Source organism: Marinomonas spartinae (genome assembly GCF_016461715.1).
GTDB classification, from domain to species: Bacteria; Pseudomonadota; Gammaproteobacteria; order Pseudomonadales; family Marinomonadaceae; genus Marinomonas; species Marinomonas spartinae_A.
In genome coordinates this window covers 1-57,671 of the sequence record NZ_JAEMUI010000014.1, presented here as the reverse complement: position 1 = coordinate 57,671, position 57,671 = coordinate 1, and the positions used below count along the sequence as shown (strand labels likewise).

The 57,671-nt window shown below is 44.7% G+C and carries 50 protein-coding genes (1 of these 50 running past the window's edge); 28 read left to right on the top strand and 22 right to left on the bottom strand.

The features are described from left to right. On the top strand, positions 1-78 hold the final stretch of the coding sequence (locus JHD45_RS13615) for a hypothetical protein (protein ID WP_199477065.1). 420 nt of this gene lie to the left of the window's left edge; 78 of the gene's 498 nt are visible here — the last part of the coding sequence; its start codon lies beyond the left edge, outside the window; it ends in the stop codon at positions 76-78. Continuing rightward, the gene (locus JHD45_RS13610) at positions 78-4,925 is read left to right on the top strand and encodes a phage tail tip fiber protein (protein ID WP_199477064.1); all 4,848 of its coding nucleotides are present in this window, start codon (positions 78-80) and stop codon (positions 4,923-4,925) included. Before JHD45_RS13615 ends, JHD45_RS13610 begins: the two co-directional genes overlap by 1 nt. Here the strand turns inward: JHD45_RS13610 and JHD45_RS13605 are convergent. Then, positions 4,922-5,116: a hypothetical protein gene (locus JHD45_RS13605; RefSeq protein WP_199477063.1), complete on the bottom strand. Its 195-nt coding sequence runs from the start codon at positions 5,114-5,116 to the stop codon at positions 4,922-4,924. The genes JHD45_RS13610 and JHD45_RS13605 overlap by 4 nt on opposite strands. A 25-nt stretch (positions 5,117-5,141) precedes the next feature. Between JHD45_RS13605 and JHD45_RS13600 the strand changes: the two genes are divergently transcribed. Both JHD45_RS13600 and JHD45_RS13595 read left to right on the top strand, forming a co-directional pair. Beyond that, positions 5,142-6,419: an SUMF1/EgtB/PvdO family nonheme iron enzyme gene (locus tag JHD45_RS13600; RefSeq protein WP_199477062.1), complete on the top strand. Its 1,278-nt coding sequence runs from the start codon at positions 5,142-5,144 to the stop codon at positions 6,417-6,419. A 55-nt stretch (positions 6,420-6,474) separates the two neighbouring features. Further along, a complete protein-coding gene (locus JHD45_RS13595) occupies positions 6,475-6,777 on the top strand; it encodes a hypothetical protein (protein WP_199477061.1) in 303 nt (100 codons plus the stop codon). A 503-nt stretch (positions 6,778-7,280) separates the two neighbouring features. On the opposite strand, the gene JHD45_RS13590 is transcribed toward JHD45_RS13595, so the two are convergent. Both JHD45_RS13590 and JHD45_RS13585 read right to left on the bottom strand, forming a co-directional pair. Continuing rightward, the gene (locus JHD45_RS13590; RefSeq protein ID WP_199477060.1) at positions 7,281-7,424 is read right to left on the bottom strand and encodes a hypothetical protein; all 144 of its coding nucleotides are present in this window, start codon (positions 7,422-7,424) and stop codon (positions 7,281-7,283) included. Positions 7,425-7,506: 82 nt separating this feature from the next. Beyond that, positions 7,507-8,124, bottom strand: coding sequence for a hypothetical protein (locus JHD45_RS13585; protein WP_199477059.1), 618 nt, complete (start codon positions 8,122-8,124; stop codon positions 7,507-7,509). 412 nt (positions 8,125-8,536) lie between these two features. Here JHD45_RS13585 and JHD45_RS13580 point away from each other — a divergent pair, with 412 nt between their 5' ends. From JHD45_RS13580 to JHD45_RS13570, 3 genes are all read left to right on the top strand, one after another. Next, positions 8,537-9,004 (top strand): helix-turn-helix domain-containing protein, encoded by a 468-nt coding sequence (locus JHD45_RS13580; RefSeq protein WP_199477058.1) that lies wholly within the window; start codon positions 8,537-8,539, stop codon positions 9,002-9,004. Positions 9,005-9,013: 9 nt separating this feature from the next. Then, entirely contained in the window at positions 9,014-9,568 is a 555-nt protein-coding gene (locus tag JHD45_RS13575; RefSeq protein WP_199477057.1) for a PIN domain-containing protein, read from the top strand. 650 nt (positions 9,569-10,218) lie between these two features. Further along, positions 10,219-10,986, top strand: a complete 768-nt coding sequence (locus JHD45_RS13570; RefSeq protein ID WP_199477056.1) for a hypothetical protein — start codon at positions 10,219-10,221, stop codon at positions 10,984-10,986. 306 nt (positions 10,987-11,292) lie between these two features. On the opposite strand, the gene JHD45_RS13565 is transcribed toward JHD45_RS13570, so the two are convergent. The 5 genes from JHD45_RS13565 to JHD45_RS13545 form a co-directional block, all read right to left on the bottom strand. Next, positions 11,293-12,201 (bottom strand): LysR substrate-binding domain-containing protein, encoded by a 909-nt coding sequence (locus tag JHD45_RS13565; protein ID WP_199477055.1) that lies wholly within the window; start codon positions 12,199-12,201, stop codon positions 11,293-11,295. Between the two features lie 140 nt (positions 12,202-12,341). Next, positions 12,342-13,838: a CoA-acylating methylmalonate-semialdehyde dehydrogenase gene (locus JHD45_RS13560; protein WP_199477054.1), complete on the bottom strand. Its 1,497-nt coding sequence runs from the start codon at positions 13,836-13,838 to the stop codon at positions 12,342-12,344. A gap of 38 nt (positions 13,839-13,876) precedes the next feature. Then, complete coding sequence (locus JHD45_RS13555; protein ID WP_199477053.1) at positions 13,877-15,037, bottom strand: iron-containing alcohol dehydrogenase; 1,161 nt, start codon at positions 15,035-15,037, stop codon at positions 13,877-13,879. 143 nt (positions 15,038-15,180) lie between these two features. Further along, complete coding sequence (locus JHD45_RS13550; RefSeq protein ID WP_199477052.1) at positions 15,181-16,806, bottom strand: BCCT family transporter; 1,626 nt, start codon at positions 16,804-16,806, stop codon at positions 15,181-15,183. Next, on the bottom strand, positions 16,803-17,261 hold the full coding sequence (locus tag JHD45_RS13545; protein ID WP_199477051.1) for a universal stress protein: 459 nt from the start codon (positions 17,259-17,261) through the stop codon (positions 16,803-16,805). The genes JHD45_RS13550 and JHD45_RS13545 overlap by 4 nt, the downstream gene beginning before the upstream one ends. A gap of 431 nt (positions 17,262-17,692) precedes the next feature. Between JHD45_RS13545 and JHD45_RS13540 the strand changes: the two genes are divergently transcribed. Then, complete coding sequence (locus JHD45_RS13540; RefSeq protein WP_199477050.1) at positions 17,693-20,206, top strand: CoA transferase; 2,514 nt, start codon at positions 17,693-17,695, stop codon at positions 20,204-20,206. A 122-nt stretch (positions 20,207-20,328) separates the two neighbouring features. On the opposite strand, the gene JHD45_RS13535 is transcribed toward JHD45_RS13540, so the two are convergent. Then, a complete protein-coding gene (locus tag JHD45_RS13535) occupies positions 20,329-20,718 on the bottom strand; it encodes a tautomerase family protein (RefSeq protein ID WP_067341305.1) in 390 nt (129 codons plus the stop codon). Between the two features lie 492 nt (positions 20,719-21,210). Between JHD45_RS13535 and JHD45_RS13530 the strand changes: the two genes are divergently transcribed. From JHD45_RS13530 to JHD45_RS13520, 3 genes are all read left to right on the top strand, one after another. Next, positions 21,211-21,468, top strand: a complete 258-nt coding sequence (locus JHD45_RS13530; protein WP_199477049.1) for a hypothetical protein — start codon at positions 21,211-21,213, stop codon at positions 21,466-21,468. Positions 21,469-22,070: 602 nt separating this feature from the next. Beyond that, complete coding sequence (locus JHD45_RS13525) at positions 22,071-23,189, top strand: efflux RND transporter periplasmic adaptor subunit (RefSeq protein WP_199477048.1); 1,119 nt, start codon at positions 22,071-22,073, stop codon at positions 23,187-23,189. Next, complete coding sequence (locus JHD45_RS13520) at positions 23,189-26,257, top strand: efflux RND transporter permease subunit (protein ID WP_199477047.1); 3,069 nt, start codon at positions 23,189-23,191, stop codon at positions 26,255-26,257. The genes JHD45_RS13525 and JHD45_RS13520 overlap by 1 nt, the downstream gene beginning before the upstream one ends. Before the next feature lie 79 nt (positions 26,258-26,336). Here the strand turns inward: JHD45_RS13520 and JHD45_RS13515 are convergent, their stop codons facing one another. Further along, on the bottom strand, positions 26,337-26,990 hold the full coding sequence (locus JHD45_RS13515; RefSeq protein WP_199477046.1) for a helix-turn-helix domain-containing protein: 654 nt from the start codon (positions 26,988-26,990) through the stop codon (positions 26,337-26,339). A 319-nt stretch (positions 26,991-27,309) separates the two neighbouring features. Here JHD45_RS13515 and glnT point away from each other — a divergent pair, with 319 nt between their 5' ends. The 5 genes from glnT (at position 27,310) to JHD45_RS13490 (ending at position 33,159) form a co-directional block, all read left to right on the top strand. Continuing rightward, complete coding sequence (gene glnT / locus JHD45_RS13510) at positions 27,310-28,644, top strand: type III glutamate--ammonia ligase (RefSeq protein ID WP_199477045.1); 1,335 nt, start codon at positions 27,310-27,312, stop codon at positions 28,642-28,644. Positions 28,645-28,686: 42 nt separating this feature from the next. After that, positions 28,687-29,586, top strand: coding sequence for a class II glutamine amidotransferase (locus JHD45_RS13505; protein ID WP_199477044.1), 900 nt, complete (start codon positions 28,687-28,689; stop codon positions 29,584-29,586). Positions 29,587-29,604: 18 nt separating this feature from the next. Next, positions 29,605-30,288 (top strand): GXGXG domain-containing protein, encoded by a 684-nt coding sequence (locus JHD45_RS13500; RefSeq protein ID WP_199477043.1) that lies wholly within the window; start codon positions 29,605-29,607, stop codon positions 30,286-30,288. Between the two features lie 19 nt (positions 30,289-30,307). After that, positions 30,308-31,636, top strand: coding sequence for an FMN-binding glutamate synthase family protein (locus JHD45_RS13495; RefSeq protein WP_199477042.1), 1,329 nt, complete (start codon positions 30,308-30,310; stop codon positions 31,634-31,636). A gap of 263 nt (positions 31,637-31,899) precedes the next feature. Beyond that, a complete protein-coding gene (locus JHD45_RS13490) occupies positions 31,900-33,159 on the top strand; it encodes an ammonium transporter (protein ID WP_199477041.1) in 1,260 nt (419 codons plus the stop codon). Positions 33,160-33,363: 204 nt separating this feature from the next. On the opposite strand, the gene JHD45_RS13485 is transcribed toward JHD45_RS13490, so the two are convergent. The 7 genes from JHD45_RS13485 to JHD45_RS13455 form a co-directional block, all read right to left on the bottom strand. Next, entirely contained in the window at positions 33,364-34,506 is a 1,143-nt protein-coding gene (locus JHD45_RS13485) for an ABC transporter ATP-binding protein (RefSeq protein ID WP_199477040.1), read from the bottom strand. A 10-nt stretch (positions 34,507-34,516) separates the two neighbouring features. Next, positions 34,517-35,323 carry an ABC transporter permease gene (locus JHD45_RS13480; protein ID WP_199477039.1) on the bottom strand — a complete coding sequence of 269 codons (807 nt, stop codon included), beginning with the start codon at positions 35,321-35,323 and terminating at the stop codon, positions 34,517-34,519. A gap of 2 nt (positions 35,324-35,325) precedes the next feature. Next, entirely contained in the window at positions 35,326-36,171 is an 846-nt protein-coding gene (locus JHD45_RS13475) for an ABC transporter permease (protein ID WP_233407836.1), read from the bottom strand. 85 nt (positions 36,172-36,256) lie between these two features. Then, positions 36,257-37,276 carry an ABC transporter substrate-binding protein gene (locus JHD45_RS13470; RefSeq protein WP_199477037.1) on the bottom strand — a complete coding sequence of 340 codons (1,020 nt, stop codon included), beginning with the start codon at positions 37,274-37,276 and terminating at the stop codon, positions 36,257-36,259. Positions 37,277-37,659: 383 nt separating this feature from the next. After that, the gene (locus JHD45_RS13465; RefSeq protein WP_199477036.1) at positions 37,660-37,953 is read right to left on the bottom strand and encodes a DUF1330 domain-containing protein; all 294 of its coding nucleotides are present in this window, start codon (positions 37,951-37,953) and stop codon (positions 37,660-37,662) included. Between the two features lie 23 nt (positions 37,954-37,976). Then, on the bottom strand, positions 37,977-38,363 hold the full coding sequence (locus JHD45_RS13460) for a carboxymuconolactone decarboxylase family protein (RefSeq protein WP_199477035.1): 387 nt from the start codon (positions 38,361-38,363) through the stop codon (positions 37,977-37,979). A gap of 11 nt (positions 38,364-38,374) precedes the next feature. Next, positions 38,375-39,022: a GntR family transcriptional regulator gene (locus JHD45_RS13455; protein WP_199477034.1), complete on the bottom strand. Its 648-nt coding sequence runs from the start codon at positions 39,020-39,022 to the stop codon at positions 38,375-38,377. Positions 39,023-39,162: 140 nt separating this feature from the next. Between JHD45_RS13455 and JHD45_RS13450 the strand changes: the two genes are divergently transcribed. From JHD45_RS13450 to JHD45_RS13430, 5 genes are read left to right on the top strand one after another with little or no spacing between them, the layout of a single operon-like run. Beyond that, positions 39,163-39,762 (top strand): amino acid synthesis family protein, encoded by a 600-nt coding sequence (locus tag JHD45_RS13450; protein ID WP_199477033.1) that lies wholly within the window; start codon positions 39,163-39,165, stop codon positions 39,760-39,762. Further along, positions 39,734-40,567, top strand: a complete 834-nt coding sequence (locus JHD45_RS13445) for an alpha/beta fold hydrolase (RefSeq protein ID WP_199477032.1) — start codon at positions 39,734-39,736, stop codon at positions 40,565-40,567. The genes JHD45_RS13450 and JHD45_RS13445 overlap by 29 nt, the downstream gene beginning before the upstream one ends. Then, complete coding sequence (locus JHD45_RS13440) at positions 40,560-41,468, top strand: flavin reductase family protein (RefSeq protein ID WP_199477031.1); 909 nt, start codon at positions 40,560-40,562, stop codon at positions 41,466-41,468. Before JHD45_RS13445 ends, JHD45_RS13440 begins: the two co-directional genes overlap by 8 nt. Further along, a complete protein-coding gene (locus JHD45_RS13435) occupies positions 41,465-42,499 on the top strand; it encodes an LLM class flavin-dependent oxidoreductase (protein ID WP_199477030.1) in 1,035 nt (344 codons plus the stop codon). Before JHD45_RS13440 ends, JHD45_RS13435 begins: the two co-directional genes overlap by 4 nt. A gap of 11 nt (positions 42,500-42,510) precedes the next feature. Next, a complete protein-coding gene (locus JHD45_RS13430) occupies positions 42,511-44,004 on the top strand; it encodes an aldehyde dehydrogenase (RefSeq protein WP_233407835.1) in 1,494 nt (497 codons plus the stop codon). A gap of 133 nt (positions 44,005-44,137) precedes the next feature. On the opposite strand, the gene JHD45_RS13425 is transcribed toward JHD45_RS13430, so the two are convergent. Further along, on the bottom strand, positions 44,138-44,893 hold the full coding sequence (locus JHD45_RS13425) for an IclR family transcriptional regulator (RefSeq protein WP_199477029.1): 756 nt from the start codon (positions 44,891-44,893) through the stop codon (positions 44,138-44,140). Positions 44,894-45,082: 189 nt separating this feature from the next. Between JHD45_RS13425 and purU the strand changes: the two genes are divergently transcribed. The 6 genes from purU to JHD45_RS13395 are packed head-to-tail and all read left to right on the top strand — an operon-like array spanning position 45,083 to position 51,951. Further along, a complete protein-coding gene (gene purU, locus JHD45_RS13420; RefSeq protein ID WP_199477028.1) occupies positions 45,083-45,937 on the top strand; it encodes a formyltetrahydrofolate deformylase in 855 nt (284 codons plus the stop codon). A gap of 16 nt (positions 45,938-45,953) precedes the next feature. After that, a complete protein-coding gene (gene folD, locus JHD45_RS13415; RefSeq protein WP_199477027.1) occupies positions 45,954-46,814 on the top strand; it encodes a bifunctional methylenetetrahydrofolate dehydrogenase/methenyltetrahydrofolate cyclohydrolase FolD in 861 nt (286 codons plus the stop codon). 44 nt (positions 46,815-46,858) lie between these two features. Next, on the top strand, positions 46,859-48,106 hold the full coding sequence (locus JHD45_RS13410) for an FAD-dependent oxidoreductase (RefSeq protein ID WP_199477026.1): 1,248 nt from the start codon (positions 46,859-46,861) through the stop codon (positions 48,104-48,106). Between the two features lie 25 nt (positions 48,107-48,131). Continuing rightward, a complete protein-coding gene (locus JHD45_RS13405) occupies positions 48,132-48,443 on the top strand; it encodes a sarcosine oxidase subunit delta (protein ID WP_199477025.1) in 312 nt (103 codons plus the stop codon). Next, positions 48,440-51,358 carry a 2Fe-2S iron-sulfur cluster-binding protein gene (locus JHD45_RS13400; RefSeq protein ID WP_199477024.1) on the top strand — a complete coding sequence of 973 codons (2,919 nt, stop codon included), beginning with the start codon at positions 48,440-48,442 and terminating at the stop codon, positions 51,356-51,358. The genes JHD45_RS13405 and JHD45_RS13400 overlap by 4 nt, the downstream gene beginning before the upstream one ends. Then, positions 51,358-51,951, top strand: a complete 594-nt coding sequence (locus JHD45_RS13395; protein WP_199477023.1) for a sarcosine oxidase subunit gamma — start codon at positions 51,358-51,360, stop codon at positions 51,949-51,951. The genes JHD45_RS13400 and JHD45_RS13395 overlap by 1 nt, the downstream gene beginning before the upstream one ends. A 114-nt stretch (positions 51,952-52,065) precedes the next feature. Here JHD45_RS13395 and prpD read toward each other — a convergent pair whose 3' ends face one another. From prpD to JHD45_RS13375, 4 genes are read right to left on the bottom strand one after another with little or no spacing between them, the layout of a single operon-like run. Then, on the bottom strand, positions 52,066-53,553 hold the full coding sequence (gene prpD, locus JHD45_RS13390; protein WP_199477022.1) for a 2-methylcitrate dehydratase: 1,488 nt from the start codon (positions 53,551-53,553) through the stop codon (positions 52,066-52,068). A 40-nt stretch (positions 53,554-53,593) separates the two neighbouring features. Beyond that, the gene (prpC, locus tag JHD45_RS13385) at positions 53,594-54,721 is read right to left on the bottom strand and encodes a bifunctional 2-methylcitrate synthase/citrate synthase (RefSeq protein WP_199477021.1); all 1,128 of its coding nucleotides are present in this window, start codon (positions 54,719-54,721) and stop codon (positions 53,594-53,596) included. Positions 54,722-54,762: 41 nt separating this feature from the next. After that, a complete protein-coding gene (gene prpB, locus JHD45_RS13380; protein ID WP_067341295.1) occupies positions 54,763-55,641 on the bottom strand; it encodes a methylisocitrate lyase in 879 nt (292 codons plus the stop codon). A 31-nt stretch (positions 55,642-55,672) separates the two neighbouring features. After that, positions 55,673-56,356, bottom strand: coding sequence for a GntR family transcriptional regulator (locus JHD45_RS13375; protein ID WP_067341291.1), 684 nt, complete (start codon positions 56,354-56,356; stop codon positions 55,673-55,675). 893 nt (positions 56,357-57,249) lie between these two features. Here JHD45_RS13375 and JHD45_RS13370 point away from each other — a divergent pair. Continuing rightward, positions 57,250-57,669 carry a hypothetical protein gene (locus JHD45_RS13370; RefSeq protein WP_199477020.1) on the top strand — a complete coding sequence of 140 codons (420 nt, stop codon included), beginning with the start codon at positions 57,250-57,252 and terminating at the stop codon, positions 57,667-57,669. Positions 57,670-57,671 lie beyond the last annotated feature (2 nt).

Genomic DNA, 57,671 nt, shown 5'->3' with positions numbered 1-57,671 from the left:
CAACAGGTTTATGCACCCGGTGATAAAGGGTTTGAGCATGCCGGAAAAGAGAAGCAAAATGTGAAGTGGGGCCGCTAATGGGTTTTTTTAGCAAGATATTTCGTGAAGTAAAGCGCGCTGTTCATAATGTTGTTGATGTCGTTGAAGATACCGCTAAAAATCTCGGTGTTGTTCTCGGTGTAAAAGAGCAAGACATTCCAAAAACCGATTTAGCGACGACTTCAAGTGAAGGGGTTTTGCTTAACAAGACCGCCGCAACATCCAGTATTAATGTCATTATTGGTACGCGCCGAAGTGGCGGTACTCGTGTTTTATTGCACACGCAAGGCAATAAAAATGCGGATTTATACAGCGTTTTGGTCTTTGCAGAGGGGCCAATTTCAGGCATTCGTGATATCGAAATAAACGACGAAAAGCCCAGTGCCTTTGGTGGTTCTGATAGTTACAATGTCTCTGATAATTCACGCTTTTCATTAACGCCGGATGTGAGCTTCTGTGCGCATTTTGGTGCATGGACTCAATCAGCAGACGCACTGTTTTCTGCAAATCTTGGCAATATCTGGACGTCTGCCCATAAATTAACTGGGCTGGCTTACTCTGCTACAAAATACACCTATAACGCTGAAAAAATATCCAGCCTACCGACTCAGACTGCCGTTATTGATGGCGCGCTATTGTATGACCCAAGAGATGGGCAACAGAAATTCAGTTCCAATGCAGCGTTGGCCATCTTATTTTATATGCGCTCCGATGTATTTGGTGAGCGTGTACCTGATGATGAAATTGATTTCGAATCCTTCAAGGTGGCCGCTGACGTAGCCGATCGCACGGCGGAAACCTTTGCAGGGGCTGGTCAGCACTATAAGCCTATTGATATCAATGCGGTAATTGATACGAGCAAAGGCCGTTTAGACAATATGAAAGCGTTGCTTGCTCATGCGCACGCAAGCCTGCCGTATTCTGAGGGTAAATACCGTCTTGTCATTCGCTCAGCGACCGAATCCTCGTTTGAATTTACTGACGATAATATTGTTGGCGATATTAGCGTTGGCTCGTCTGGGGCGAGTGATAAATACAATCGCGCTACGGTAACGTTTATCGACCCTGATTTGAATTGGCAAGAAAATACCGTGGTTTATCCTACTGATGACGCCGAACATCAGCAGTTATTAGCGGAAGACAACGGTATTGAAAAGAACGGCGAAGTCACCGCCGACATGATCACCAACAAATACCAGGCGCTGGATTATGCGCGTCGTTATGTTTACGAGTCTCGTAAATCGCTCAATATTTCGTTTAGTGCCACGGTAGAGGCGCGAAAGGTATTACCAGGTCAAGTGGTGACTGTCACGACATCTCAACTGGGATCATTTTTATTCTCTATTGAAAAACGAGTTGTCACAGCGGATGGCGAATATAAATTCACGCTAAAAGAATACGACCCCAGCCTGTATAGCTGGATCAATCTCACTGAAATTTCAGCGGGTTATACGCCGACACTGCCCAATGTTTACAACTTGCCAGCGCCACAAAATTTGGTGTTTTCGGCCGTTGAATATAATGCAAATTATCAGGGCGTTTTAAGCTGGAACGAGTCAAATTCCGCTTTTGTTACTCGTTATAAGATTGATATTTATAATACTGTAACGGGCCTTTTGGCTTGGTCTAATACGGTAACTGATAATAATGTGCAGGTTCCAAACCTGCCAGCGGGTAATTATCGGGCTGATATAAAGGGGCTTTCTGAGGTTTCAGCTACGCCGATTTCGTCAGTCAGCTGGACATACTCTGTGCCAGTGTTGCCGATTGTTTCTGGCTTGGTTCAAGTCGGTGAGTTTGATGCGGATTTATCTTTGTCTTGGTCACATGTCAGCAACCATGCTGCATTACGCTCGTATCGTGTTGAGTTGCTTATAGATGATCTTGTCATTTTTTCTACGATGTCTTCGACAGAAAATATCACGATCACTAACGCACAATTTCAATCAATCGGTTACCCGCGCGATTTTGATGTGCACGTCAGTGCGGTTAACGTCGCGTTGAGCAATGGGCCAGCGGCAAGCTTATCGATTAAGAAACCCGCGCCAGCGCCGCCGCTTTCTGTATCGTTCACGCCATCATCTGATGCATTGATTGTTCGCACTGTAAAAGCCGCTAATGCAAAGGGCATGACAGCATGGCTATCGACGGTTTCTCCCGTTGAACAAGTGACCGAAAATCAGGTTTACAGCGGGATTTCAACCCGCTTTGATATTGGTGACCTGTCACCATTAACACAATATTACGTCAAATTGGCCTCTTACGACGCCTTTGGCCTTGGTGAGTCAAGCGCTCACACTGTTACGACGTTAAATGATGCTGTGGCTGATGCTATTAACCAGTTAACAGAACGTGATTTATCACTGTCTGATGACATTGAACAAGTCGCGAAAGCGGCGGCTGAACGAGTGCAAAAGCAGCAGGTTGAGACAGATGATGTTGCTGAGCAGTTGTTTAAATCGGCTGCTCGTGCAGCTGAAATGCAACGCTATCAACTCAGTCAGAACGATGAGTACTATCGCATCCTGAATGCCGTTGTTGAAATCGATCCGTCAAACGGAACCATCACAAATCGTGCTTACGAATACACTAATAACAAGTTCAGTGAAGCGTCATTGCTGATCGATGGGGTTAATTCTGCCATCGCGTTGCAAGCTTCTCGCATTGATACCACAAACGACCGCTTGACCGACGCTGAATCTGAGCTATCAGTACAAGCGGGGCTGATCAATCAGCGGGCAACGTTCACGCAGCTAACAGAAACCGTGGCGGGGGCTATTGCCGCCATTCAACCGGCTTACGTCACCACGTTTAACACTGGTTTAGATGGCTGGGTCGCGCAAAGTGGCACGGCAGTTTACAACGCTGGTGCATGGGTTGATTTAACGCTGGGCGATATCGCTGCGACAATGGATTACAGCGGCGCAGATAACCATGTTATTCAGTTATCAATTGCGCGAGAAAGTGGGGCAGTGTGGGCAGGTAAAGTCCAATATAAAACCGCTTCGCACGACTACTCGTCCGATTATGAAATGGACATTCCTGAAATATTGGACGATGGCCAGCTGTACACAGTGACTGTTGATTTTGGTGATGTAGAGGATTACACAGCAAGCAATATCACTGGATTGCGCATTATCTTGGGTGAAACCACGGATGATATGTATCAGCTCCACAGTTTGCAGGCAGGGAAGCGCACTGCCGCACAAGCAGCAATTGAAGGGCTCCAAGGTCGTGTTAGCTCAGCAGAGCAAAATATTGATGCAGTCAGCGGCCAATTGTCTAACTATGTGACCACCACGTTTTATGAGCAAAATACTCTAACTCAAAACGATGTTCAGCAGACTTTAGATAGTTGGAACGCTCAGTACAGCGTCATTGCGAAGCTTACGGAGCTTGACGAAAACGGCACGGTCACCAAGGCCAATTCAGCAGAGCAATGGATTGACGGTGCTGAAGCATTGATTTCGCAAATCGCACAATCGACAACACAGCAAGAGTATGGAGCTCGAGTAAGTGCAGTTGAGCAAACGCTCGATGCACAGGCGGGGTCTATCTCTCAGCAAATTGTTAGCACCCATCAATCTCAAGTCGATAATGATGATCTTTCTGAAAATGCATTTTTAGAAGCCGCCAATGCTGCATCATCTGCTCGTGAGCAGCTTAAGCAAAACGATACTATTGCTTTGGCTCGCAGTGAGACAAAAGCGGTGGCCAGCGAAACCACAGCACTGGCTCAAACAGTTGATGAGTTAGAAGTGGTGGTTGATGAGAATAAAGCCGAGTTTAGCGATTACCGCCGCGCTGCCATCGGCTATTGTGTTGATGCCAATGGCAACCCAACAAGCCATGAAACAGCCGCATCTTGTGAGCTCGCTGGTAATACATGGAGAGGTAATTCGTCTATTGCCGAAGCGTTGCGAAACGTCAAAGTGACAGGCACTAACTCAGCTGGAGAAACCGTCGAAATATCAGCCGGGAATATGTATCAAACGATACTAGAAGCAGACGGTCGTGGCGCCGCAACAGCCGCTTTGCTTGCGGTTTATGGGGATCAGCTGGCAGGGGTGTTTGCCAATGCCGGTGAAGATGGAAGCTCGCTTGAATTCATTGCAAATCAGATGAAGTTCAAGACGCAGAACGGCACAAAAACGCCGTTTCGTGTTGAGGGTGACCAAGTCTATGCGAATGAATTGATTGTCGATGGTGCCAGTATCAAAGATGCCACGATCACATCAGAAAAGGTTGTCAACTCTGCTATCACTAATGCGCAGATCGCCAATGCATCTATCACGTCGGCAAAAATTGCGAACGGGCAAATCACAAATGCTCACATAGCTAATGCAGCTATCACGTCAGCAAATATTGCGAATGGACAAATCACAAATGCTCATATCGCTAATGCTGCTATTACGTCAGCAAAAATAGGTGATGGACAAATCACGAATGCAAAAATAGGCGATGTGATTCAGTCTGCTAACTATTCGCCTGGTGTATCGGGCTGGCGGATTTTGAAGAATGGATCAGCTGAGTTTAACGGCGTTGTTGTATCGCGTGAAATGACCGTGGCAAGCGGAACATTTTCGTTGGGGAGAGTTCAAGGCGGTGATGGTACGATAAAATATGATGCCATTCTTGATACAGGGTATCCGGCAAACGCATGGAGCGGCAGCAAATTTTATACGGGTGTTGCCGTAGGTTTTGTCAATACTGGTGTTCAATCAAATACTCCCTCGACTTCGGCATGGGGAGTGTCCGCAGAAGTTATCCCATTAACTCGTTTCTACAGTCAAGCGACCATTAATCTAAGAATTAGAGTATATGGTGCGTACAACGTGACGTTGGATCCATGCAATATCAGCTGGCGCCTTCTTAGAGTTACTTAATCAAATTTGGAGTTTAAAATGGCTAATTGGTTATATTTGCCGTCTATTTCTGTCGCTTTCGGGGACGTTACCGTCTCCGTCGGCGGCAGCGTAGACCTGTCTGGTGTTAAATCAGGGTGGGCGTTAATAGTAAATGGAGCCCCCACTGAAATCGCCAGCGGCACATCTATTGATGGCAGTGGTAATAGCACACTTTCGCTTGCGAAACCATGGAGTATGGCGACAGTAACTAATCAGCCTGCCGCTGTGCAGCCTACTGGCGCGCCATTTTTAGAAGGGATTGCAGCGCTTCGTGAGACAAATGAATTTGCAGCAAAAACGCATCAAGTTCTTGAAGAAATGGTCACACAAGATAAGGACGTTTCGATCACTGATGCATCCGGCACGATGCATACGTTTGCGTCGCTCGTAAAACTTGATCGTGAAATAGCAGCACAGCGATCAAGTCTTGCAAATGACTATGCAGATAAAACCGCATCACTAACTATTTCAGCAACCATGGGCTACAGAAATGCAGTCGAAAAAGCGTCCGGTGGTCGTAATACTCTCATAACCGACGCACAAGGGAACGATAATATCATGGTTGTGATTCCTAGATTTAATTACGAGGATTTAGAGTTGCCAGAGCTTAATTTAGGCACTGGCACAATGACTGCGTTTTTAACAAATGGTGCCCCACGATCCGAAGTAATGATTTCAAAGTACATCAACTCGACACTATCAACTGGCGGATTTGCAAGCATTGGCGGGGCAATCCCTCGAAACTATATTAATTTCGACACCGCAAAATCGTTATGCACAAACAAAGGTTCGGGCTGGCATATGATGTCGCAGCACGAGTGGGAAGCCCTGCGTCTAATATCTCTCAAGTTCAACGCAGAAATGCGCGGCAATACGTACTGGGGCCGAACGCATGACTCTCGATTTGAAAATGCCACACGAACTGACGCGCGCGCAGCGGGTGATACAACGGGCGATGGTCGAACAAAAACGGGACAAGGGCCGTTGTCATGGACGCACGATGGCTCGCCTTACGGAGTCTGCGATTTAGTTGGCAATGTGTGGGAATGGGTGGATCAGCTTAAAATCGTTGACGGCCAAATCATTTGCACATTAGACAATAATCCATCCGCTGCGGAAGCAGATTGGATCGCGCAAGCCGCTTTTTATGATAATGCGACCGGCACTCCAAAGCTAAACAGCCAAGTCGTCTCACAGTCTGACGGCAGTCAATACAGCTACAGCGCACTAAACAGTAACGTAACAAAGGACGCCAGCTATGTGTTAAATGAGCTAATGCGGCGACTTGGTGTTGAGCATGCCGCACCCAGTTCAAAGGGCGCCATCTACGCACGAAACGCGGGTGAACGACTCCCGCTCCGCGGCGGCCACTGGTACAACACGTCCGATGCTGGCCCGGCGGCGTTGGCATTGAATAATGCTCGTTCCTATTCGAGCAACTTCCTCGGGTCTCGCTCCGCTTTCTTTGCGTAACTGCCCCCTTTTCCTTTGATTTCCGCGCGAACAAGCAATATCGAGGTCATTAATAATGAACGAATTTACATACATCTACGATGGACAAAACTACACAGACACAACTCAAGAATTTATGCTAAGTCTTGGGATGGATGAAAAAACACAGGAAGACTTATTAAGGCAGAAAGAATTTGAAGAAGAGCAAGCGAAAGCGCAGCGACTCAAACGCCGAGAAGATGCTTACCGTCGTATTAGTGATCCTCACTTTCTAGAAGCGCAGAGGAAAAGTGCTGCAGGTGATGAAGAAGGCGCAGAAGTAGCAAGAACGCTGGGTCTTCAAGCTGTTGATCGAATAAAAACGCAATACCCGATTTAACTATCAAAATAGCCTATATCGAAAAATTAATTTATGGGTTGCACTTGATTTATTGCTTATCCAAGTATTTTTTAAGTAATTGATTCTATTGTTAATAAATAGCATTAAAATAAAGCGTAAAATAAGTGTATTTTTCTTTTATAATCATTGTCTTACGGTAAAAGTAAGTAAACTTTGACATGGTAGAGGTCAGCAGTTCGAATCTGCTTAGTCCTACCACCGAATTTAGTAATAAAATTAAGGGCTTACATTTATTTGCAAGCCCTTTTTTGTTTTTGTGTTCCATTCTTGTTCCAAACGAGCCAAATTATAAGGGCTGGGTTAGTCCGTTTTTCGTCTTTTTTTAAAGGCATTTTGCTTGCGTTAAATCGATGACAAAATCGATCATGAGTATGAGACAAAAAAAGAGGGCGGTTTAGCCCTCTTCAACCCGAACCAGTGCAACAATCCTTACCCGCCCCGATCTAAGACGACGAAAACTCAAACTCATTTACGACATCGTTTTATCGTTGGGCATCAAAGAAAACGTCGTGGTTGTGCCATACATCGACATCATGGGCATGATCCAAACCATCCGCTGCTACCAAATCTCCGTCGCCCAACTCCAAAACAACCCCGCATACCATCGAACGTGTCAAAAACGCCACAGGCCGACACCTTGGGGATGATTGTTAGAGTAGGGAAGAGCAAGGGGCGAAAGCCCCCTTGGTTTAAGGGATTTTTGGGGGTTTATAGATGTTTTTTAATAGAGTTGTATTTATTATGAAATTCTTTTTGGAAACCTGTTATAAGTTTCTTTGACTCTGTAAATGAAATAGTAAAAGTCTCTTTTTTGTGTAGTTCTTCGATTTTATTAAAAAGGTTTACGACGTCGATAGGTAATATACCTGTGAATTCACCAACCTCCCAAGACAAGTCGAGTTTTGCAACTGCGTGTGTATATTCGGCACAAGCTTGAGAATTTTTTTCTCTTGTTTGGTCTTGAATCATAGTTGAGTGATGGTTACCTTGACGCTTTGCATATTCAATATCCTCTAGCTTTCTAAGGAAAAGCATCATGGTCCAAAAGGCTTTTGTACCAGCCACATAGAACTGTTCCAAGCTGTCTCTTTTTGCTGATTCAATAATTTGCTCTTTCCAGCTTCTAGCAGTAAAACAAGCTAATACTAAAAGTCCAACTGTCCCAGCCCCTGACAGCATCCCACCTATATCAGCAAAGGTTACATCGCCTTTCTTCAAAAACTTAATGTAGGCCAAGGTAAAAATCGATCCTGCGAAGGCACCTGTGAGTAGCACCAAGAATAATTCAGTTAGGTCTTTGTTGATGCTTCTGAGCATTTTGAGCATGATGCCTTCCGTGAGTGGGTGATAGCGCCATTTTACCCTAGTGCTCGCTATTCCTGAAATCCCGCCTCATTTCTGGTCGAAAAATCGGAAATGAATATCCTGAAAAAACACAAGTGAAATATCTGATTTTTAAGTTGTTGTTTTCAGTTATTTCACTTATTATTAGTGCCACAGGTGTTGAAACGAGTAACACAATTTGCTGGCATCGCTGGATGCCTCTAGGACTAATATGATTGGAAATTAAAGCTCCAGCTAAGAGCGAAACTTAACCTGCTAAAAGCTAAGTGGGATAAAGTAGTAGTGGATCTTTGTTATTATTTATCAAAGATTTAGTGAAAATTATAAACCTCTGGGAAATTTGAGAGTTCTAAGCTTCGGCTTGCTTCCATAGTGCTAGAGGAAGGAGTTATGAATGATTAAGGAACGTTTAAATGTTGAACCGGACGTTAGCGCAATAATGAGAGCGCAACAGTATCTAACACAGCACCAAGCGGATCTAGACAAGTTAAAAATTGATGTGCTTCTAAAAAATGGCCAAAAAGCCGAATTTGAAGTGCCAACACTAACCCTTGATGTATTTGTTCAGGTGTTAAGTCAATTGGCTAAAAATGGGAACAGTGAAAACTTTGAAGTGCAACAGATTGATCCAAATCAAATGGTTAGTCCGGCTATTGCAGCGAAATACCTTGGAATGTCACGACCAAAAGTAACAGGTTATATTTTGGCTGGGCAAATTCCATCTATGAAGGTAGGCACTCATCACCGTGTAAAAATGGCAGATGTGATGTTATTCAGAGAAAAGCTTTCTAACGCGAAGATGTCGCGTGATGAAACCCTTAGTTTAATTGCTAACTTTGAACAGGAGTCAGATTCTATGTAAGATAATACCATGAGTGATAAAGTTTTATTGGATGCAAATGTCTTGTATTCACAGCCATTGAGAATGATGCTTCTCAATTTGGTTGATTTAGATGAGTGTTCAGTTCAATTGTTTTGGACAGATAAGATAGATGCGGAATGGTCTGATGCTTTAAATCGTAAGCATCCTGAAGGCAGAGACAGTGTTATCAGGCAAGTTAAGTCTATTAAGGCTTCCTTTTTTGATCGTTACGTTTTAGATTACGAACCATTGATAGATCAGCTTGAGCTTCCTGATCCAGATGACCGCCATGTTCTCGCTGCCGCTATAAAGACGGGTTGTAACATTATTGCGACAGATAACATTAAAGATTTTCCAGCAGAATTATTGGCTGAGTATGGCATTAGAACGATGACAAGAGACGAATTGATGTGTTTCTTGTTCACTAATGAAAAAGATAGTGTCATGAAAGCTTTAGATAATTTTGCTCGCGTACATAAAGACCCGGAGCTTACAGTCGAAGACTTGCTAATAAAGCTTGATCGTTCAGTGCCAAGTTTTACACACTTAGTAAGAGAGTCATGACTTAAAAATCCTGTATAGCTTTAAAAATACCACCTTCGGGTGGTTTTTTTATGCCTAAACAAAACATATTCATCAAAAAAGACTTGTGATTTGCCGCCAACATGCCGCCATTGAGTTGTTAAGGGGTTTTGCTCTAGCCCAATAAACACAAGGCTTTTACTATAAAGTGTCGCTTTCATAAGAAGAGAACGACATTTTGTTTTTTCGCGCGCGGGGCTTGCTAGGCTATGAGTTAGGTGTTAAAGAATTTCGGTATCAAGATAAAAAATAGCGCCTAGTCTTAATCGACCCCAAACAACTCCACGAGCAAAAACACCTTTCCGCCACCTCAGCCGACACAGCCCTGCTGGAAGCCGAGAGCGATTCCCTCAAGGAAAGTGATTGATCAACAACATCGTCACTGCCATGAAACTGGAAAGCAATCCCATTGTCCTCCCCGCCAGCGACCTAAATGACACGGTACAAGCCATCCGCACTTTCCCAGAAAAATAAGCAACAGTAAATCGCACAGCTACACACACCAAACTGGGTAAACGACAACGTCGAGCGGATCTCTTATTACAAATAATAAAACCAAACCAAGGCTCTCAGGCGATGGCTTTGGTGGTTGTTTATCATGGGGTAAAAGGGTAGGTTTTGGATTGGGTTAGATGGCGTTGGCCGTTTTTGTAAGCTTTGATGTTGTTTTAAAACGTTGCTTAATGGAATACCACTCTCTGGGAATATCGCCAATGATGAGTTTTAAAGAAAGATATGAGCATATATATCAGTCAAACAATGAGTTTATTAAAGACAATCAAATCAATATAGATCCTTTACCTGTTGATGGAGATAGCAGATGGGGAGTGAGTGCCGTATTTCGCCCCAAAATACCTTTGGAAGTGTGGAGAGATCTCGATAAGTTAAAACCATTACTTGGCGAAAATCATTTTTATTATTGTGATAACAATGTACACGTTACTTTTAGGTCGCTAGAAGCCTACAGGCAAACTGTTTATGAGTCAGATAACTTAGTAAAACGGTATGCGGAAGTGTTAAAAACAACATTTAGTGATGTCGGTCGAATGCGTATTTCCTTGCGTGGGATAGTTGGTGTTAAAAGCGGTTTAATCTTGTGTGGCATTCCTGATTTTAATATAGCAGATCTCAGACAAGGTTTCTTTGAGAGGTTACAACAAAGCAACCTTGTCACATCGGGGCCTGAAACATCTATCAGTAAGTTAAGAAATACTTGCCATGCAAGCCTTTCGGTGTTTTCTTCTGAATTAGACCTTCCTGCTGAAAGTCATGAGATGCTTTCAAATTTGCGTCATAAAGACTACGGCGAGGTTGATGTAACTGATATAGAAATTGTGTCATATAGAAGAACTTTTGATGTTATTAATGTTCAGTCTTTGACAAAAATTGATCTTTCATAAGGATAAAGGCAGAGCATGGGCGTCGTTGGACTATTTGCTGATGTCAAAGACGATGATCTTGTTATGTTCTAGCAGAATTATGGCTTTATTTTCCTTCAGAAAGAGGAACACAGTGTCAAACTTTGTGGGCCGATCGAATCCATTGTGACGTTTTTCAAAGATTGAGAATAACCTATTAAGGCAGCAATCCATTGTGGATTGCTGCCTTAACGGCTAACTCTTAGGATTGGTTACGTTGTTCCCTGAGAGGGTACAGCATCGTTTCGTCTAAAACTTGGCTGGCCAAACAGTATCTAAATTTAACGTTCATCCTGTTAATTGTGCATGACTTGTCCCAATTTCCTGTAATATCCACTGTCTGAAGGCTTCGGCATTGGGGTGAGGGATTTGTTTGATTGGCCTCGCAAGATAAAAGGCTTCTGAGGTTTCTATGCTGTGTTCGAAGGGGGAGATGAGTTTCCCGCTAGACAGCATTCCTTCGACGAGAGACGAACGTCCCAGGGCAACACCTTCGCCTTGTGCGGCGGTTTCCAGTGCGGAGATCAATGTATCAAACTGGATATTGGAAGCGGCTTCCACGTGCCCGTATCCGGTTTTGTTAAGCCAATGCCCCCAACCTTCCTCGTATCCGAGTACATGCAGAAGCGTACATTGTGATAATTCTTCAACCGAAACGGGAGGGCGTTGCAAACTCCTTAGTTTTGGAGCGCAAACGGGGATCAAGCGATCCCAAGTTAGGCGTTCACAGATCATTCCTTGCCAGTCACCATGCCCATAACGAATTTCCATGTCCGCATCCTTTTGATCAACCTCATTCACCCAAATGTTGCTGGTGAAACGTAGAGAAATGTTGGGATGGGCTTCACGAAAGCGGGCAAGCCTAAACACTAGCCAGCAGGTGTAGAATACTAAACTGACTTTTAAGGTTAATGGGCGATGTCGAACCTGACCGAATATTTCATCTGTTGCAGCCGACATGCGTGCTATTGAATCACGAATCACTGGTAGATAGGCAAGACCAGAATCTGTTAATTCAAGCCCTCTTGGTAGGCGCTTAAATAATGTGCAGCCTAATTGTGATTCGAGCCCTCTTATTTGCTGGCTTACGGCGGCTTGAGTAAGGTTTAGCTCTGTGGCTGCCAGAGTGAAGTTTAAATGACGAGCAGCAACATCAAAAGAGTGCAACCAATTTAAAGGCGGGAGACGCTTTTTCATATTTGTTAGGGGTCTCAGAACAAAGTCTAAAGCGGAGCTTAGTATCATTTACTTTTTTATGAAACGCTACAAAAAAATACTCGTCCACTAAGCTCATTATTTTTTGTAATTGGCGGCTCTTATAAAGCCGCCAGCCAAGGTTACTTCATAGTCGGCATTGAGAACTCGATACCCTCCCGTACACCAGCAGAGGGCCAGCGTTGAGTGATTGTCTTACGCTTAGTATAGAAGCGAACGGCATCCGGTCCATAGGCATGTAAGTCACCAAATAAGGAACGTTTCCAACCACCGAAACTGTGATAAGCCACTGGTACTGGCAGCGGCACGTTGATGCCCACCATACCAACCTGAATATGATCACTGAAATAGCGGGCCGCTTCTCCGTCACGAGTGAAAATGCACGTACCGTTACCGTATTCATGTGCGTCAATCAGATCCATTGCTTCCTGCATCGTCTTAACACGAACTACCTGCAAGACTGGGCCAAAGATCTCTTCTTTATAGCTCAACATGTCAGGTGTTACACGATCAATCAGCGTACCGCCGACAAAGAAACCGTTCTCGTATCCGGGCACCTGAGGATTGCGTCCATCAACGACCACTTCGGCACCATTCTCTTCTGCGCTATTAATATAACCAACCACTTTATCTTTGTGAGCGCAGGTAATCACGGGGCCAAAATCATTGCTTTTATCACTATGGTTTCCAACCTTGAGGCTGACCATTGCTTCTTTCATTTTACTAACGAGTTGGTCGGCAGCCGCATCTCCGACAGCGACGGCGACGGACAATGCCATACAACGTTCACCAGAGGAGCCAAAGGCCGCGCCAAGTAGTTGATTGACCGCATTGTCCATGTCTGCGTCAGGCATGACAATGGCATGGTTTTTTGCGCCACCGAGGGCTTGGCAACGTTTACCATGGGCGTTAGCAGTGCTGTAAATGTACTCTGCGATGGGGGTAGAACCGACAAAACTGACGGCTTTTACTCGGTCATCGGTCAGCAGCGTATCCACCGCTTCTTTTCCGCCATTTACCACATTGAATACGCCCTCTGGTAGGCCTGCTTCCTGCAGCAACTGTGCGACAAACAATGTTGAGCTTGGGTCGCGTTCTGATGGTTTCAAGACAAAGGTGTTGCCGCAAGCGAGTGCCATAGGGTACATCCACAGCGGTACCATTACAGGGAAGTTGAATGGCGTAATACCAGCAACCACACCAAGAGGTTGGAATTCGCTCCAAGAATCGATACTAGGACCCACATTTTTACTGTATTCGCCCTTTAGTAGTTCTGGTATGCCACAGGCATACTCAACATTTTCAATACCACGCTGGAGTTCGCCAGCTGCGTCATGAACGATTTTGCCATGCTCTTCGCCTACCAGTTCACAGATCTTGTCAGCATGTTCTTCCAGAAGCTGCTTGAACTTGAACATAATTCGTGCACGCTTCATCGGTGGCGTGTTGCGCCAAGCAGGGTAAGCTGCCTGAGCTGAGGCAATTGCTTCTTCGACGGTGCTTTTAGAGGCTAAATCAACCTTTTTAGTCGCTTCTCCTGTCGCTGGGTTAAATACATCCTGGCTTTGGCTGCCTTCAACAACTATTTTGCCATTGATCAAATGTCCGATAGTGTTCATGTTATTTCCTATTTAATAATAAATTAATGTTTGTTATTTCAAGTCCAAAGAGAGCGGTATATTTCAACAATCTCGTTGTCACTAGGAATTCTAGGGTTGTTTCCAGGAGAGCCAGATGCCAGTGCCTGTTGAGCCATTGTGGGCATCAATTCTAGAAAGTGTTCACGGTTGATACCGAATTGCTCAGGTGTGGGGACTTGTAGCTCACTATTCAAGTCGCGAAGTTCCTGAAGCAGTTTTTGGTTTGCTTGGTCAACACTGTCTGTTTCTTTGGCAATCCCCATCGCTTTGGCGCAATCAGCATAACGATCTGGTGCTGCGGGAATGGAAAACTCGGTAACACTTGGTAAAAGCATGGCGTTGGACAGTCCGTGTGGAACATGGAATGCTGCCCCAATAGGACGACTCATGCCATGTACTAAGGCAACGGAGGCATTCGAAAAGGCCACCCCCGCCATGGTTGCGCCAAGCATCATCGCTTCCCGTGCTTGTTCATCTTTACCATTGTGGTAAGCCTTGCGAAGGTTTGGTGCCAGTAGTTTCATGGCCGCGAGCGCTTGACTATCACTGTAAGGACTTGCTTTACGGCTGACATAAGCTTCTATTGCATGGGTAAGGGCATCTATGCCGGTATCAGCGGTAATGCGTTGTGGCAAACTGAGGGTGAGTTTGTAATCCACGAGGGCGGCGATGGGCATGAAACCGATACCGACACATAACATTTTCTCGTCATTGGTTTCATCGGTAATAATGGTAAAACGAGTTACCTCGGATCCTGTGCCAGCCGTTGTGGGCACGGCAATGACTGGCAGACCGGCTTCGTTTACGACGCGAGGGAATTTATAATCTCGCATGGTTCCCCCAAAGTGCGCGAGAATGCCGATTGCCTTAGCGCTATCAATTGGGCTACCACCGCCCAGAGCAATAATACAGTCGTAATTACCATCGCGTGCTTTTTCAACACCTGCCTGAATGGAGGCGACTGTTGGCTCGGGAATGGTGTCGTCGAAGACATCAGCATTTAGCTCATTATCATTGAGCAGGGTTTGTATAATGCTGGCATAACCAAGTTGTACCATCATCTTGTCGGTGATAATCAGTGGTCTTGTGCAACCGAGCCCTGCAAGGATATTGGGGATCTCTTTAGTTGCATCCGCACCGACCTGCATAACTCTTGGCAGTATAATTTGAGCAGACATATCAACTCCTTGATTTTATAAAATACAGAGGCAGCCATTTTCTTTGGATGATATAGACAACCAAAATCAACTTAGGTCTCTGAGTTAAGTTCCATCTCTTAATCAAATAAGAGATGGTGTTAAATTTTTGTTGTTAAAGGTTTTTATTTACTCGATGCAGTTACTGCTTGCACACTGTCACCGCTCTCTGTGAGTTTTCTAGACCGTTCACGCAAGGCCTTCTCTGATTCTTCAGAAAACTCCGCCTTCAGAGACTTATACAGTCCGACGACGGCAAGGATGATAATGACTGAGAAGGGCAGCGCGGCCACAATAGATGCCGTTTGCAGCGCCTTGAGCCCCCCAGCAATCAAGAGTGCGGCGGCAACGGCCCCAACGGCAACTCCCCAGAAAATGCGGTAACGTGCACGAGGATGTTCATCGCCCATAGCCAGCAGTGTACAAATAACCAAAGTCGCAGAGTCGGCAGAGGTAACGAAATAGGTAATCAGCATCAAAGTACAGAGGCCAGCCATCAGCAGGGTTATTGTTTGACCGTTACCCAGTAGCTCGATTGTCTTAAAGAGCGCTGTAGTGGTGTCTTTGTTAACAGCTTGGACAATGCCGCCGCCGCCGAACAATTGGAGGTACATAGCAGAATCACCAAAGATCGTGATCCAAAGTGCAGCAAGAAGTGTTGGTGCAATCAGAACGCCGAGAACGAATTCACGAATAGTACGGCCTTTGGAGATACGGGCGATAAATATGCCGCAGAAAGGAGACCAAGCAATCCACCACCCCCAGTAAAAGATAGTCCACCAGCCTTGCCACTGGCTTTTGGGTGTCGTGTCAACCCAAAGTCCTAGCTGTACGACGTGGGACATATAGTCGCCAAGATTGTTAAAAATTGAGCCTAGGATATAAGTGGTTGGTCCGAAAATAACAAACAATCCAAGCATCACTGCGGTCATTTGCATATTCAGTTCACTGAGAATTCGGATGCCTTTTTTTAGACCACTGAGTACTGATAGCGTTGCGAAAACAGATAGTAAGGCAATCAGTCCTACTTGTGTTCCGACCGACATTTTGACGCCAAATAAATAGTTCAACCCCGAGTTCATTTGTTGGGCTCCTAACCCAAGTGAGGTTGCTATTCCGAACACCGTACCAAACACGGCTAGAAGGTCAGCTGCGTGTCCGATTGGACCGTATATACGCTCTCCAAACAGCGGGTACAAGCAGGAGCGAATTGAAAGAGGGAGACCTTTGCGGTACGAGAAGTAAGCTAGGGCCATGCCTATTACCGAGAACAGTGCCCAACCATGTAATCCCCAGTGGAAGATCGTAAGGCGCATCGCGACCTGAGCGGCTTCCGCCGTTTGTTGTTGAGCGACAGTAATAAAGGGGTTGCTTTGAAAATGGTCGATAGGCTCCGCAATACTCCAAAACAATATGCCGATACCGATACCTGCACCGAATAACATGGAGAACCAAGAAAAATAACCAAATTCAGGACGATCTGTGTCCTTACCAAGACGGATATCCCCATAACGGCTGAAGACGAGCCAAACCGAGAAAAATAGCATAAAACTCATTAGGCCGATGTAGTACCAACTGAGTTTAGTCGTAATAAAGCTCTGTGCCGCGTTATACACGGAGCTGGCATAGGTTGGATTAGCAATTGTAAAGATGACAAATGCAAACACAAGAACCGCTGAACCGATTGCCATAACTGGATGGACGCCAGCCAATATGCCTGATTGCGGTATTTTATAATTTTTATTATTCATAATGTTTTACTCTCCATTTTGTTACGCACCACCATCACTGAACATTGGGCATGGCGCATTACTTTCTCTGCATTAGCCCCGATTAAATAATCCGCCAGACCAGGGTTGTGGGAGGCCATAACGATTAGGTCAGTATTTAAATCAGATGCAATGTGCAGGATTCCAGAATAGATTCGCCCCTGTCCCACTATGGACTGAACCCTAATATCTTGAGGTACATGCTCGGCAATAAATTGATTAAGCCGATTTGCCCCTTCTTCACGAAGGTGTTCATCAATCTCTTTCGGCAAATAATTAGCGATGGTGGGAATGTCTGAGTCTGGGACGATAGTGGTGATCGTCAGCTGAGCGTCGTGACGCCGAGCGAGATCGATGGCAGCCGGTAGCGAGCTTTGCCACGAGCTTTCGTGGTCCAAGTCTATCGGCACGAGGATGCATTTATACGTTGTATTCATTGGTGCTGCTCCTAACGGTTTGTATTTTTCTTATTTAATTAATCCCGTGGCAGTGATGCTCGAAATGGGCAATTAGATCTCATTTCGATATCGAGGCCCATTATTTAAAAAGTGTCTGAAGCAGAAAAGAAATAAAAAGGCACTCTTAGACTAAAAATTATTTATGGCTGAGCGTGTTTTTACCGCGATAAACCGGATTAGGGAATTAAAACGCTCGTTACTCATAAAAAAACTTAACCCTAAGGGAGAGTATTTATTGCTGGTAGACAACCCAAGCCATTTCTAGACTCGGCTCCTATCCAGAGTGTGACAACGTTATCGGTTGTTGGTTTAGCGAAATCAGAAAGTCAGTAGTCATCTTGGTTATTGCGAGATTAAAGCAACCCTCACTTTTTGTTAGAAAACGCTTTACATAGATAGGAAAGGTGAAAATGAATAATAACAATGAATTGCCTTTGAAAGGTGTCCGTGTTGTAGATTTTGGCCAACAGATTGCCGGCCCAGCCGCCGCGATGGCGTTGGCTGATTTTGGTGCCACCGTTATCCATATTGATCCACCAGGTGGGCCAACTTGGAAAAATCCTGCCAATGAAATTCTCAACCGCAATAAACTGAGTCTAGAGCTGGATTTGAAATCCGAAGAAGGCCTTTCTCAGGCACTAACCTTGATCGACAAAGCGGATATTGTTATAGAAAACTTCCGCCCAGGCGTTATGAAAAAGTTAGGGATCGATTTTGAGGCTCTACGTTTGGCTAGACCCGAACTGATTACACTGTCGATACCAGGCTTTGCTAGTAACGATACATTGCGTCGAGAATGGAAAGCGACGGAAGCGGTCGTTGCCGCTACCTGTGGCGGTTATACCGATATGGGGTTCAATCGTGTATTGATGGGGTTGAACCCAAGTTTTTCACCGCTCCCACTAGGGTCATCTTATGCGACGGCACTGTCGGCAGCTTCTGCTGTTCTTGCCCTATACGAGCGAGAAAAAACGGGGCGAGGTGATCATATTGAGGTCCCTATTGCTGCAGCCATGATGGAAGGACTGTCCTATAACTCCTATGTTATTGATGGGTTGCCTGAACGCTACAAAACCATGCGTGAGCATGAGATTGAATACCGCCGCAACAACAACATTCCGTTGAATCTTTCGTACGAGGATCTACAAGAGTATCTAGATCCCTTCTATCGTACTTATGAATGTGCTGACGGACGTAAATTTTATTGTGTCTGTCCTTCTCATCGTAACCATGCCAAACGGGCGTTAACCGTCTTAGGCATTTATGATGAACTGGTTGCCGAAGGGTTACCGGAAGTCGCCGATTTACACCTCCCTATCAGTGAATGGGATGGTGAGACATCCATTGGTGTTTACCCATTACCGAAAAAGTGGGCGGATATTATCGCCGCCAAAATGAAAGCGGCTTTTCTTACTAAAACCTCTGAAGAGTGGGGACGTATTTTTGGTGAAGTGTCGATTCCAGGCGCCCCTCATCGTACGACTGAAGAATGGGTACAAGACGAGCATACTAACGCTGCGGGTCTAATTGTTGAGGTAGACACACCGGATTACGGCATCATGAAACAACCTGGCCCTATTGCTTGGCTGGAAAATGAAGCCGATGCCATGCTGACACCGCGAGCGTGTCGCCATGTCGATTTCAATGAAGCCTTGGCTGAGTTGAATGAGGTAGCGGCTCACGAAAAAGTCACTCGGCCCACTGGAGCAGACATTCAACCAGCATCAGGTAAGGGTTGGCTGGAAGATTTGCGCATTCTAGATTTGACGAATGTTATCGCAGGTCCTCACTCCGCTGCCTTCTTGACGCGCTTTGGGGCTGAAGTGATTAAGTTGGATCCCGTCACACCACTCTACGATCCACTAATCGGCACCATGTACACGTTCCAGTCAGGGGTCAATAAGCGTAGCGCAGTTGTCAATATCTCCACTGAAGAAGGTCGTGAGATCTTCAATAGGTTGGTGCGGTCAGTGGATATGGTTGTCATGAATGCACCTCAGCGACAGATCGTCCAATTGGGATTGGATGAAGAGACGTTGAAGAGCATCAAACCCGATCTACTGTTTTGTCGTCTGGACTGCTTGGGCGGGCCGCGTGTGGGGCCAATGTCGGAATACATCGGTTACGACGATATTATCCAAGCCATCAGTGGCATTATGAGTCGTTTTGGCGGAATTGAAACACCTGAAGAACATGCACACATTGGCACACTTGATGTCAATTGCGGTTTTGCAGCGGGTTTGGCAACGGCTGTGGCTTTGTACCAAAAATTGAGAACAGGCAAGTGTTCTCGTGCCCGTACCTCACTTTCGGCGGTCACTAATTTGTTGCAGATTCCTTATTGTTACGACTATGCGGGACGTCCCCCATTTAATGAACCTTCTGGAAGAGGAGTGATGGGTTTTGGTCCGTTGGCACACTTTTATAAAACCAGTGATGGCTGGATCTATCTAGACTCCAATAGTCTAGAGTTGGAAAAAATAATGGCCATTGAGGGGTTAGAAGGCGTTGGCGAAGTGAAGGATATTCAATCCTTCCTGACCAAGCAGTTCGCTAAGGCGCCATCTGAATATTGGACAGATAAGCTACGGGAAAACGATATCGCTGCAGCTATTCCTGAGTCGATTGAACATCTACGTACGGAAAATAGTCGCCTTAGCGATGGAACCACAGGCATTGACCGAGGTAGCTTTGCGTTTACGATCTTCCCTGATCACCCTTGTGGTCATCAAGTGACTCAAATTGATCATTATGCGATTCGTCCCACAGAGGCGGCTATTCGTCCATTGAAACCAACAGAGCGAACTGGTCATTCGACGCGAGAGATCGTAGCAGAAGTTGGGTACGATGTGGCTGAGATCAACTCCATGCTCAAACGCAAGATTATAGGGTTAGGCTGGGGGAAAGAGTTCTTACCAAGCTAATATTTTTGGCGGGCTTATGCCCGCCCGTTTTTCTTTTGTTAAGAGTAGAGGGGCGATGAAAAAGTACTTTGTCTTCATCGAACCCAAGTGACTCCATCAGCAAAAATAACGGTCTGGCTTCATTATAAGCGACCTGTTAGGTATTGAGATTCGCCAAATCCAAAGCTCCAGTCGACGTCAGTATTGGTGATGACTGAGATGAGAATATCCTTAGGCGATAGCCCAATAGCGTTGCCAAGCTGCTCAGTGACATGCTTGTAGAACTGGGTTTTCATCACCGTCGCACGGGGGCTGGTGAAAACTTGAATGACGATGGCGTCTTCGCTGCGCTCGAACCCTAATCCTGTATCAAGCAGCACCATACGTCCCGGTTTGTGTTCGGTCACTATCTGGTAGCGATCATTTTTGGGCACATTAAAGGCGTCAACAACGCAATCTTGAATGGTATCCATGATAGTTTTTATCTCATCATCCGAACGACCTTCGTTTAAATCAATTCTTACTAGTGGCATGTTACCTCCATCAGTTGGTCTCTATTTGTTTATTAGCATACAGATTATCCTTTGCGATTGATGGCTAAGGCCGAGGTTTCCCTAATTGAATCACGTTACTTGGAAATTTGAAGTTTGTGAGATTTGCCGTCAGATGAAAAATATCGCGTAGTCTTCTTAGCCCCCAAAGCGATGACAACCCAGTTCCCGCCTACAAGAGGCGACAGCAAAGCAGGGTATCGGTATTCTTTGATAGAGAGTGATGTCCATCAAGCTCACTATCAACTCTGTTATTCCCACGAGTTATTTTGTTTGGAATATTTAACTGATTGATTTATATAAAATATATTTGATTTTGAAAATATATTTTTTTATAAACGTTTTCTTGTTATTCTTTATTTTTATTTGTCTATCCGTTTTGATGGGGATTTTTCGAGTCGCCAATCAAATTAAATAAAGCTAAGATAGCTTGGTAGAAAAACAAACAATCATATTCATTTAGGATGGTTTTTAATGACGTCGTTAACTTCATTAGAGATATATAGAACAGAGCACGTTCGTATTGCTGGTAACAAGTACACAATCAAGTTAGCTTCAGCTGAAGATGGGCATGAACATGCTTTGATAGTAGAAAATGATAAGACTAAGCAGAATGTTTCCTATCATTTAAGTGCAAAAGAAGCACACTATATCAACCTCCATCGCAATGAAGAGCTTGAAGCAAAGTTGCTCGAAATCATTAAAAGTGATCTAGACAGTAAGCATTTATAAACTAGCTTTCTCTCCTACTGATTTAATGTCGATCATTAGGATATGGGGGCTGATGAAAATCTTCATCAGTCCCAAAAGTATTCAACGAACAAAACTTACTTCCTACCACTTCGACCGACTCCTCTGTACTGGAAAGAGTCCCCTAACCAAAGATGGCTGTGATTACTGTCATGCTTCTGGACATGAAACTCGATCTCAACACCACTCCTAATGAACACGCTTATTTAATCATTTCTTGATATTTATCGGCTAGTCTGTTGGTTCTCTACTCAGACCATGAAAGATGAGTTTAAAATGAGTAAGCGCTTTTGGTTTTTTCAGTGGTATTAGTTACTTTCTCACGCAACTCTATTTATTTGATGGCTTTGAGGTTATTTGATGGCTTTGAGGGGAGTTGTTAAGGCTCTGCTAGCGTGGCGTAGTGCAGATTATTATGTAGTCAGAGTAAGGTTGTTTTTTTATATTGAGATCGTGGCCTAAACTGTGCCGCTTTGTCTGGAGATCGGCGATATAATTGACTTATTATGATGTTATCGCAATAAGTTATACCTTTTAATTAAGTACGTTATTGTTGGTTTTCGTCTTCTACTGAGGTTGTCGGAATGATGTCTTTTCGTTTGGGACAAGAGTTGCAGGGGTCTTTTACATCACGTGTTAGACAAGGTGTTGTGTTGTTATTTTGTGTGGCGCTGGCGGGCTGTAGTGAGCCAAAAAAAATCGAACCAGAGCAACCTAGACCCGTGAAAACCGTGCTGTTGTCATCGGATTCATCAGCCGATCAGGTGAGCTTGATTGGAGATGTTGAGCCAGAACAAGAGACTATTTTAGGGTTTCGCATAGGCGGTCGCATTATTGAGCGCAAAGTGGATGTGGGGGATAAGGTATCTAAGGGCGAGCTGTTGGCGGCGCTGGATACCAGTGATGCCAAAAATCAGTTAGCCAATGCCCAAGCGAAATTAGTGAGTGCACAATCCAGTTTGAATTTGGCGAAGATTACCTACGAACGCTATAAAAAACTGCTGTCAACGCACGTTATTTCCCAATCGCAATTCGACATGAAAAAGTCCGATTATGATACTGCCTTGTCGCAATATGAAAGCGCAAAATCGGCCGTCAAAGAAGCATCTGATAATGTGAGTTATACCAAGTTGCTGGCACCGGAAAGTGGGGTAGTGACCCTGGTCAGTGGTAATGTTGGACAAGTGGTTTCAGCTGGACAGGAGGTGGTGAAACTGGCTTCTCTGACCCAGCGCAATGCGGTGTTTGACGTGCCGGAGGAGATGATTACCAATACGCCTCCCCATAGCGAGATCACCGTGTCTTTATTATCTGACCCGAGCATTAAAACCACTGGAACGGTGCGAGATGTCAGCCCTCAGGCGAATACGAATACAAGAACCTATCGAGTTCGTATTAAGTTAACGACCATTCCAAAAGAAATGGTGTTGGGCGCTATTGTGAAAGGCTCGGTTCGTCTTCGTGAAACCAATATTATTCAATTACCAGCATTAGCGCTAACGCGCCAGGGCAAGCAGCCTGCCGTGTATGTTTTTGATCAATCAACCCAGTCTGTTCACTTGCAGCCTGTAACAATTGCGCGTTACAGCAATGACAGTATTTTTGTGTCAAAAGGCCTATCGACTGGTATGCGTGTTGTGGTGGCGGGCGTTTCGACATTGCGTCCTGGCATGAAAGTCACCCTGTTTAAGGATGAGAACTGATGTCTGACCCACGCAAGCGTTTTAACTTATCCGAATGGGCTTTGAATAATCAACAAATGGTCAGCTTCTTGATGATGGTTGTGGTCGTCATGGGCGTGCTCAGCTATATCAATCTGCCCCGAAATGAGGATCCCTCTTTTACGATCAAAAAAGCCGTTGTGTCGACCGTCTGGCCTGGCGCGTCGGTTCAAGATACCACGCAATTTGTTACCGATGTGGTGGAAAAGAAACTGCAAGAAGTCCCTTACCTGGATTATTTAAAAAGCTACACCCGTGAAGGTGAGTCCGTTGTGTTTGTGAATCTTCGGGATGATACGCCGCCTAAAATGGTGCCGGAGATTTGGTATCAGGTTCGTAAAAAAATGAAGGATTTATCCCCTAGTTTGCCATCGGGGGCCAGTGATCCGGCGGTGGATGATGAGTTTGATGATACCTACGGAACCATCTATGGTTTTACCGGAACAGGCTTTACCGATCGTGAACTGCGAGATGTGGTAGACCGTATTCGGGATCGGCTATTGGGTGTGGCAGACGTGAGTAAAATAAAGGTGCTGGGGGCGCAAGATGAGCAAATTAATATTGCCTTTTCGCCTGAAAAACTAGCGGGTTTAGGGTTAAGTCTTAAGCAAGTGACGACCATGCTACAACAGCAAAATGCCATTGTTCCTGCTGGAGTGATTCGTACAGGAAGTGAGCGTATTGATTTGCAAGTGTCGGGGGCCTTTAAGTCAGAAAAAAGTTTGCAAAATATTGTGCTGCATATCGATGGTCATTTTGTGCCGTTAACGCAAATTGCCACCATTCATCGAGTGTTAAAAACACCACCGGAACCCGAGTTTCGAGTCAATGGGCAGCCTGCCATAGGGCTGGCCATTTCCATGTCAAAAACAGGCAACATGTTGGATTTCGGTCAGCGGCTTGACCAAGAAATGGATAAGGTTAAGTGGCTTTTACCCCATGGTATGCATGTCTTTACGGTGGCTAATCAATCCAAGGTGGTAAAAGGGGCGGTGAACGGCTTCGTCAAAGTGCTGGTGGAAGCCATTGTGATTGTGTTAGCGGTCTCGTTTATTTCTTTAGGTATGAGAGCAGGCTTAGTGGTCGCCTTTTCTATTCCCATCGTATTGGCGATGACCTTTGTTGGCATGGAAATCGTTGGGATTGGGTTGCAACGTATTTCCTTGGGGGCTTTGATTATTGCATTAGGTTTATTGGTCGATGATGCGATGATTACTGTTGAGACCATGGTGTCCCGGTTGGAACAAGGTTGGCAACGAAAAGAAGCCGCCGTGTACGCGTTTAAGAGTACGGCTTTTCCAATGTTAACGGGTACGTTGGTGATGGTGTCAGGCTTTATTCCCGTGGGTTTTGCCGCTTCCAGTGCGGGTGAGTACTGTTATTCCATGTTTGTCGTGGTGTTGATTGCCTTGTCGAGTTCTTGGGTGGTGGCAATTTTATTCTCACCTTTGTTAGGCGTTTGGCTCTTGCCACGAACACTGGTTTCTCACAAAGATAAGGTCAGCTTCCACTCAAGGATGTTTAGTCGTTTGTTATCTTATTCACTCTCTAAGCCTAAGAGTGTGATTCTGCTTGCCTGTGTTTTGCTTGGTCTGTCCATTGTCGGGATGGGCCAGTTGAAGTCGGTTTTTTTTCCATCATCAGATCGCCCCGAATTGCTGGTGGATTTGACTTTGCCGCAAAACGCCACGCAAAGTGCCACCCGAGAAAAAGTCATAGCGCTTGAAAAGTGGCTTAAGACACAGCCAAACGTGGCACATTTTTCCTCCTATGTTGGCTCTGGAGCGGTACGCTTTTATTTGCCGATGGATGTCTTACTCAGTCATGAGAATGTGGCTGAACTGGTGGTCGTGGCGAAGTCTACTGACGTTCGAGATAGGCTGAGTGCTGATATCAAGCGTTATCTGAATCAGCATGATTCGGATATCGTTAGTCGTGTAGCGCCATTAGAGCTTGGCCCACCAGTGGGGTGGCCTGTGCGTTATCGTATTATGGGGCCGGATTTGGATAAAGTGCGTTCATTGGCAATGGATCTGTCCGTATTAATAGGAAAAGATCCGCAGGCGCGTGATATTAACTTGACCAGCGGCGAGCCAGAACGTCGCATCGCCATTGATATTAATCAAACTCAAGCTCGGGCGGTGGGGTTAAGTTCTGAACAAGTGGCCAATACACTGGCTAATATCTTTTCCGGTGACGTGATTACTTCGCTCCGTGATCATAATCGTATGGTAAATGTGGTGGTGCAAGGCAATAAAGAAGCTAAGGAAAATGTATCCACCATCAGTAACTTGCAAATCCCCATAAGCAATGGGCAAACAGTACCACTAAGACAGATTGCCACCATTCAATACGGCATAACCGATCCCATTGTGTGGCGCTGGAATCGAGAGCCCTATATTAGCGTGCAATTAGATGCAGTGTCGGGTGAGTTGCCGCAAGCCTTGTCCAATGAGTTGGCTCCCATCGTTCAGCAATTTACGGATAAACTGCCACCGGGTTATCAGTTAAAAGAAGCGGGAGCCGTTGCAGAGTCAAGTAAGGGAAACCGGTCAGTCTATGATGTATTGCCTGTGACCATTTTATGCATGCTGACATTATTAATGATTCAACTACGTCGCTTTTCTCGGATGTTATTGGCTATATTTATCGCGCCTTTTGGCTTAATCGGGGTCGTGATCGCCATGTTGCCGACAGGCACCCCCATGGGATTCGTCGCTTTACTGGGGATTATCGCTCTGTTTGGTATGATCATTCGCAATGCGATTATTTTAATTTCTGAGGTGGATCGTAATATTCAAGAAGGCGTATCCATTCATGAGGCCATTACACGAGGAGCAATACATCGCTCTCGTCCTATTTTATTGACGGCTTGTGCGGCGATTTTAGGGATGGTGCCGATTTCCCGAGAAGTCTTTTGGCAACCAATGGCGTATGCCATTATTGGTGGATTATTTATTGCCACCCTCATTACCTTATTGGTGCTGCCTGCGGCGTTAAAACTTGTCATGCAGTGGGAAAGTGCGCGTCGAGGTGACAACGCGCTTTAGTAAATAATAAAACCGCATAGCTTGAGTTCTCTTAAGGGCGACTCTTTAGTGGCAGTGGCACGGCTTCTGACATAAAAGATTAATTTTTATCTTCATGCATGATAAAGGATAGTAGCTTGATTGGGACTTGTTCAAGCACCTCGGGGCCATGAGGAATATCGGCGTCAAATGACAACGAATCTCCTGCTTGCATGCTATATAAGTGATTACCATGACGGTAAAGTATCTTACCCTCAAGTAAATATATAAATTCTTGTCCTGGATGAGAGAAAGTAGGAAAAACCTCACTTTCATCATCCATAGTAATTAAGAAGGGTTCATAGAGCTGCTTTTTACCACGGTTATAGCTAAGTAGCTGATAGGTGTGACCTTTTTCTGTTCCTCTTCGTACTACTTCCATGCCTTGGCCTGATTTAGTTAATAGGGCACCTCCCTCTGGGCGGTCATAATCAGCAAATAATTGTGAGATTGATAAGCCAATGGCATTACAAAGACGGCTAAGGGTATCAAGGCTTGTCGATACTTGGGCATTTTCTATTTTACTCACCATTCCTTGGCTTAATTTTGCAATACGTGCGACGTCAGCAATTTTTAAGTCCTGTGCTATGCGTTTGCGTCTTACCTGCATAGCAATGTATTCCTCAAGCTTTAATTTTGGTGAAGCCTCTCTTGTTTGAATAATCTCGCCCTCATTTAGGGCGCTGGCGTGTCTAGATGGTGCGGTTTTTTTCATTGCTGTTGGCCTTCTTGCCTCTTACTAATGGGTCACTTTGCCCGTTATGTGATTTTAGATCATATAAATCATTATCTTACACTGTTAATAAAAAAAAATTCCTAAAAATTAAATTTTGGCAAATATGTTGCTTTCCCATAAGGAAATAAAAATTCCCTTAGAGAATATTTTGGGCTTTTTATTCGGTGTTATCTACTCTAGCAAGATTGATAAGGGTCATTACTAACTGCATTAGTAAGACTTTTGGATAGTTTGCTTTGGTTGTTTGATTCACCAATAAGAACACACATTACGTTCACCATAAGTTAGGAGATCAGCCATGCAATCAGATGCAGTAGAAGACTTTCTTAAAGGCAATAATATCAAATATGTTTTAGCGCAGTTTGTGGATATTCATGGTGTGGCAAAAACAAAATCTGTGCCTGCAAAGAATATTTTTGATGTCGTTGATAAGGGGGCTGGCTTTGCTGGTTTTGCCGTTAGTGGTCTTGCTATGGCACCTCACGGGCCTGATTTTATGGCGCGTGGCGATCTGTCTACTTTGAGTATCGTTCCATGGCAGCCTGGCTATGCAAGATTAGTCTGTGACGGTTATGTTAATAATGAACCGCACGTATATTGTTCACGAGTTGCTTTAAAAAACCATATTAAACGCTTAGAAGCTAAAGGTTGGACATTGAACACCGGGCTTGAGCCAGAGTTTTATTTGTTCAAGAAAGGAGAACAAGGAGAGCTACTTCCTGTTGATCAATCCGATACGCTTGCTAAGCCCTGTTATGACTATAAAGGACTCTCTCGTTCTCGTGAGTTCCTAGAACGTTTGGTGGAGGCCTTGCAAGCCGTTAACTTTGATGTTTATCAAATTGATCATGAAGATGCCAATGGCCAGTTTGAAATCAATTACACCTATGGTGATGCATTAGAGTCTGCCGATCGATTTACTTTCGTTCGGATGGCCGCCGGTGAAATTGCGAATGATATGGGGATCATTTGTTCCTTTATGCCGAAGCCTGCTCCAGATAAAACAGGCAATGGTATGCATTTCCATTTATCTATCACTGATGAGTCGGGTAAGAATTTATTCAACGATGACAGTGATAAAAATGGCATGGGGCTTTCAAAATTAGCTTATCACTTTACAGCAGGTATTCTGGCACACGCTAAAGCGATTTGTGCTTTTGCCGCTCCGACAGCTAACTCCTATAAGCGTTTAGTGGTTGGCGGCAATAGTTCAGGTGCCACTTGGGCGCCAGCCTATGTTTGCTACGGCGACAATAACCGTTCAGCGCTAGTTCGTGTGCCCTATGGCCGCTTAGAGTTCCGTCTACCTGACTCAGGTTGTAACCCTTACCTCGTTCATTCTGCCTTAATTGCTGCGGGTCTCGATGGTGTTGAGCGTGAACTGGATCCTGGTGAGCCAATGAACATAAACCTTTATGACCTATCTTTGGAAGAAATCCTTGCCAAAAATATTTCTATTCTTCCTCAATCTCTTGGCGATGCGCTGGATGAATTAGAAAAAGACACCGTTTTCGTTGACGCCATGGGCAAAGATCTTGTCGCGGAATTCCTTAAAGTGAAGCGTGCTGAGTGGAATGAGTATTCGCGCCAAGTTTCCTCTTGGGAAGTCGAAAAATATGCCGAGTTCTTTTAATTATCCAGTGCTAAGTTTTAAAAATATATTGAGGTTTCTACTATGTGTGGAATTGTTGGGCTTTATTTAAAAAACGATAAATTTGAAAAAAAATTGGGTGAGTTGTTTGAGCCAATGCTGATTTCAATGACGGATCGTGGTCCAGATAGTGCGGGTTTTGCTATTTATGGTGATGAGGTTGGCGAGAATTGGGTCAAGTTAACGTTAAGACACCCTGACGAGGCCTTTAGCTGGGAAACGCTGAGTGACAAGCTATCAGTGTCATTAGGTTGCGAAGTCAAATGGATGCAAAACGCGAATGTCGCTGTGTTAAAAATTAACACGGATGAAAGGTCTGCCCGTAGTGCCTTGAATGAACTGTATCCCGATGTGTTGATTTTGAGCGCTGGCTCCTCCATCGAAATTCTAAAAGAAGTTGGGTTGCCTGAAAACATCGCGTCGAAATTTAACCTAAGTGGAATGCAGGGCAGTCATATCATTGGTCATACGCGTATGGCAACAGAGTCTGCAGTCACTATGGAAGGTAGCCATCCTTTTTCGACAGGTTCTGATTTGTGTCTTGTCCATAATGGTTCGTTATCAAACCACAATCGCCTGCGCGATAAACTCAAGCGAGAAGGCATTACGTTTGAAACGGAAAACGATTCCGAAGTGGCGGCTGGCTATTTGACATGGCGTCTTAACCAAGGCGATACCCTGAAAGAAGCCTTGGAAAATGCGCTGAAAGATCTTGATGGCTTTTTTACGTTTACGATTGGCACTAAAGACGGGTTTGCTGTTATGCGTGATCCTATTGCTTGTAAGCCGGCAGTACTTGCTGAAACCGATGATTACGTTGCAATGGCATCAGAGTATCAAGCTTTGGTTACCTTACCGGGTATCGAAAACGCGAAAGTTTGGGAACCGGAGCCTGCGACTTTCTACATTTGGGAACGTAAATAGTTTTGGGAGAATTGGGAAATGATGACTGTTGATTTAGCGGCTCAATCTGTACGAGATTTGAATAAAGCCTTACATGAGTGCAAAGATAATTTAACGGAAAAAGAATGGATAGTGACAAACCCTAAAGGCAATCACAACATTGCGGTTGGGTTGGATGCGGATATCTCGGTCGATGTTCACGGGCATGCAGGTTATTTCTGTGCTGGTATGAATAAAAAGGCCAACATTACGGTTCATGGTAATGCTGGCCAAGGTGTTGCCGAGAATATGATGTCCGGTGTTGTGCGTATCAAGGGCGATGCATCTCAAGCCGCTGGGGCAACGGCCCACGGTGGGCTGTTGGTTATTGAAGGTAATGCGGGAGCGCGTTGTGGTATTTCGATGAAAGGCGTCGATATTGTGGTGAAAGGCAATATTGGTCATATGAGCTGTTTTATGGGGCAGTCTGGATCACTTGTGGTGTGTGGCGATGCCGGTGAAGCGCTCGGTGATTCCTTGTATGAAGTTCATATTTATGTGAAAGGGACGGTGAAGTCTCTTGGGGCAGACTGCATCGAAAAAGAAATGCGTAGCGAACATATTGCGGAGTTGAAAAGCTTATTGGAGAAAGCGGGCGTTGATGAAAATCCGCTTGATTTCAAACGTTATGGTTCGGCTCGTCAGCTTTACACCTTCAAAGTTGACAATGCATCGGCTTACTAATTTTTGAGAGATTTTTATTATGAGCAATGACACAAACAACAACCCTAGCTTAAAAGAGTCCGCCACCTTTGATCGCGCCACAATGGCTGAAATTCGCCGTGCGGCCAATACAGGCATTTACGATATTCGGGGTTTTGGGGCAAAACGTAAGGTGCCTCATTTTGATGACCTTTTGTTTTTAGGAGCGAGTATGTCTCGCTACCCTTTAGAGGGGTATCGTGAGACCTGTAACACTTCGGTTATTTTGGGTGATCGCTTCGCAAAGAAACCCATTAAGTTAGATATACCCGTGACCATCGCGGGGATGAGCTTTGGTGCTTTATCGGCGAATGCGAAAGAGGCATTAGGACGAGGAGCTTCGATCGTTGGTACATCGACAACCACGGGCGATGGTGGTATGACGCCGGAAGAGCGTGGTCAATCTAGTAAATTGGTTTATCAGTATCTGCCTTCTCGCTATGGCATGAACCCAGACGATCTACGCAAAGCGGATGCGATTGAAGTGGTTCTAGGACAAGGCGCTAAACCTGGTGGTGGCGGTATGCTACTTGGACAAAAAATTACTGATCGGGTGGCAAGCATGCGCAACCTCCCCAAAGGGATTGATCAGCGCTCTGCTTGCCGTCATCCCGATTGGACTGGTCCTGATGACCTTGCTATTAAGATCCAAGAATTACGAGAAATTACCGACTGGGAAGTCCCTATTTACATTAAAGTGGGGGCTACACGCACTTATTATGATGTGAAATTAGCGGTTAAGGCGGGTGCGGACGTGATTGTTGTGGATGGCATGCAAGGGGGGACTGCTGCAACGCAAGACGTTTTTATCGAACATGTCGGTATCCCAACCATGGCGGCCATTCCCCAAGCGGTTCAAGCGTTACAAGAAATGGGCATGCATCGTAAAGTGCAGCTTATTGTTTCTGGTGGTATCCGAAATGGCGCCGATGTGGCTAAGTGTATGGCGCTGGGTGCCGATGCGGTAGCCATTGGAACAGCGGCGTTGGTGGCTTTAGGGTGTAATGATCCTAAATGGGATGAAGAGTATAAAGCGATTGGTTCTGCTGCGGGTTTTTATGATGACTACCAAGAAGGTAAAGATCCAGCGGGTATCTCCACTCAGGACCCTGAACTCATGAAACGTCTAGATCCTGTGGATGCGGGTCGTCGTTTAGCGAATTACCTTCGTGTATTAACGCTTGAGGCTCAGACATTGGCGCGTGCTTGCGGCAAGAATGATTTACGTAATTTGGAGCCAGAAGACCTGGTGGCTTTGACCGTTGAATCGGCAGCCATGGCACGTGTTCCTTTGGCGGGAACAAACTGGATTCCCGGTCAAAAATTCTAAATTAATTGAATGTCCCCAGTTTTGGCCACGTTTCTGACGTGGCTTTTTTTTGTGCAAAATTTATTTTTGTGATGCTTTCTAGTGCCTAACTGTTGTTGTTCTTTTGCTTATATAAACTTTCATTCCGTATATCAAATATTAATAAATTACTTCTTACTTTTCAGTATCTTAAATAATGTTGGCCTAGATCTTGAAGTTATCTTATTAAGAAATTTCTTTTCTTATTAGTGAATTTTTTGTTTCTCAACTTGGAGCTTATATCTATGGGCAATATGGTGATGGAAGTTAGCTATGCGCTAGATACATTTTATTTTCTGATGTGTGCTGCGCTAGTCATGTGGATGGGCGCTGGTTTTGCGATGTTAGAAGCAGGGCTTGTTCGTGGTAAAAATACAGTAGAGATATTAAACAAAAACGCACTACTTTATGGTATTGCGTGCTTTGTTTATCTATGTGTTGGCTACAACATCATGTATCCAGCGGAGCCTATTAGTGCCTACATTCCTGGCATTAACTTTTTCTTGGGGAGCGATCATAGTGTTGATGCTGTTATAGGAGGAGCTGATGGCGCTCCGTATTATTCATCTATGGCTGACTTTATTTTTCAAGCTGTTTTTGCCGCTGCAACCATGTCAATTGTTTCTGGTGCTGTTGCAGAAAGGATGCGCTTATGGCCTTTTCTGGTTTTTGCTGTGGTAATGGTTGCCGTTATTTATCCTGTAGAAGGGTATTGGAAATGGGGCGGTGGCTTTTTAGATCAATTGGGCTTTCAGGATTTTGCTGGATCGGTTGTTGTTCATATGGCGGGTGCCTCTGCCGCACTGGCTGCTGTGATTATGGTCGGTCCGCGTAAAGGTCGTTATGGGAAGAACGGAGAAATTCGTGCTATTCCAGGTGCGAACTTGCCACTTGCGACATTAGGTATGTTTATTCTTTGGATGGGATGGTTTGGTTTCAATGGTGGCTCGGAACTCAAAATATCCAATGTTGAAGAGGCTAACGCGGTTGCCAAAATTTTTGTTAATACCAATGCGGCAGCGGCAACAGGAATGATAGTAGCGGCTCTTTTTGCGCGCTTCTTGTTTGGTAAGACGGATTTAACCATGACAATTAATGGTGCGTTAGCGGGTCTAGTGGCTATTACCGCTGAACCACTTGCACCTTCAGCGGCTATGTCATCATTGATTGGTGCCGTTGGCGGTATTGTTGTTGTGCTGTCTGTTTTAGCAATGGATAAATTGAAAATTGATGATCCAGTGGGTGCGATTTCTGTTCATGGTTCAGCTGGTATTTGGGGTATCTTTGCTGTTTTGATATCTAATGAGGATGCGACTTTTATCGGTCAATTCACTGGCATGATTTGTACCTTTATTTGGATGTTTGTGATGACCATTATTTCCTTGTGGATTATTAAGAAAATAATGGGACTTCGTGCTAGTGAAGAGGAAGAATTAGAGGGAATGGATATGCATGAGTGTGGTATGCATGCTTACCCAGAGTTTGGTGTAGAAGCCAATAAGTAGTGTTTTACGCTACTATATGTCGCGCCCCCCGATAGCGTGACCTAAAGGCTCCGAAAGGGGCCTTTTATTATCTATTCCCTTCAAATTCCTTTTAATTCCCCAGCCTTTATAACGCATCAGTAATGTATTGATTGAAAGACGTTTAGTATAAAAAGGGGAATGGATATCCCATTCCCCTAAAGTGGCTATTTATCCTTTGTAGGATTATTGGGAGGCATTCTTATTAATATCACTTTGCTCCCATTTTGAATACAGAGAACTATGTTTGCTATTCCACCGAATGAAAACCGTTGATCCCGGTTCTAAATCTGGCTGCTCCGTTGCGATATTCTTACTGATTAGCTGATGACCCGATGGCGTTGTGATGCTACAGGTTAGACTTTCACCAAGAAAAACCGATTCATTGACAGTACCTGATATTTGATTAAACCCGTCTAATAACACCTCGTTTTCAGCTTGTTGATGAGTGAGTACCTGTAGGTTTTCTGGTCGTATCATTAATAGTGCTTGCTGGTTTATTGGCATCTCATGTAAATCATCCAATATAATGTGATGTTTATCGAGTTGTGCAGAAGTTGGTCCTGTCACATTTACTTTTAAGAAATTTGAATTTCCTAAAAACGAAGCAACAAAAGCATTGGGTGGTTTGCGATATAAATCTTTCCCCGTTCCTAAGCCAACGATTCCACCTTCTTTGAAAATGGCTATTCGCTCAGACAAACGCATTGCTTCATCTTGGTCATGGGTGACGTATACTATGGTTATGCCAAGCCTTTTATGTAATAAGCGAAGCTCATCCTGCAAATCCTCTCTTAGTTTTTTATCCAATGCTCCTAAGGGTTCATCCATTAATAGTATTTCAGGCTCGTAAACCAAGGCTCTAGCAATGGCAACACGTTGTTTTTGCCCCCCAGATAACATTGATGGGCGGCGATCTGCAAATGCTCCCAGTTGCACTAAATTTAATATTTCGTCTACTTTTTTATCGCGCTCTCCTTTTTCGACCTTACGAATATCAAGAGGAAAGCCAATGTTGTCTCTCACACTCATATGTGGAAATAAAGAGTAGTGTTGAAAGACCATGCCAATACCTCGCTTATGGGAGGGAATATTAATAAGAGACGTGTCATTCAATAATATTTCGCCTGATGTCGGTGTTTCAAAACCGGCAATCATGGACAGTGTTGTGCTTTTACCCGAGCCGCTGGAGCCTAAAAAGGTTAAAAATTCGCCTTTTCTAATGTCTAGATTGATGTGGTCTACCGCCGTAAAGTTACCGTATTCTTTATTCAATTCTCGTAAACAAACTAAAGGGGATTGAGTCATCGTGTTTGTCTGTAAGCCCATAATATGTCTCCTAGTGTCGATTACTTTGTTTACGAACAAAGCTGGCAATAATCATAATGAACAACGAAAGTATAATAAGCGCGGTCGATGCGACGGCTATCACCGGGGTCAGGTCCTGTCGAAGGGTTGACCACATCTTGACGGGAAGCGTTTGTAGGTCGGGGCTGGCCATCATGACACTGATAACGACTTCATCCCAGGATGCCAAAAAGGCAAACAATGCGCCTGATACAATCCCAGGTTTAATTAAAGGGAAAGTCACTTTAAATATCGCTTGTAAACGGCTTGCTCCGCATATTACTGCAGCGTCTTCAATGGATTTATCGAATAACCTTAATGAGTTAATAATGGAAATGATGGCAAAAGGAAGTGCTACGATAATGTGGCTGACCACAAAGGCGAACATTGTTCCAGTCAATCCTAACGTTAAAAATACGCTATACAATGCAACGGCAATAATGACGACTGGAATCATCATTGGTAGAGTGAAAAAACTATATAAATAATCTCTTCCCTTAAACCGTCCTCTAACTAAAGCAAACGACGCAGGCATAGCAATCAAAGTGGCAATGATAGAGGTCAGACAAGCCACTTCAAGACTGGTGATGGCTGCGTCTATCCATTCTGGGTTATTAAAAAATTGAATATACCACTTTAAAGTCCAAGCTGGTGGTGGAAATATTAGCCATTGAGATGACCCAAACGATAAAAAAACGATAAAAATTATGGGCAGTACCAAGAAGGCTGCAATTGCACCACTGGTAACATAAAGCGAATATTTTAATTTCCAACCCAAAGAGTTATGAGAAAGTAACATAATTAAGCGCCTGTATTGGAAGAAACGGGGGAGTCGGTTTGTACTTTTAAGTAGACATAAAACATCGCCATAGTAATAATGACTAACACAACCGCTGATGCACTTGCCATTCCCCAATTCAAGAAGTTTTGTACTTGCTCAATAATGAACTCGGGTAGCATCATATCATTCACACCGCCTAGGAGCGCTGGTGTGATGTAATAACCTAACGACATGACAAATACCATCAATCCACCTGAGAATAGTCCTGGTTTGCACAGGGGTAAAAACACCCGAAAGAAAATGGTTTTTGCGGATGCACCGCAAATAGATGCCGCCTGCAATACCATAGGATCAATAGCAGACATACAGGCTTGTAACGGTAAGACAATAAATGGAATCATTATATAACTCATACCAATGATGACCCCTGTCATATTATGTACCATTTCAATTGGCTGATCGATAATCCCTAGTGCCATGAGTATCTTATTAATAACTCCTGAGGATTGAAGTAACACGAGCCAAGAGTAGGTTCGAGCTAATAAACTTGTCCACATGGATAGCAATATTATATTTAATAAAATTCTTCCCCATCCTTTTGGCACTAAGGTAATACACCAAGCTAAAGGGAAGCCTAATAAAAGAGAAATGCTTGTTACAAGGATCGAGACGAGAAAGGTATTGTATAAAACTTTAGCATAAGTTGTGGTTGCTAAGAGCTGAGCAAAGTTTTGCATGCCAAATTTTGGGTCCGTAATACTATGAAGTAATAAACCGACCAGTGGAATAATAAAAAAACTGCACAAAAAAACTAATATAGGCAGTAAAAGCATACCAACACGCCATTTTTTTATTGAAAAAGCCATAAACATGGTTGAGGCACCTCAATTTTGTTTGGATGGTGTGAATACACCACCCAAACCAATGGTAAAAATGAAATAACCGAAGATATTATTTTAGTAACCAAGCATTCCAGCGTTTTGCAATTTCTTCTCCATGTTTCGCCCAATACTTGTAATTGAGTGAGACTTGCTCTTTCGAGTAATGGGTAGGCAGATAGGTTGTTAGGCCTTTTTCCATCAATGCTGGGCTGTCTTCATTGATCGGGGCGTAGGCTGTCAATGAGGCAAAGTCTGCTTGTCCTTGAGGGCTAGAGGAGTAGGCAAGAAACTTCATCGCTGCATTTTTGTTCTTAGCGCCTTTTGGAATAACAAGAAAATCTGCCATGACTAAATTTTGATTCCAACTGATTCCAACTGGCATACCGTCTGATTGGAGGGCAAATATACGTCCATTCCAGAACTGACCAAGTGACACTTCACCTGAGGCAAGAAGTTGTTGAGATTGGGCACCACTGCCCCACCACACAATATCTTTTTTTATTGTGTCGAGTTTTTTAAATGCTCGGTCTAGATCAAGAGGGTAAAGGTCTTTAGGTTTGACACCATCAGCCAGTAAGGCAAGCTCTAAGACTCCTGGACTTGGCCACTTATAAAGGGCGCGTTTTCCTGGATAGTCTTTCGTATCAAACAGTGCATTCCAATTTGTGGGTTGGGCACCATGAATTTTGCTTTTGTTGTACGCTAACACAAAAGAAAAGTAGAAAGAGCCTATGCCGTATTTAGAGACAAAGCGAGGATCAATTTTGGATTTATTGATCACAGAGAAATCAAGAGGTTCAAGAAGTCCTTCCGCTGCTGCACGATAAGCAAAGTCGGCCTCAACATCGACTACGTCCCATTGTACATTGCCACTTTCTACCATGGCTTTTAGTTTACCGTAATTCGTAGGGCCATCTTGAATCACTTTAATACCGGTTTTGTTGCTGAAAGGTATTGCCCATGCCTGCTTTTGAGCATCTTGAGTGGATCCCCCCCAACTTACAAACGTTATGCTGTCTTGAGCATAGCATTGCATAGCGCCGACACTGCAGATGGAGGCGATAAGTGCGCCTTTTAGTAGTTTTCTCATCGTCTGTTCCTTTTGCTTTTTTATGTACGTGAGTGTTTGCTGCTAAGGTCTTTTTTGCCTCCATAGTGAGAGTTGAGCAAAAAACAACCTTAGAAGCCCATAATATGGTATACCATATTATATGCAAGCATATGTTTACGTTTTTTTATGAGTGCAGTCTTTTTTGACAGAAGTAACAAATGCAGTAGCGTGAGCGAATGGAGGAAGGTTGAGATATTTCGTTAGCCATGCTGCCGCCGTCATTAACGGGTAGATCCAGAGGGGGAATTTTGCTTGTGTCCAGCGGTAATTGATCGCTGGGAAGAGTTCTTTGGTGGCGGTGGAGAGTTTTCTTTTATTGATGCGAGGACGTATAGAAACGTCCTGTTACATACAGAATGGGATTAACTTAGACCATGCATAATTAAAATATTGGCCTGGGCACAGTTAACTCTGTGCTTTCTGGCTGCTTGATATTCCTCTGAGTGATAGCAGTTTAAGGCACTCTCGTAGCTATCAAACTCAAATACGACGGCTCTATCCGGTGGCGATTCAAACCCCTCTATAGCGGTCACGCCTTCACCTCTAGAAAGAAGTTTCGCTCCATATTTTTTGAGTGCAGCAGGAGCAAGATCCAAATAATCTTGATACGCCACTTTATCATTAACGTTAACAAATGCGACCCAGTAGCCTTTCATAGTAACAGCTCCTCATGGTTGGTTTAGGACTTTAGTAAGCCCTTATCGGTTAAAACAACACGTGCTATTCGAAAGCATTCCACGCCTTGTGGAACGCCACAATAGATGGCAATGGCATGAATAACCGCGCGTACTTCTTCTACGGTTACACCATTGTTTAGGGCGCCTTTAAGGTGTAACTCCCATTCTTCCATTTTTCCTAACGCGGCAATCATAGTAAGGTTCATCATCGAGCGGGTTTTGGCGTTTATGGTCTCATCTCCCCATCCAAATCCCCAACACCATTCCGTCATCGCCTCTTGAAAAGGGCGATTAAACTCATCGGCTTTCGCTAAGTTCTTCTCAACGTATTCAGCGCCTAGGGTTTCTTTACGTTTGCTGATTCCTAATTCAAATAATTCTTTATTCATTGTTTGATTCCTTAGTCAGTTTGCATGGCGATTTCATAAGCTTCTTTTAAGTGGCGAGCACAAATTTCTACCGCCTTCTCAGAATCTTTCTCTTCCATTGCCTTGATGATGCCGTATAAATCTTTTGGTCCTGATGTTTTTCGTCCTGTTGAACTCAAGGTTAGGGCCCTTAACCGAGAAATACGGGAGTTGAGCTGCTCAACTAGATCCCAAGAGACGTGTTTTTCGGCCGTTTTAAAAATGATCTCATAGTAGTCTTTTGTTATTTTCAAGGCTGTACTGACATCATCATTAAGCAGGTGAGTGGCTATTTCATCATGTAGTTCATAGAGTTGTTGAATGACTTCTGGTGTCGCTTTTTGACTGCACTCTCTTACCGCAGAGCATTCAAGTAAGGTGCGAATATCGTAAATTTCTTTGACTTCTGCATCACTGATGGAAGCGACAATAAAACCAGAATTTGGTATCCCTACAACAAGTCTTTCGCTTTCTAAGTGTCGAATGCATTCTCTAACAACCGTTCGACTCACTCCCATGCTTTCGCACAGGGTTCTTTCTACTAGCCTGTCTCCTGGTTTTAATAGGTTGCTTGTTATGGCATTTCTTAAGGATTCAAGAGCACTTTCTTTTAGTGTTTTTGGGCGCTCAACTTTTTGCATCCGGTTTTCCTCTAATAAAGTATCGATCAATTACTTCGAGATCATAGCATATTTATTGTTGCACCTCGTAAGATTGTATGTTTAATATTATGTAATATGGTATACCATATTACAAATAATTTTCCATATTAGGTGCCAACATGACTATAGAGATTCGCAAAATCGTTAGTTTTGAAGAAGAAACATTGATCGAAGGCTATAAAGAAACGGATAAGCCTCTACGGATGTTTGCTGTTGCCGCTGTTGTGAAAAACCCATGGGCAGGAAGGTATGTTGAAGATTTAAAGCCTATTGTGTTGGAATACGGGCCGCAGCTCGGAAAGCTATTAACCGATAGAATCTGCGCGTTAGCAGGCGGCGCTGACAAGATAGAAGCCTTCGGTAAAGCCGCGCTTGTTGGCTTGAACGGAGAGATAGAGCATGCCTCTGCTCTGATTCATACCTTACATTTTGGCAATTTCTATAGAGAAGCCGTAGAAGCGAAATCCTTCCTATCTTTCACCAATACTCGCGGCACTGCCAATGCTTCTATCTGTGTTCCTATGATGGACAAGAACGATGGCGGTAGACGCTCCCACTATTTGACACTGCAATTCAATATTAATGATGCTCCAAACGCTGATGAAGTCGTGGTGGTATTAGGTGGCGCAACGGGCGGTCGACCACATCACCGTATTGGCGATCGTTATCAGGAATTGAAGGAGCTAGGGCATGATATTGACAACCCTGCAGCGGTTTAAATCTTCGACGGGGCTTTCCTATGTGAAACTAGGGCAAGGGCCTTCTCTTGTGCTAGTTCATGGGGTAGGGCTTAGATTAGAAGCTTGGGGTAATCAATTCGAAGCCTTGTCTAAAAATTATACCGTCTATGCTGTTGATATGCCTGGTCATGGCGAGAGTCGTCTGATGAAAGAATGTACTGATATTTCCAAATACACAGATGTGATTGCTCGCTGGATAAAAACAGAGTTGAAGTCATCTGTTGTGATGGCTGGTCATTCGATGGGCTCGATGATCGCGCTTAACTTTGCTATTCGCTATTCAGAGCTTTGCTCTGGAGTGATAGCGCTCAACTCTGTTTATCGCCGGTCTGTAGAGGCTAAAAAAGCTGTTTTGGCAAGAGTTCAGCAAATTAAAAATGACATTAACCCCCAAAATGTGACAGCCCCAGTAACTCGTTGGTTTGATTATCCAGTACAAGGTGATGATGCTCTTTACGCGGACTTGTGTTGTCAGTGGTTAAGCCAAGCACCGTTAGATGGTTATCGACAAGCCTATGAAGTTTTTTGTTTAAATGATGGCCCAGCCGAAAGTGATCTAAAGGCCCTTGGAGTGCCTGCCATATTCATTACGAGTCGTAATGATCCCAACTCTCAGCCTTCGATGTCTGAGAGTATGGCAACCATCTGCCCACAAGGTCAGTCATATATCATTGAAAATGCTAAACATATGGCACCATTGACCCATTCAAATGAAATAAACCCTATCATGATTGATTTTGCCTCTCGCTGCTTTAGTCAATCAGAGGAGATGTCTTATGAGTGATTTTGACGTACGCGAACTACGCAATGCGTTTGGTTCCTTTATGACTGGCGTCACCGTTGTTACCGCAGTGAGTAAAACAGGAGAAAAAGTTGGTTTTACGGCGAACTCGTTTACATCGGTATCAATGGAGCCACCTTTATTACTGGTTTGCCCAGCGATGCGTTTGTCGAGTTATGAGATCTTTGAATCTTGTGATCATTTTGCCGTTAGTGTTCTTGCCGAGGATCAGCAGCATGCATCAAATACATTTGCGGGCTCCAAAGGCGACCGTTTTGCTGAGGTGGAATGGCACGCGGACGAGTTTGGGACGCCTCTTATTGCGGGGGCGGTAGCACATTTTTCGTGCTCCTCTTTCCAAAAAGTTGAGGCGGGCGATCATTTATTGTTGATGGGAAAAGTTGAGTACTTTTCAAGCAATGAAAAGTTTGGACTCGGTTACGCTAAAGGTGGTTATTTTAGTTTAGGCATGGAGCATAAAGCGGAAGAAATCGCTTACGAACAATATGCGCAAGTTGGCGCTTTAGTGGAATGTAATGGCAAGCTGTTGTTGAAAAAAACTGACAAAGGTTTCAGCTTACCACAAGGAAAAATGCAGACAGATATCTCTTCTCTACAAACTCTAAAGAATATGCTTGTTTCTTTAGGTATAGAAGCGGAAGTTGGGCAGGTGTTTTCTGTTTATGAAAGGTCTACCGCTGGAAACTTTGTCGCGTTTTATCGTGCAGAGAGTGCGACAGAGAAAGAAATCGAAGGCTATGAGTACGTTGCAATAGATGAGCTGTCTGGTGTGGTGTTTGCCTCTTCAGATATAACGTCTATGGTCACTCGATTTGTTCATGAAAAGAGTAATGGTGTTTTCCGTTTATATGTCGGTAATGAATTGGAAGGAGATGTGCGATGAAATTTTCACTTTTTGCCCATATGGAAAGAGTAGATGAACAGCAACGTCAAAAAGACCTTTACGATGAGTTTATGTCACTTTGTAAAATGGCTGACGAAGGGGGGATGACAACGGTTTGGACAGGAGAGCATCATGGTATGGACTTTACCATCGCACCTAATCCCTTTTTGAATTTAATTGATCTCTCCCATCAAACTCAGCATGTACGCTTGGGGACGGGGACGGTTGTTGCCCCATACTGGCATCCCATAAAGTTGGCTGGCGAAGCGGCGATGACAGACATCATCACCAAGGGGCGTCTGGAGTTGGGCATTGCCCGTGGCGCTTATGCTTTTGAATATGAGCGTATGGTTCCTGGCGGAATGGATGCTTGGAGTGCTGGTGAGTGCTTAAGAGAAATGGTGCCCGCTATTAAAGGTCTATGGAAGGGAGATCATACTCAAGAAAGCAAACATTATAATTTTCCTAAAACGACGTCATCACCTAAACCTCTAACAGAAGATGGTCCGCCAATCTGGATTGCCGCACGGGATATTAATAGTCATGAGTTTGCCATTAGTCACGATTGTAATGTGCAAGTTACGCCTTTATGGCAAGGTTTAGAAGAAGTCGAAGGGCTCATTAAAAAGTACAATGAAGCCTGCGCTAAGTTTGACCGCCGTACTAAAATCATGATTTTGCAGCATGCTTTTGTCGCAAAGGATGATATAGAGGCAGACAAAGCGGCGAGTAAGTTACATGAATTTTATTGTTATTTTGGTGCCTGGTTTAAGAATGAACGCCCAATCAGTCAAGGTTTAATCCAACCTCTTACTCAAGAAGAAATTGATAATCATCCGTTCTACAAAAAAGAAGCGATTAAAAACGATCTTATGATAGGCACATCAAAACAGATCATTGAACGCCTTAAGCACTATGAAGCGCTTGGTTATGATGAGTTTGCCTATTGGTCTGATTCTGGTATGAGTCGTGAAGAGAAAGAAACGTCTCTACGCCGCTTTATTGATGAAGTCATGCCCGCTTTTAATTAAGGAGTTACCCCATGATGTCTAATAACAAGTTACCGCATTATAAGTTGCTCATTGATGGTGACTGGGTCGATGGTGCAAAGGCTCGCTCTATGACAACAACCAATCCAGCGACTGGTGAACCCTGGGCAACCTTTGCTATGGCAGAAGTGGAAGATGTTGATCGCGCCGTTAAAGCCGCTCGTCAAACTCTTGCTAAGAAGGAGTGGGGGGGATTAAATCCAACACAGCGGGGGGCTTTACTGCATAAATTGGCCGATTTGTTAGAGCAGCATTCGGAAGTGTTAGGTGAAATAGAAACGACGGATAGCGGTAAATTGGCAGCGGAAACCAAAAGCCAGGCGAAGTACGTAGCCAGTTATTATCGTTATTACGCAGGTTTAGCGGACAAAATAGAAGGTCACACCTTACCTATCGATAAACCTGATATGCATGTGTTTACCAAGCCTGAACCGATTGGTGTCGTGGCGGCCGTTGTGCCTTGGAATGCGCAAATGTTTTTAACCGCCACCAAGCTTGCTCCCGCTTTAGCGGCGGGTTGTACCGTGGTGATCAAGGCTTCTGAAATGGCGCCAATTGCCATTTTAGAGTTTGCCAAATTGATCGAGAAAGCTGGATTTCCAAGTGGTGTTGTCTCTGTTATTACGGGTGATGCTGAAGGTTGCGCGATTCCACTGACCTCTCATCCAGACATTGATCGTCTCGCCTTTACTGGTGGTCCTGAGACGGCAAAACATGTGGTCAGAAATACTGCTAATAACTTCGCCGTGACTTCACTTGAGTTGGGAGGGAAATCACCAATTTTAGTTTTTGATGATGCCAATATTGAAAGTGCGGCGAACGGCATTATCGCAGGTAATTTTGGCGCTTCGGGTCAGTCCTGTGTTGCGGGGTCGCGAGTCTATGTGCAGCGAGCTATTTACCCCAAAATTTTAGCTCGATTGTTAGAAAAAACCGCGGCTATTGTGGTGGGGAATCCATTGGATGCGACAAGTCATATCGGCCCCTTATGTACATTAGCGCAAATTGATGGCATTGAGCGAGTGTTAGAAAAAGCCAAAAAGCAAGGCGGCAAAATTCTAACAGGAGGAACACGCTTAACAGACTTAGGGTCTGCATATTACTTTGCTCCAACGATTGTTGAGTGTCCGACGAACGATATTGAAACCTTGCATGTTGAGCTGTTTGGCCCGGTTTTATCCATAGCATGCTTTGACACGGAAGAAGAGGCCATTGCATTAGCGAATGACTCTGAGTTTGGTCTTGGATCCGGTGTCTTTACTGAAAATTTAGCTCGTGCTATGCGTGTTTCTCAGCAAATTCAGTCTGGCATATGCTGGGTTAATACCTATCGAGCGGTGTCTCCTATAGCCCCTTTTGGTGGTGTTAATCAATCCGGTTATGGGCGTGAAGCGGGCATTCAGGCGATTCAAGATTACATAAGAGTCCGCACCACTTGGATCAGCACCTCAAGTGAACCTATGGGGAATCCCTTTGTAATGCGGTAAATATTTGCTATCTGTGTCTTTAAGCAAACTCAGACATCGCCTTTTTCAAATGAAGTGATTGCTTCATACCGAGAAATAGACTGAAAAGAATGCGTCTAAGATCTTATCTTGAATGTGTTAGTGATGTCCTTTTTTAGGGGGTTAACTGTGAAATCGCTTTTGCCGTATTGAGTAACTCCTCTTTTGCGGCTTCAAATTGTTCTTGGTTATTCATGACTTGGTCTGCCCCCGATATATTAATGGCGGCGACTATCTTGCCTAAATAATTCGTGATTGGTACGGCAATGGCGGTGGCGTTGTCAGAGCGATTACTTGAGTAGCCTTGTTGCCATTCTTTTTTCAAAAGCGCTTTTAACTCAGGAAATGATTGAGGGTAGGGGCCAGGGTAGGTGTCTAATTGTTGGGTTTGATACATGGCATTGAGTTCAATATCACTGAGTTGCTGTAAGAGCACTCTCCCCATAGCGTTAGTATGGCAAGGCAAGCGTGAACCGAGAGGAATGTTAACGGATAAGCGTTGAGAGGCTTGAGATCGGTATATGTAGACCGTTTCTAATCCGTCGCGTATGCCTAGATGACAGGAGATAGACGTTCTGTCTCTTAGCTCATTTAGATGAGGGGCGGCGATATCAACTAAGTCTTTGCCCGCTAAAAAGGCAAAGCCGCGAGACACTATTTGGGGGCCTAGCTCGTAAGCATTTCTAGTGACTTTCTTCAGATACCCCATATCCAATAAAGTTTGAACAATGCGATAGGTGGAGGAGGCACTCACTCCCAAATTGTCAGCAAAATCTTGCGTGTTTAATACCCTTTTTTCTTTGTCAAACATCTCAATTATTTGTAGCCCTCTCGATAACGCGGGAACGTGGTAGTCAGTGTTTTTTGTCATATTTTATTCCATATATGATTAATTTTTTTGTATAAGTATTAGTTTTTGGTTTTTTTAAAGTTTTTAGGCTTTTTACTTTCAAAAATATTTAAATTTAATATATTTGAAAACAACTGATTTTTAAAGTGAAAAAATCAAGCTTTTTTATTCATATATAAAGAAAATTTTCATATTTGAGGTTTTGGCGGTATGTCTAAAGATTTTATTTTAAAGGCTTCTTGTGATGCGAGCAGTGGCATTGTCGCGACGGTGTCTTCTTATCTTGCCGAGCATGATTGCTATATCTCTGAAATGCATCAATTTGATGACGAAGAGAGTTGTCGCTTTTTTATGCGCGCCGAGTGTCGAATAGAAGGCCATGTTCAGTCTATTGAGTCAATTCGAAATGGCTTTGACGAACAGGTTGCCCGCTTCAATATGGACTGGGAAATTTTAGATAAAGAGCAGCCCGTAAAAGCGCTGCTTATGGTCAGTAAGTTTGACCATTGTCTGGATGACCTGCTCTACCGTCACCGCAAAGGTGAATTGCCAATGACCATCACTGCCGTGGTGTCAAATCATAAAGATCTAAGACCGATGGTGGAGCGAGAAGGCATTCGTTTCGTTCATTTACCCGTTAATAAAGAGAATAAAACGGAACAAGAAGCCGCTTTGCTGGACATCATCACAGAAACCAAAACGGATCTAGTGGTTCTAGCTCGCTATATGCAGATCTTATCGGACGCGCTTTGTAAAAAGCTACATGGCCGAGCCATCAATATCCATCATTCCTTTTTGCCAGGGTTTAAAGGGGCTAAGCCATATCATCAGGCTCATCAGCGGGGCGTTAAGCTCATTGGTGCGACGGCACATTACGTCACATCGGATCTGGATGAAGGGCCAATCATAGCGCAGTCCGTCCAGCCTGTAGATCACACTTATTCACCCGAACGGTTAGTTGCTGTGGGTCGCGATACAGAAACCGTGGCATTGGCGACGGCGGTTAGGATGCATCTTGAGCACCGTGTGTTTATGTACGGTAATAAAACGGTTGTCTTTAAGTAGACCAGTGGAGAGCACCATGACAGTTATGATTGATGGCAAAGCGCTTGCAGATGAAATCGTCCAACACGTGGCGCAAGAAGTCTCTGCTTTTAAACTAAAACATAAGGTAACGCCTGGATTAGCCGTTGTTTTAGTGGGCGACGATCCGGCAAGCGCTGTGTATGTGCGCAATAAAATCAAACGTACAGAGCAGGCTGGGCTGCAATCCATCGCACATTATTTGCCAGCAGAAACAACTCAACAACAGTTGGATGAATTAATTGATCAGTTGAATCGAGATGACTCTGTCCATGGCATCTTGGTGCAACTTCCTTTACCAGCACACTTGTCTGAAAGCCGAGTAATCGAAGCCATTTCACCGGAAAAAGACGTTGATGGTTTTCACCCTGAGAATGTTGGCAAGCTAGTAACTGGTCAGCAAGTCCTTGTGCCATGTACACCACTGGGTTGCATGATCATGCTGAAACGACATATTGATGATTTATCGGGTAAGCACGCTGTGGTGATTGGTCGTTCCAATATAGTCGGGAAGCCGATTGCCAATTTGCTTTTGCAATCCCATTGTACCGTGACGATTGTTCATTCTCGGACGCAACATATTGAAGAAATCTGCCGTGCTGCAGACATTGTGGTGGCGGCTGTGGGTCAACCTCTGATGGTTAAAGAAGACTGGCTAAAGCCTAATGCCGTTGTCATCGATGTTGGTATCAATCAAATCTCATTGAATGGTAAAAGAAAATTAGTGGGGGATGTCGACTATCACGACGTGTTTTCAAAAGTGTCCGCAATAACACCTGTTCCTGGTGGCGTTGGTCCAATGACCATTGCTTGCCTTATGCAGAACACGTTAACCGCTGCCCAACACCAACTCAACTAGGTGTTAAGTCGAATACCCATTTAGATTTTCTAAGGAGCTGCTAAATGCCTTTTTCATTACTGAAATACGGTTTAAAAAACGACTATCCATTTGAAAATGATGCTGACTTACCATTACCGACTGAACTCAAGCAGCATTACGATGTGGTTATTATTGGTGGGGGTGGGCACGGTGTCGCAACGGCTTACTATCTTGCCAAGTACCATGGCATTACTAATATTGCCATTTTAGAAAAAGGGTATCTTGGAGGAGGCAATACAGCGCGAAATACGGCGGTTATTCGTTCTAATTACCTAACCTCCGAAGGGGTTAAGTTTTATAAAGAGTCCGTTGATATGTTTCAGGGGCTGTCAAATGAGTTCGACTTTAACATCATGTATTCCTCTCGCGGCCAATTAACTTTAGCCCACACGGATTCGACGGTTCGCTCATTTCGACAGCGTACAGAAGTGAATACCCACTTTGGTGGTAATACTGAGCTTATTGACCCTCAGCAAATTAAAGAACTGGTGCCAACCTTAAATATGAACCCGGCTGACATGCCTATTCTAGCTGGCTTGTGGCATATCGATGGGGCTACAGCACGGCACGATGCTGTGGCTTGGGGGTACGCCAAAGGAGCCACGCAACGTGGCGTCGAGCTTCATCAATTGACGGAAGTCACGGATGTTATTGTCGAAAATGGTAAGGCGAAAGGCGTAAAAACCAACCGAGGGACGGTTACTTGCGGTTGTATTGTTCAAGCCGTAGCGGGTCATAGCTCCATTGTTGCGGCCATGGCGGGCATTAAAATGCCGATTACCACTTATCCGCTGCAAGCCATGGTGACTCAGCCAGTTAAACCTTTCCTTGATCCATTGGTGAGTTCGTCCGCACTGCATTGTTATGTGCAGCAAACAGGCCGAGGTGAAATCGTATTTGGCGGCGGATCTGACCCTTATCCACTTTATAACACACGCTCGACGCTTGATTTAAAAGAAAGCTTAATGGCAAGCGCGGTGGAAATGTTTCCGTTTATGGCAAATTTGAAATTGATGCGTCAATGGGCGGGTATTACAGACATGACCTCAGATTACAGTCCAATCATGGGTTTAAGCCCCGTTGAGAATTATTACCTTGATGCCGGGTGGGGGACATGGGGATTCAAATCAACCCCTATTTGCGGGAAATCAATGGCCGAGCTCGTGGCTAGTGGCGGCAAAGTGCCAGAGTTAATTGCGCCATTTTCTATGGATCGTTTCGATGTGTTTCGTCAAGTGAATGAAATGGGTGCCACAGCGGCCAGTCACTAAGTGATTTCCTAGAATAGGAGGCATTATGAAAATTATGAACTGCCCGTTAAATGGGCCAAGAAATATCAGTGAATTTGTTTATGGTGGCGAAGTGAAAACCATGCCCAATGCTTTAACCTGTTCGGATAAAGAGTGGGCTGAGTATGTGTTTTATTCTGAAAATACCGTTCGTGTGGTAACCGAGTGGTGGTTTCATTCACCTTCTGGCTATTGGTTTATTGCAGAGCGTCATACGGCCAGTGATGAAATTCTTAAAACCTATGATCCATCTGAGCTGTTTAATAAACGCGTAGAGTTTGAAAGCGCCCCTGCAAGCGTTGAGGAGAAGCCAGTATGAGCATGAATCGACTACCTGCCCCTTTAGGTTTATACATCAAGCGAGACAAGGTGATCAATTTCATGTTCGAGGGGCGGTCTTATCAAGGGTTTGAAGGTGATACGATTGCCAGTGCCTTGATCGCGAATGATCAGTGGCTAATGTCGCGCTCATTTAAATACCATCGACCACGCGGTCCATTAACCATGGCGGGTCAAGATGCGAATACGTTAGTGCAGCTCAAAAGCGAGCCGAATGTCTTAGCCGATAAGCAGCTTATTTGTGCTGATTTGGATGTGGTTGGGCAAAATTATAACGGCTCTCTGGAAAAAGATAAGGATGCAAGATTGTCCTATGCAGGACGGTTTATGCCAGTCGGGTTTTATTACCGTGCATTTTATAAACCTAAGGGGGTATGGGATAAATGGGAACCCTTTATACGCAAAAAAGCAGGTTTAGGCTTTGCTGATCTTACCTTTAAGCCTGTCTATCATGATAAAGCCTATCTGTTTCATGATATTGCAGTGATCGGTGCCGGCCCAGCGGGTCTTGCTGCGGCATTAAAAGCCGCTGATGCTGGCGCAACGGTGTTATTGGTTGATGAAAACCCTATTTTAGGGGGGGCTTTGACCTATCATCGTTTTGATGTTGAAGGTTTACGGGCCAACGAGTTAAGAACTCAGCTTACAGAGCAGGTTTTAAATCACTCCAATATCACGGTATTGAATAACGCGACTTGTAATGGCTGGTTTACCGATAACTATTTGCCCATTATTCAGGGCAATCGCATGTATAAAGCGCGAGCCAAGCAATGCATCGTCGCGTCAGGGGCGTTTGAACAACATGTTGTCTTTCGTAATAACGATGTGCCAGGAGTGGTGATGTCGAGTGCTGCCATGCGCCTTATGTCCCATTATGCGATTAAACCTGCAAACAAAGCCGTCGTTTTAACCGGCAATGATGATGGTTATTTGTGTGCACTGGCGTTAGTTAGAAATGGTGTGCAAGTCCCTCTTATTGTGGATATGCGTACCAATGGAGCGGATGACAGCTTGCAAAAAGCAGTGGCGCAACAAGGTATCAATGTGCGCTTAAATGCCACCGTGTATGAAGCTTTGCCAAGCTCGGATAAGACGCATTTATCTGCCGTTCAAGTCCATGACATCACCGGAACAGGGCAGGTGTCTGCTGGTGGCGTAACGATTCCTTGTGACATGTTATGTATGTCCGCAGGCTATATGCCCGTTTACCAATTGCTTTGTCAGGCTGGCGCGAAGCTGAGTTATAACGATGACAGTGCGCGTTTTTCATTGACTAACTTGCCGACAAACCTCTATGTGGCAGGGTCTGCAAATGGTGTTCATGAATTAGACGCCGTCATCCGCGATGGCCAGTTAGCCGCATACAAAAGTTTGACATCATTGGGTATCCCAAGTAGCGAGCCAGAAGCGGTGTCTTGTGTTAAGCAGACGAACTTTCCTTGGCCTATCTTCAAACACCCGAAGGGCAAAGATTTTGTCGATTTTGATGAAGACCTACAAGCTAAAGACATCGTCAATGCGACTCGTCTAGGTTATCGGGATATTCAATTAGTCAAAAGATTTTCCACTGTTGGGATGGGGCCATCTCAAGGTCGTCATTCTGCATTACCGACCGCTCGATTGGTCGCCGAGGCAACGAACCGAAGCGTGACCGAAACTGGCGTGACAACCGCTAGACCACCTTTTGTTCCCGAAAAATTAGCCAACATTGCCGGTCGTATATTCAGTCCTCATAAACATACGCCAATGCATAGACGTCATCTCGAACTGGGGGCTCATATGATTCCGGCGGGTATTTGGCGTCGCCCAGCCTATTACGGTCATCCAGAGAATCGCGATCAGTTGATTCAGCAGGAAGCACAAATGGTTCGTAATAGGGTTGGTATGATTGATGTCAGTACCTTGGGTGGCCTAGAAGTTCGAGGCCCAGATGCCGCAGAGTTTGTGAACCGTATTTATACGTTTGGCTTCTTGAAACAGCCCATTGGCAAAACACGCTATGCTGTTTTAACGAATGAGCAGGGCGTTGTGGTGGATGATGGGGTTGCTTGTCGCCTTGCTGAAGACCATTTTTACATTACGGCAACCACCAGTGGTGTCGATGCCGTGTATCGTGAAATGACCAAATGGAACGCCCAATGGCGTTTAAGCGTCGATATAGCCAATGTCACATCGGCTTTTTCTGCCGTTAATGTCGCAGGTCCTCTAGCGAGAAAAGTGTTGAGTAAGGTGTGTTTTGATGTGGATTTCTCCAATGAAGCCTTTCCCTATCTAGCTTACAAAGAAGGCACCATAGACGGTGTGCCCGTGCGTTTATTAAGGGTCGGATTCGTCGGCGAATTAGGGTATGAAATACATATGCCTAGCTTGTTTGGCGAAGGTATCTGGGATCGCTTAATGGAGGTCGGTCAAGAGTTTGATATGAAGCCATTTGGTGTTGAAACTCAGCGATTATTGCGCCTAGAAAAAGGCCATATCATTGTAAGCCAAGATACCGATGGCATGTCTCACCCCGGTGAGCTTTCTTTGCATTGGGCGATTAACCGCAAGAAGCCTTTCTTTGTTGGCAGTCGATCGGTTGATATTGTTATGGCGCGACAACAGACGCGAAAATTGGTTGGTTTTAAATTAGATGCCCAAGCAACACGACCTAAAGAGGGTCATCTCGTCTTGGCCAATGCCAGTCAAGCAGATTGCGCCATTACGGGCAATGTTACCTCTTCAGAGTATTCCAGTACGATTGGCGCAAACATTGGCATGGCCTTTGTCGGGGTTGATCAGCAGGAGGTCGGTTCAAGATTTCCAATTCGAGTGGATAAGGGGGAAATCGTGATGGCAGAAGTCGTGAAATTACCCTTTTATGATGCAAATAATGCGCGTCAGGAGGTGTTGTAATGGAATTTTTTAACTTAAGTGCGGTACCCAACTCGCGCAAAAGTCTGCTGGATGTAACTAATACTGAGTCACTTACCTCTAGTATCCAACGTCAGGATTGTACCCTGTATTCGAGAGTGGGTTTTCGGGGAATGGGGGCAGAAAGTTTTCTGATGTCGCACGGACTGCCGATTCCCAGTAAGCCAAATCAATCCCTTCTCTTTGAGCATGGTTTGGTCGTATTACGGCTAAGTAAATCCGAGTTTTGGTTAGTGGATCTTGACAATACCTATCATGAATTGATTGAAACGCTGGAGTTTGACGCGAAAGGGTTAGAGGATGTGTATCGCTTATTTTGTCAACATAGCCATGCTTGCTTCTTGTTTAAAGGCGAGCAAACGGCAGCCATGTTTTCCAAAGTGTGCGGCGTTGATTTAAGAAGCGATGCCTTCCCATTGGGGAGTGTTGCTCAAACGTCAGTTGCTCGTACCAATGGGATAGTGACGAAACAAGACAGCGACAGCCATGGGGAATTTTTTCTCTTACTGTCTGACTTGGCTAGCTCGCACTATTTATGGGAAGCACTAGCGGATGCTGCGTCCGAGTTTGTTTGAGTCTTTTCTGTCTACTGGCTGTTTAATTGGCGGTTTCAGTCGGGAGTAAATAATGAGGGCGCTTAATGATTTAAGCGCCCTCGTTGAATGTATGGAAATCAATGTCTTGGACTGTTAAGCGATGACAAATAAATCCATAAAGCGGTTAACTGGCGTGCTTTCTAGCGTGGCTTGATCTTTACACAGAGTAAAGATGGTTTGGCATTGGCGGTTCGGAAAGCGCGTTGCCAAGTTGTTTTTGAATTTCTTCTCCAAAAGCGGAATTCCTTCTTCGCGACGACGACGGTGCCCAACAGGGTATTCCACTACCACTTCTTCTGTGCTGCTTCCGTCTTTAAAGAACACTTGAATGGCGTTGGCAATGGAGCGTTTGTCGGCTTCTAGGTATTCGGCAGAGAAGCGTTTGTCTTCGACGATTTCCATTTTATCACGCAGTTCATCGATGATGGGGTTGGCGTCATGGAAGTCATCTTCATAGTGTTCGGCAATTAAATGACCAAAGGCTAATGGAACGGCGGCCATGTACTGCAAGCAGTGATCGCGGTCGGCAGCGTTTGCCAACGGGCCGGATTTAGAAATAATACGAATGGCCGATTCATGGGTGCGAATGACGATTTTATCAATGTCTGCCAAGCGGTCTTTCACTTGGGGGTGCAGTATCACAGCGGCTTCCGCTGCCGTTTGGGCATGGAACTCCGCCGGGAAAGAGATTTTAAACAAGACATTTTCCATCACGTAAGTGCCGTAGTCTTGTGAAAAAGCAAACTGACGTTGCGCTTCTGGTTTGATGGTTTGGTCTTTGTTGGTTTTCGAGAAAGACACATCATAAAACCCCCACTGTGGCGCCGTTAATACACCGGGAATGCCCATTTCGCCTCGCATGGACATATCGGCTAAGCGAACGGCTCGTGAAGTGGCATCCCCCGCCGCCCACGATTTACGAGAGCCTGCGTTAGGCGCATGGCGATAGGTACGCAGGGCGGAACCGTCCACCCATGCTTGGGAAATCGCTGCCATGATTTGCTCCCTGTCGCCTCCCATCATTTTGGTTACTACGGCAACCGAGGCAACCCGTACCAATAAAACGTGACACAAGCCCACACGGTTGAATGAGTTTTCGAGGGCGATGACGCCTTGAATCTCATGGGCCATGATCATGCCTTCTAAGACATCTCGCATGGTCAGCGGCTGTTCGCCTTTTGACAAACGTACTTGGGAAAGGTGATCCGCCACCGCCAAAATGCCCCCTAAGTTATCGGAAGGATGTCCCCACTCGGCGGCTAGCCAAGTGTCGTTGTAATCCAACCAACGAATGATGCAGCCTATGTCCCACGCGGCTTTGACTGGGTCGAGGGACAAAGACGTGCCGGGAACGCGGGCACCATTGGGGACAACTGTGCCTTGCACAATGGGGCCAAGATGCTTGGTACATTCAGGAAAGCGCAGGGCGAGTAAACCACAGCCGAGGGTATCCATTAAACAGTTACGAGCGGTATCCAGGGCTTCTTGGCTTTCTATTTTATAGTTCAGTACATAATCGGCGATGTCCTGGATGACTTGGTCGTAATCCGGACGGTTGTTTTGGTCTACGTTGGCACTCATTTTTGATCCTTACTTAGTATTTCTCTTGTCTATTTTTCGCTTAAGGACGGTCGTCAATATCCACCCAATCCGCATGGTCAGGTCCAATGTAATCGGCACTGGGGCGAATAATGCGATTGTTAGCGCGCTGTTCCATGACGTGGGCGGTCCAGCCTGTCACTCGGGCGCAAACGAAAATCGGCGTGAATAGCTTAGTGGGAATGCCCATGAAGCGGTAAGCGCTGGCGTGGAAAAAATCCGCATTACAAAAGAGCTTCTTCTCACGCCACATAACCGCTTCGCAGCGTTCAGACACCGCGTATAAGTGGTCGTCGCCGACGTCTTCACTGAGTTTTTTCGCCCATTTTTTAATAATGTCATTACGTGGATCTCGATCGCTGTAAATAGCATGACCAAAGCCCATGACTTTTTCTTTATTAGCCAGTTTTTGCAGTAGCGCAGCTTCGGCTTCGTCTGGGGTTTGCCAAGGTTCGATCATGTCCATTGCCGCTTCATTTGCGCCGCCGTGAAGCGGGCCGCGTAAGCTGCCAATACCACCTGTGACACAAGAATACATGTCTGACAACGTGGAAGCGCATACCCGAGCCGTGAAGGTCGAGGCATTGAATTCGTGCTCTGCGTACAAGATCAGCGAGGTGTTCATGACCTTTGCATGAAGCGCGCTAGGGGCTTTGTCGTGCAACATGGTGAGGAAATGCCCCGCCAAGGAAGGAACATGGTCATTGAGGGTATCAATGCGCACACCATCATGAATAAAGCGATACCAATACAACACGATGGCGGGTAGGGCGGCGATCAAACGATTCGCTGTATGGTGCGTTTCTTCGGTGTCCTGCTCTGGCTCTAGATTGCCTAAAAAGGAACAGCCCGTGCGCATGACATCCATTGGATGAGCTTCTGCGGGAATCAGTTCTAAGGCTTTTTTGAGGGTTTCAGGTAAGGCTCGCAAGCCCATAAGTTTTGCTTCATAGTCTCGCAGCTGAGCACGGTTCGGCAGTGCACCGTATAATAAAAGATAGGCGACTTCTTCAAAGCTCGCTTTATCGGCTAATACATCAATATCGTAGCCACGATAGGTTAATCCTGCGGCGGCTTTACCGACGGTACAGAGTGCGGTTTGGCCTGCGCTTTGGCCGCGTAGGCCTGCGCCGGAAAGAACTTTAGCCATGTTTCTACTCCTTACTTTAATTGTTATTGTTTAGAGAGAGTTTATTTTTTAGAGAAAAGCTCGTCTAATTTGTCTTCGTATTCATGATAGTTGAGAAAGTCGTAAAGCTCGTTACGTGTTTGCATACTGTCGACCACGTTACGTTGGTGGCCATCGTTCAGTAGGTGTTGGTAAACGTTAAGGGCAGCCTTATTCATGGCGCGAAATGCGCTCAAGGGGTAGAGCACCAAACCTACCCCAACGCTGGCTAATTCTTCTTTACTGAACAGCGGAGTGGCGCCAAATTCGGTGATATTGGCCAAGACAGGCACTTTGACGGCCTCGACAAATTCTTTGTATTGCTCCAAGGTAATCATGGCTTCTGGGAAAATCATGTCGGCACCCGCTTCCACACAGGCAATTGCCCGTTCAATGGCCGATTCCATACCTTCTACGGCGAGGGCATCCGTGCGGGCCATAATGACAAAACTTTCATCATGACGAGCATCGACACAAGCTTTTATGCGATCGACCATTTCGTCTTGGCTGACGATGGCTTTATTCGGGCGATGACCACAGCGTTTTTGCTGGACTTGGTCTTCAATGTGTACCGCTGCAACACCGGCTCTTTCCATTTGCTGTATGGTTCTGGTGATATTAAAAGCCCCACCAAAGCCCGTATCGATATCGACTAATAAGGGCAAGTCCGAAGCGGAAGTAATGCGCCGTACATCCTCTAGAACATCATGTAAATCCGTCATGCCCAGATCTGGTAAACCGTAGGAGGCATTGGAGACACCGCCGCCGGACAAGTAAATGGCATGGTGCCCTGTTTGCTCTGCCATCATGGCACAATAGGCGTTCACCGCGCCCACCACTTGTAAAGGGGCGTGCTCCTGTACTGCTTGTCTAAAACGTAATCCTGCTGAGTGTTTTGTCATTATTTTTCTCCCTTTCTCTTTATCTTTTGGGTTAAGGCTTAACGAGGCATTGCTCCATGGCTTGTTTCAGCAATTGACTGGCACGGCTGATATGCCGACGCATCAGTAATTCAGCAAGGTCGCCTTCGTGATTGGCTATGGCGTCTAAAATGGCCCTGTGCTCACGCAACGCTTGGCGCGGGTCGCGTCTTTGATCCGCCGTGTGATGTCGATACATGCGGATAACGGCATACAGCTCTTCTGTTAATAGACGAATAAGCTTGGTGTTGCCGCTAGCGTGAATGATGCGGAGATGAAAATCGTCGTTACCTCCTTGTTGCACATAATGCTCATCGTGGTTCGCATCCAGATAGGCTTGGTGCTCGTCTAGCAGATGATATAATCGAGTGACTTCCTCTTCGGGCATTTTTTCCGACGCCAGCCTAGCGGCCATGCCTTCTAATGCTTCTCGCATAGCAAAGGTTTCTAACATGTCATCAATATTGAGCTCTATCACCCGTGCCCCCACGTTTGCCGTGCGAGTGACCAAGCCAAGACCTTCTAATTTAACAATGGCCTCCCTAAGCGGCCCTCTTGATACACCGTATTGTTTGGCTAATTCCGCTTCAGAAATTTTGCTGCCTTGAGGAATATGACCTTGAACGATGGCACGACTTAACTGCTGGGCGATGTCTTCCGATAAGGTGGCAAATTTGACAGAAACAAGGTTACTCATAATGGCTACGTGTTCTATTTATTGTTGACAATATATGCAGTTTTAATCTTATTTTTGGTGTTTATCAAGTTGTATTGTCGACAATTTTTATTTATTAAACAAATTTTGAACATTTTTTAGTCGAGTAGAGAGTGCTGAACGGGCATTGCCGTGTGTGGCGCGACTAATCACTAAGTCCCTTCCCCTTTTTTAAGGGGAAGGTTAGGATGGGGTTGTTCTGTTTGTCGTCTCTCAATTGCTTTGTATTTATGAGCTTTATTCCGCTCTGCTGAGCGGGTAACTTTTTGCAAGCGCCCAAAAAGTAACCAAAAATTCGCTTTTAAGGGCAGCGCCTCGTTTCCTCATGGAGACATCATGCTGTCAATGCAGAGCCCCATCAAGGCATAGATTGGTTTTGAGGATAGGAGACAAGGTATTTTTAACTGACTCTGAAACACCATAAAGTCGCGCAACTTCGTTGCGTCGAAGACGATTTGTAGGTTGGACTTCAGTCCAACAATGGTTACCTCATTGGATTAAGGGGTCGAACACCTTTTCGACCTGATTAACCCTAACTATTCTGAAATGCTTTCACGAAAAGGGCTTTGACCCTGCGCTGAATCAAATATCAACATGTTCTAATTGGTACTTATTTGAAAATAGATTAGAGTGTAAACATGGCGTCTAGGATGACGAAAGCCACATATTTCTCTCCTCCTGATGCACGGTTATTAGACAAAACAATCATGCTTGTTTAAGCCGAAGCCTGAACGCTCATTATGATCTATTATTTTATATAAATCATGATGTTAGCTTAATTTATCTAAAAGGCTAAGACCAGAATAACGCGCACGCCGATTTATTGGATAAATGCGCATGCGCATTATTAAACTATTATAAAACGGAGATGTTCCATGGATGAGTTGAACGAAGCAATATCTATCTATGTGAAAGGTGCAAAGTCTGTAAATGAGGCTAGTCGAACTCTTGCGACATCTGAAAGAAGACTGCTGAGTATGTTCCCAAAAAAAATCATTACAGATGCTCAGTTAAGCCTTACAGATTTTTATACATCACTTGAAAATGCAGATAAAATATATACGGCTCAGCTCAAGTTGATAAAATCAGTATCCAGAGCACATGGTGGAAATGATGCAGTTGATCGGCTGGCCTCTCAAAGTATTGTAGTTGCAAATGCCAGACAAGTATTTGTAAAAAGTTTATCTAATTTTGAAAGCAATATTGCAAATATCGAAAATACTTTAAATTTTAGAATAAATACAACAATAGCCCTATTCGCAATAGTTGTCTCTGTAATTGGTATTTTATTATAAGG

Excerpts from the sequence above, each read along its gene's own strand:
- JHD45_RS13610 (WP_199477064.1), top strand. The coding sequence starts at position 78 with ATGGGTTTTTTTAGCAAGATATTTCGTGAAGTAAAGCGCGCTGTTCAT.
- JHD45_RS13600 (WP_199477062.1), top strand. The coding sequence starts at position 5,142 with ATGGCGACAGTAACTAATCAGCCTGCCGCTGTGCAGCCTACTGGCGCG.
- JHD45_RS13595 (WP_199477061.1), top strand. The coding sequence starts at position 6,475 with ATGAACGAATTTACATACATCTACGATGGACAAAACTACACAGACACA.
- JHD45_RS13585 (WP_199477059.1), bottom strand. The coding sequence starts at position 8,124 with ATGCTCAAAATGCTCAGAAGCATCAACAAAGACCTAACTGAATTATTC.
- JHD45_RS13580 (WP_199477058.1), top strand. The coding sequence starts at position 8,537 with ATGATTAAGGAACGTTTAAATGTTGAACCGGACGTTAGCGCAATAATG.
- JHD45_RS13575 (WP_199477057.1), top strand. The coding sequence starts at position 9,014 with ATGAGTGATAAAGTTTTATTGGATGCAAATGTCTTGTATTCACAGCCA.
- JHD45_RS13570 (WP_199477056.1), top strand. The coding sequence starts at position 10,219 with ATGGCGTTGGCCGTTTTTGTAAGCTTTGATGTTGTTTTAAAACGTTGC.
- JHD45_RS13565 (WP_199477055.1), bottom strand. The coding sequence starts at position 12,201 with ATGAAAAAGCGTCTCCCGCCTTTAAATTGGTTGCACTCTTTTGATGTT.
- JHD45_RS13560 (WP_199477054.1), bottom strand. The coding sequence starts at position 13,838 with ATGAACACTATCGGACATTTGATCAATGGCAAAATAGTTGTTGAAGGC.
- JHD45_RS13555 (WP_199477053.1), bottom strand. The coding sequence starts at position 15,037 with ATGTCTGCTCAAATTATACTGCCAAGAGTTATGCAGGTCGGTGCGGAT.
- JHD45_RS13550 (WP_199477052.1), bottom strand. The coding sequence starts at position 16,806 with ATGAATAATAAAAATTATAAAATACCGCAATCAGGCATATTGGCTGGC.
- JHD45_RS13545 (WP_199477051.1), bottom strand. The coding sequence starts at position 17,261 with ATGAATACAACGTATAAATGCATCCTCGTGCCGATAGACTTGGACCAC.
- JHD45_RS13540 (WP_199477050.1), top strand. The coding sequence starts at position 17,693 with ATGAATAATAACAATGAATTGCCTTTGAAAGGTGTCCGTGTTGTAGAT.
- JHD45_RS13535 (WP_067341305.1), bottom strand. The coding sequence starts at position 20,718 with ATGCCACTAGTAAGAATTGATTTAAACGAAGGTCGTTCGGATGATGAG.
- JHD45_RS13530 (WP_199477049.1), top strand. The coding sequence starts at position 21,211 with ATGACGTCGTTAACTTCATTAGAGATATATAGAACAGAGCACGTTCGT.
- JHD45_RS13525 (WP_199477048.1), top strand. The coding sequence starts at position 22,071 with ATGATGTCTTTTCGTTTGGGACAAGAGTTGCAGGGGTCTTTTACATCA.
- JHD45_RS13520 (WP_199477047.1), top strand. The coding sequence starts at position 23,189 with ATGTCTGACCCACGCAAGCGTTTTAACTTATCCGAATGGGCTTTGAAT.
- JHD45_RS13515 (WP_199477046.1), bottom strand. The coding sequence starts at position 26,990 with ATGAAAAAAACCGCACCATCTAGACACGCCAGCGCCCTAAATGAGGGC.
- glnT (WP_199477045.1), top strand. The coding sequence starts at position 27,310 with ATGCAATCAGATGCAGTAGAAGACTTTCTTAAAGGCAATAATATCAAA.
- JHD45_RS13505 (WP_199477044.1), top strand. The coding sequence starts at position 28,687 with ATGTGTGGAATTGTTGGGCTTTATTTAAAAAACGATAAATTTGAAAAA.
- JHD45_RS13500 (WP_199477043.1), top strand. The coding sequence starts at position 29,605 with ATGATGACTGTTGATTTAGCGGCTCAATCTGTACGAGATTTGAATAAA.
- JHD45_RS13495 (WP_199477042.1), top strand. The coding sequence starts at position 30,308 with ATGAGCAATGACACAAACAACAACCCTAGCTTAAAAGAGTCCGCCACC.
- JHD45_RS13490 (WP_199477041.1), top strand. The coding sequence starts at position 31,900 with ATGGGCAATATGGTGATGGAAGTTAGCTATGCGCTAGATACATTTTAT.
- JHD45_RS13485 (WP_199477040.1), bottom strand. The coding sequence starts at position 34,506 with ATGGGCTTACAGACAAACACGATGACTCAATCCCCTTTAGTTTGTTTA.
- JHD45_RS13480 (WP_199477039.1), bottom strand. The coding sequence starts at position 35,323 with ATGTTACTTTCTCATAACTCTTTGGGTTGGAAATTAAAATATTCGCTT.
- JHD45_RS13475 (WP_233407836.1), bottom strand. The coding sequence starts at position 36,171 with ATGGCTTTTTCAATAAAAAAATGGCGTGTTGGTATGCTTTTACTGCCT.
- JHD45_RS13470 (WP_199477037.1), bottom strand. The coding sequence starts at position 37,276 with ATGAGAAAACTACTAAAAGGCGCACTTATCGCCTCCATCTGCAGTGTC.
- JHD45_RS13465 (WP_199477036.1), bottom strand. The coding sequence starts at position 37,953 with ATGAAAGGCTACTGGGTCGCATTTGTTAACGTTAATGATAAAGTGGCG.
- JHD45_RS13460 (WP_199477035.1), bottom strand. The coding sequence starts at position 38,363 with ATGAATAAAGAATTATTTGAATTAGGAATCAGCAAACGTAAAGAAACC.
- JHD45_RS13455 (WP_199477034.1), bottom strand. The coding sequence starts at position 39,022 with ATGCAAAAAGTTGAGCGCCCAAAAACACTAAAAGAAAGTGCTCTTGAA.
- JHD45_RS13450 (WP_199477033.1), top strand. The coding sequence starts at position 39,163 with ATGACTATAGAGATTCGCAAAATCGTTAGTTTTGAAGAAGAAACATTG.
- JHD45_RS13445 (WP_199477032.1), top strand. The coding sequence starts at position 39,734 with ATGATATTGACAACCCTGCAGCGGTTTAAATCTTCGACGGGGCTTTCC.
- JHD45_RS13440 (WP_199477031.1), top strand. The coding sequence starts at position 40,560 with ATGAGTGATTTTGACGTACGCGAACTACGCAATGCGTTTGGTTCCTTT.
- JHD45_RS13435 (WP_199477030.1), top strand. The coding sequence starts at position 41,465 with ATGAAATTTTCACTTTTTGCCCATATGGAAAGAGTAGATGAACAGCAA.
- JHD45_RS13430 (WP_233407835.1), top strand. The coding sequence starts at position 42,511 with ATGATGTCTAATAACAAGTTACCGCATTATAAGTTGCTCATTGATGGT.
- JHD45_RS13425 (WP_199477029.1), bottom strand. The coding sequence starts at position 44,893 with ATGACAAAAAACACTGACTACCACGTTCCCGCGTTATCGAGAGGGCTA.
- purU (WP_199477028.1), top strand. The coding sequence starts at position 45,083 with ATGTCTAAAGATTTTATTTTAAAGGCTTCTTGTGATGCGAGCAGTGGC.
- folD (WP_199477027.1), top strand. The coding sequence starts at position 45,954 with ATGACAGTTATGATTGATGGCAAAGCGCTTGCAGATGAAATCGTCCAA.
- JHD45_RS13410 (WP_199477026.1), top strand. The coding sequence starts at position 46,859 with ATGCCTTTTTCATTACTGAAATACGGTTTAAAAAACGACTATCCATTT.
- JHD45_RS13405 (WP_199477025.1), top strand. The coding sequence starts at position 48,132 with ATGAAAATTATGAACTGCCCGTTAAATGGGCCAAGAAATATCAGTGAA.
- JHD45_RS13400 (WP_199477024.1), top strand. The coding sequence starts at position 48,440 with ATGAGCATGAATCGACTACCTGCCCCTTTAGGTTTATACATCAAGCGA.
- JHD45_RS13395 (WP_199477023.1), top strand. The coding sequence starts at position 51,358 with ATGGAATTTTTTAACTTAAGTGCGGTACCCAACTCGCGCAAAAGTCTG.
- prpD (WP_199477022.1), bottom strand. The coding sequence starts at position 53,553 with ATGAGTGCCAACGTAGACCAAAACAACCGTCCGGATTACGACCAAGTC.
- prpC (WP_199477021.1), bottom strand. The coding sequence starts at position 54,721 with ATGGCTAAAGTTCTTTCCGGCGCAGGCCTACGCGGCCAAAGCGCAGGC.
- prpB (WP_067341295.1), bottom strand. The coding sequence starts at position 55,641 with ATGACAAAACACTCAGCAGGATTACGTTTTAGACAAGCAGTACAGGAG.
- JHD45_RS13375 (WP_067341291.1), bottom strand. The coding sequence starts at position 56,356 with ATGAGTAACCTTGTTTCTGTCAAATTTGCCACCTTATCGGAAGACATC.
- JHD45_RS13370 (WP_199477020.1), top strand. The coding sequence starts at position 57,250 with ATGGATGAGTTGAACGAAGCAATATCTATCTATGTGAAAGGTGCAAAG.